The sequence below is a fragment of the Cupriavidus sp. SK-3 genome, from assembly GCF_000611145.1.
Taxonomy (GTDB): Bacteria; Pseudomonadota; Gammaproteobacteria; order Burkholderiales; family Burkholderiaceae; genus Cupriavidus.
This window is the reverse complement of the sequence record NZ_JFJV02000083.1, coordinates 4,066-47,933: the sequence shown is the minus strand read 5'-3', so window position 1 is coordinate 47,933 and position 43,868 is coordinate 4,066. Positions and strand designations below refer to the sequence as shown.

Sequence of the window (43,868 nt, the reverse complement as noted above, 5' to 3'; positions counted from 1 at the left end):
TCGGATCAATCGGATCAATCGGATCAATCGGGCTTGATGCCCAGCCGTTCCACCAGCGCTTTCTCCTGTGCGATCTGCTGCATGGCAAAGCGGGTGTAGCCGGCGCTGTCCAGGTACATCAGGTCCTGATCCTGCCGCTTTAGCGCGGCAAGATGCTGCGGGTCTTCGGCAGCCCGCCGCAGCGCATCCTGCAGGATGCCGACCACCTTCGGGTCCATGCCTTTTGGGCCAGCCACGCCGTAGGGCGAGTTGGAGACGATGTCGTAGCCCAGTTCGCGCAGCGTAGGGGCGTCGGGCCAGCGCGGCGAGCGTTGCGCCGTCCACAGGTTGATCCAGCGCAGCTTGCCCGCATCGACCAGCGTGCCGGCGGAACTGCCGGCCGCGCAAAGCTGCACATGGTTGCCCATCAGCGAGTTCAGGCAATCGGCATCGCCCTTGAACGGCACGTGGTTGACCGTTAGCTTTTCCTTGGTGACCAGCTCGATCATGGTGATATGCGGCGAGCTGAACTGGCCCGGCGAGCCGTAGCTGACGGTGCCCGGCCGGGCGCGCGCGTCGCGCAGGAAATCGCTCCAGTTCTTCCACGGTGAATCGGCCCGCACTACCACGCCGAAGGTGTAGCCGGTGATGCGCGAGAGGTAGGTGAAATCGTGTGCCGGATCGAAGGCGGTCTTCTGGATGAAGGGCTGGCGGAATACGGTCACCGGCATCATCGAGAGCGTATAGCCGTCGGGCTTCGCCTGCATGAGCGCGAGCGCGCCCATGGTGCCGGCCACGCCGGGCTTGTTGTCGACCACCACGGTCTGGCCCAGCGCCTTTTGCAAGGCCACGGCAAACTGGCGCACCACCACGTCGGTGGTGCCGCCGGGCGCGTAGGGCACGATCAGCGTCACCGGGCGGGTGGGGTAGGACTGGGCTTGCTGCGCTGGCTGCGCGAGCGCAGCCGTGGCGCCGCACAGGACGATGACGGCGCTGGCGATGTGCCGGATTCTGCGCCGGATGTCGGGCAGGGTGTTGCGGACTGCATGCATCGGAATGCTCCTGTTGATGTGGTTCCCCGTTACCCCTGCGTTGCAGATGTCCTGCTGTCCTTCGCCAGCGTGCCGGTCAGCTCTCCACCACGGCCCATGCCTCCATCGACTGGCCGCCGGCATCGTCGCCGGTCCACAGCGAGACCTTGCCAGGCGTGGCGGCATCGAGCGTGCCGCCTACGGTCACCAGGTCGTGATCGAACATCGGCGCCAGCCCGCGGAAGCCGAAGCGGCGCACCGTGGCGCCGGGCATCTCGCGCGCCAGCAGGTCCAGCGTGAGCATGGCCTGCAGCGGGCCGTGCACGACCAGGCCGGGGTAGCCTTCCACGTCGCGCACATAGTCGTGGTCGTAGTGGATGCGGTGGCCGTTGAAGGTGAGCGCGGAGAAGCGGAACAACATGACCGGGTCGGCGCGCAACTGGCGCTGCCACTGGGCCTGATGCGCCAGGCGCGGGCGCGGCGGCAGCGGCTGTCCCGGTTCCGGCATGGCACGGTAGACCAGGTCGTGACGCTCGCTCAGCGCGGTCTCGCCGTCGACCGTCAGCGCATGTTCCACGGTGACGAACCACAGCTCGCCGCTGCGCCCGCTCTTGTGCTCGACATTGCGCACGGTGGACGTGCGGGTGACGGTATCGCCCACCCGCAGCGGCTTGTGGAAATCCAGCTCGCCGCCGGCCCACATGCGGCGCGGCAGCGGCACCGGCGGCATAAAGCCACCCAGCGCCGGGTGGCCGTCCCGCCCAAGCTCGCGCTGCGGCGCGCGCGGCAGGAAGTAGAGCCAGTGCCACAGCGGCGGCAGCGGGCCGCGCACCAGCGCTTCGCCATCGAGGTCCAGGGTGGCCGCGAGGCCGATCACGGGCTCGGGGGCAAGGGTCTCGGTGCGGCTTTCACTACGGCCGATCCAGGCGCGCAGGGTTTCGAGTTGGGTCATGGCTGGTCCGCTGCGGGGTGGTTTGCCAGCGCGAGGATGCGCCGGGCCTGTTCGATGACGGGGCGGTCGACCATCTTGCCGTCGACCTGTACCGCGTGGCTGCCGCTGGCGGTGGCGGCCAGCACGCGCTGCGCCCAGTCCAGTTGCTCCGCCGTGGGCAGGAAGCCCGCGCGCACCGCGGCAAGCTGGGCGGGGTGGATACACAGCTTGGCGGCAAAGCCGAGCGCGCGCGCGTGCGCCACGTCGTCGGCCAGCACGGCTTCGTCCTTGAGCGCGGTGGTGACGCCATCCACGGGCGGCGGCAGTGCCGCCACGCGCGAGGCCAGCACGATGCGCGAGCGCGCCATCAGCAAGGCTTCACGCGTATGGGCGCAGCCGAGGTCCACGGCGAAGTCCAGGGAGCCGAAAGCCAGCCGCGACACGCCGCGCGCGGTGGCGACCGCATCGATGCCGTGCAGCCCGCGGGCGCTTTCGATGATCGCGACGATGCGGCCTTGCGGGTTGACCTGCGCCAGCGCCCGGGCGATCTCGCCAAGCGCGGCCGGGTCTTCGGCCTTGGGCACCAGCAGTCCCGCCAGCGGCGCGTCGGACGGCAGCGCGCGCAGCCAGTCCATATCGGCGGCGAAGGCGGCGGAGCTGGTGTCGTTGATGCGCACATAGGCCTGCGCCTGTGCGCCACGTTCAAGCAACCACGCGGTAATGGCCGTGCGCGCGGCTGGCTTGGCGTCCGGATGCACGGCATCCTCGAGATCGAGGATCAGCGCGTCTGGCGCGGCGGCGGCCGCTTTGTCGAAGCGTTCGGGCCGGTCGCCCGGCACGAACAGGTAAGTGATGGCAGTGGACATGAAGGGGGTCTCGTCAGGATGGGGCGTTACTTGACTACGGGCAGCCAGTCGTTGACGTTCGCCTGTTTTTCCAGCGCCCACACGCGGGCAATGATCGCACGCATCTCGGCCTCGCCCGCGCCGTGGCGGAAGGCGCCCAGCTGCAGCGCCTTGGCTTCGAGTTCCGGGCGCGACAGCGTATTGCCCGGATCGCCCTTCGGCACATCCACGCGGCCCGCCAGCGTGCGGCCGTCGGTGGTCTTCACCGTAACGCGGCCGATCCACTGGCGCGGGTAGGCGGCATTGATCTCGTCGTCCAGCACCATCTCCACCTTGTCGCGGAAGGCGGCTACCTTTGCGTCCTGCAGCGCATGGTCTTCGAATTCGCCCAGGCCGGCATGCGCGTGTACCGCCACCAGCCCCAGCACCGTACCCATGGAGAACTTGGCCTGGTGGATGGTCTTGGGATCGGTCACCGGGCCAAGCACGTCGATGGCGCCCTGGTGCACGTGCGCGGTCACGCTGGCGATCTGGTCCGCGCGGAGTTTCTCGCGCAGCATCAGGTCCTTGAGCGCGTCGGCCGCCGGGTGCGTGTGACGGCACGAGGCGAAGAACTTGAAGGAGGTTTCGGCGGTGGCCCAGCGCGTGCCCAGGCCGTCGGTCAGCGCGGCCGGGTTGGCGTCGCTGGACATCCCGGCGGCCATGCCCTGCGGGCCTTCCAGGATGCGCCTGGCGCCGGTGAAGCCGGCGCGTGCAATCCACGCGGACATCAGGCCGTCGGCGGCGGCCTTGGCGGTGTGCAGTTGCTTGGAGTCCGCGGCATCGCGCAGGAATTCCCACAGGCCGGCGGCCTGGGTGCCGGCCGAGCCGAGCGCCTGGTTGATGCCCTCGGCATCCATGCCGTAGAGCTTGGCCACGGCCGCGGCCGCCGCCAGCGTGCCGACGGTGCCGGTGGTGTGAAACACGCGATAGTGCGAACGGCCCATGAATTCGCCGATGCGGATGCCCGCTTCGTAGCCGGCGATGGAGGCCAGCAGCACGTCCGCGCCGCTCTTGCCTTCAGCCTGGGCGGCGGCGATCACCGCGGGGAACACCACGGCTGCGGGATGCAGCACCGAGCTGTTATGCACGTCGTCCTGTTCCACCACGTGCGAGGACGCGCCGTTGATCAGCGCGGCGAAGTAGGGCGAAGTGCGGCGGCGGTCCACCAGCACTTCGGCCGGGCCCTGCTGCGGGCCCATCGCGGCGACGAACTCCTGCAGCTTGCGCACGGCGGGAGCGTCCTTGCCGGCGATGGCCGAGGCGATCCAGTCGAGGAAGAGGTCCTTGGTGCGCTCCACCACTTCGGCGGGCACGTCGGCCAGCGTGAAGCGGGCCAGGAACTCGCACAGCTGGCGGGTAGGGTAGGTGTGGTCAGTGGCTTGGCTCATGCCGGCTCCGGACGGTGTTCGGGGTGGTTGTTTGTCTGTCTGTTCCTCCCCTTCCCGCTAGCGGGAGAGGGGAGCCACGCCTGCGCGAAATCGCACGCAGGCGTCATGGCCTGGTTCTGAGGCTCAAATCGTCTTGCTGTCCGCCATCCTGGCGATTTCGTCCGCGCCGTAGCCCAGCTCCGCCAGGATGGCCGCGCTATGCGCGCCGAGCGCCGGCACGTCGCCCATCACCGGTTCCACACCCGACAGGTTGGCCGGCGGCAGCAGCGCGCCGATGGGGCCGCCGGGGCTGGCCACCTCGCGCCAGCGCCCGCGTGCCGCCAGTTGCGGGTGGTTCCACACGGCCTCGATATCGTTCATCGGCGCGTTGGCAATCTGCGCTTCGTCTAGCAGCGCTTCCACCTGCGTCACCGTCATCGGCGCGAAGCGTGCCTCGATCAGCGCGGTCAGTTCGCCGCGATTCTTCACGCGCCCCGAGTTGGAGGAGAAACGCTCGTCCTTTAGCAATTCGGGCTGCGCCAGCACCTTGTTGCAGAAGGCCTGCCATTCGCGCTCGTTCTGCAGCCCGAAGATCACGCTGCCGCCGTCGCCGGTGCGGTGCACGCCATAAGGCGCGATGGCCGGATGCGAGGCGCCGAAGCGCGCCGGTGCGTTGCCGCCATAGTGGCCGAAGTACAGCGCGTAGTTCATCCACTCGGTCAGCGCCTCCAGCATGGTCACTTCCACGCGCAGGCCCTGGCCCGTGCGCCCGCGCTGCAGCAGCGCGGAGAGAATGCCGCTGTAGGCGTACATGCCGGCCGCGATGTCGGCAATCGAAATGCCCGCGCGCGATGGCTCGTCCGCGCTGCCCGTGATGCCGATCAGCCCAGCTGCGGCCTGGATCAGCAGGTCATACGCCTTCTTGTCGCGATAGGGCCCGGCATCGCCGTAGCCCGAGATATCGCAGACGATCAGCTTGCCGTAGCGCGGGTGCAGCGTATCGAAATCCAGTCCCATGCGCGCTGCCGCGCCGGGAGCCAGGTTCTGCACCAGCACGTCGGCATCGGCCAGCAGGCGGTGCAGCACGGCTTGCGCCTCGTCCTGCTTGAGGTCGAGCGTCAGGCTCTCCTTGCCGCGGTTGAGCCAGACGAAGTGCGAAGCCTGGCCATTGACGGTCTCGTCGTAGCCGCGCGCGAAATCACCCACGCCGGGGCGCTCCACCTTGACCACGCGCGCGCCGAGATCGGCCAGCTGGCGCGTGGCAAAGGGCGCGGCCACGGCATGTTCGAGGGAGACGACGCGAATGCCGTCCAGCGGGCGGATGCCCTGGTGCGAAGCGAGCATATGCGTGGGCCTCAGAACGAACGCGGCAGGTCGAGCACGTGCTCGGCCACATACGACAGGATCAGGTTGGTGGAGATTGGCGCCACCTGGTACAGGCGCGTCTCGCGGAACTTGCGCTCGATATCGTATTCGGCGGCAAAACCGAAGCCGCCATGCGTCTGCAGGCAGACGTTGGCCGCTTCCCACGAGGCATCGGCCGCCAGCAGCTTGGAGATATTGGCCTCCTTGCCGCAGGCCTTGCCGGCGTCGAACAGCGCGGCGGCCTTGTAGCGCATCAGGCTGGCGGCCTCCACGTTGACATAGGCACGCGCGATGGGGAACTGGATGCCCTGGTTCTGGCCGATGGGGCGGTCGAACACGATGCGCTCGCGCGCATAGCCGCTGGCGCGCTCGATAAACCAGTAGCCGTCGCCCACGCATTCGGAAGCGATCAGGATGCGCTCGGCATTCAGGCCGTCAAGGATGTACTTGAGCCCCTTGCCTTCCTCGCCGATCAGGTTCTCGGCTGGGATCTCCAGGTTGTCGAAGAACAGTTCGTTGGTCTCGTGGTTGACCATATTGCGGATGGGCCGCACGGTCAGGCCCTTGCCGATGGCTTCACGCAGGTCCACCACGAACACCGACAGCCCTTCCGACTTGCGCTTGACCTGGTCCAGCGGCGTGGTGCGCGCCAGCAGCAGCATCAGGTCCGAATGCTGCACCCGCGAGATCCACACCTTCTGGCCGTTGATGACGTAGCGGTCGCCTTTCCTGACAGCGGTGGTCTTGAGCTTGGTGGTGTCGGTGCCGGTGGTGGGCTCGGTCACCGCCATCGACTGCATGCGCAGCTCGCCCGAAGCGATGCCGGGCAGCCAGCGCTGCTTCTGCGCCTCTGAGCCGTGGCGCAGCAGGCAACCCATCACATACATCTGGCCGTGGCAGGCGCCGGAATTGCCGCCGTTGCGGTTGATTTCTTCCATGATGACGGACGCCGCGGTCAGCGGCAGGCCCGAGCCGCCGAATTCCTCGGGGATCAGCGCCGACAGCCAGCCGGCCTTGGTCAGCGCGATGACGAATTCTTCCGGGAAGGCGTTCTGCTCCTCCACGCGTTGCCAGTACGCGGAGTCGAAGCCGGCGCACAGTGCGCGCACGGCCTCGCGGATGTCGGGATACGGCTGGTCGTGCGATTGTTCTGCGAACATGAAATGGGGCCCCGTTGTGGAAATGATGGAAGTCAGCGGAATGACGGACGCGACGGACGACGGACGATACTGGATTCAGCTTGCGGCCATTATTCCCGAGGGCCTGCCGCGCGGTAATTCGGATTTGCGAAAGAGCGGCTTAGCGCCCCCGGAAGCGGATGGCCAGGGGGTCATATAGGGGCAGGACAGCGACAGGAGGGCGCGGGGATAAGCCGCTGTGTGCGCTTTCTGGCACCCGTGCTTGCCCGGCGGCGCCACGGCACCGGCGCCTTCCGGCCTGCCTTGCCCACCCTTAGGCAAATCCGTATTGCATGCGCATCGCTTTGTCGCCACGCTTGCCTGCAAACACAACGCCGCGCGTGCCCGCCCACGGGCCGACGCAGGCGAGCGCGAGCCGGCATCAGCCGGCCAACTTAGTCCAAGGAGACAAAAATCATGGCAGGTAGCAAGAAACAGGGTCAAGCGTGGCGGGCCGGTGGCGGGAATGCAGTGCGGACCCGCGCAAAAGTGGCGCCCTGGCGCTGGATGGCGCTGGCCGCGCTGGGCGCGGCGCTCACGCTCACGCTGCCTTCCCCGGCGCGCGCCACCGATGCCTATCCCGCCAAGCCAATTACCATGGTGGTGCCCTTTGCGGCGGGCGGCCCCACCGACGTGGTGGCGCGCACCATGGCCGCGGCCATGTCGAAGACCCTGGGCCAGAGCGTGGTGGTGGAGAACCGCCTTGGCGCGGGCGGCACCGTGTCCGCCGCCTACGTGGCCAAGGCCGCGCCGGACGGCTACACCATCCTGATCCACCACAACGGCATGGCCACCGCGCCGGCGCTGTACAGCAAGCTATCCTACAAGCCGTTGACGGATTTCAGCTTCGTCGGCCAGGTGGCCGACGTGCCCATGACCCTGCTTGGCCGTCATGACCTGCCGGCCAGGACGCTGCCGGAACTGATCACCTACATTCGCCAGAACCAGGGCAAGGTCAACCTGGCCAATGCCGGGCTTGGCGCCGTCTCGCAGCTGTGCGGCATGCTGTTCCAGAAAGCCATCGGCGTCGAACTCACCGCGATTCCCTACCAGGGCACCGCGCCAGCGATGACGGCCCTGCTGGGCAGCCAGGTCGATATCCTGTGCGACCAGACCACCCAGACGCTGCCGCATATCAAGGCCGACAAGGTCAGGCTCTACGGCGTCACCACCACCTCGCGCATCAAGGCATTGCCTGACACCGCAACGCTGGCGGAAAGCGGGATCAAGGGCTTCGAGGTCAAGGTCTGGCACGGCATCTACGCGCCGCGCGGCACGCCGCCGGCGGTCATCGACCGGCTCAACGGGGCGCTGCGCACCGCGTTGAAGGATCCGGCGGTGGCGGCGCGGCTTGCCGATCTGGGGGCCGAGATCGTGCCGGAGGACAAGCAGACGCCGGAAGGGCTGCGTACGTGGCTGAAGTCGGAGATCGAGAAATGGTCTCCGATCATCAAGGCGGCGGGGGTGCAGGCGGATTGAGGGTGGCTGCCGCGCGCTGCCCGCCACGGGGATGGCGACGGCGCGTGGCGCCTTCCCAGGTGAGGTTGCTGGCAAGGCGGCTGCCAGCCTCGGCGAAGTGCAAAGATAGTAAGATTTCCGGTTCATCGGTCATCGCTGCCGGCGTGTGAACGCCACCGCGGCAGGCTGACTCGTCCGGAACCGTGCCAGGAGCACCCCTTGTTCGATCGCGCCAGACAGCACTTCGCCGCGCTAACCACCCGCGTCGGGTTTCACTCGCTGCGCCTTGTCAGGCAGACCGGCGAGCATTGCATGCTGCGGCGCGGGATCGCCGAGCCGCCCTCCTTGACGCAGGACATGGGCGCCATGCTCAGCGTGCGCCTGGATGGCGTGGAAGCCTACGCAGCCACCAGCGATCTCAGCCTGGCCGGGCTGCAGGGCGCGCTCGACAGCGCCGAAGCGTTCGCCCGGCGAATCGCCGCGCACGGCCTGGTCGACCTGCGCGGACTGGAACCGCCGACAGGCCACGCCCGCTACGAATCCCCCGGCCTGCACGGCCCGTTCCCAGGACTCGCCGAGCGCTTCGCGCTGCTGGCGGAGGTCTCCGCCAGCGTGCCCGCCGATACGCGTCTGGTGAACTGGATCGTCTATCTCGATCACCAGCGCCACGAGCAGCTTTACCTCAATAGCGCGGGCGCCGAGCAATGGCAGGCGCTGCGCTTTGTCTACCCCGGCATCAGCGTGACCGCTTTCGACGGCAGCGACAGCCAGACACGCAGCTTCGGCGGCTTCGGCAGCGGCCAGCAGGGCGGCGCCGAGGTTATGGCGCGCCTCGGCTTTGCCGGCGCCGCATCCCGTGTAGCGGACGAGGCGCTGCAGTTGCTGCTGGCACCCAATGCCCCCAGCGGCGCCACCGACCTGCTGCTGATGCCGGACCAGATGATGCTGCAGATCCACGAATCCATCGGCCATCCGCTGGAACTGGATCGTATCCTCGGGGACGAGCGCAACTATGCCGGCACCAGCTTTATCGGGCTGGAGGACTTCGGCCGCTATCAATATGGCTCGCCCCTGCTCAATATCAGCTTCGACCCCGGCATCCCCGAGGAACTGGCCAGCTACGGCCACGACGACGAGGGCCAGCCCGCGCAAAAGGAGTTCCTGATCCGCGATGGCTTGCTGCTGCGCCCGCTGGGCGGTGCGCTGTCGCAGTGGCGCAGCGGGCTGCCGGGCGTGGCCAACAGCCGGGCCTGCAACTGGAACCGGCCGCCCATCGATCGCATGGCCAACCTCAACCTGGAGCCGGGCGACCGCACCATGGCGCAACTGGTCGGCGGCATCGAGCGCGGCATCCTGATGTCGTCCAACCGCTCATGGTCCATCGACGATGCGCGCAACAAGTTCCAGTTTGGCTGCGAATGGGGGCGCCTGATCGAAGACGGCGAGCTTAAGGGCGTGGTCAAGAACCCGAACTATCGCGGCGTTTCCGCCAACTTCTGGCGCAGCCTGGCTGCCGTGGGCGACGCCAGTACCTTCGAGGTGCATGGCACGCCTTACTGCGGCAAGGGCGAGCCCAACCAGGTGGTGCGCGTTGGCCATGCATCGCCGGCCTGCGTGTTCCGGCAAGTGGAAGTCTTTGGAGGGGCCGCGTGATGGCGGATGCGGAATCGTTGTTCGCGGCGCTTGCCGAAGATGTGCGCGCCGCGCTGGGCGAGGGTGAAGCCTTCACCCTGTGGTACAGCGCCGAGGCGTCCGAGTTCATTCGCTTCAACCGGGCGCGGGTGCGCCAGGCCGGGCAGGTGCGGCAAGCCACGGCGAGCCTCAAGCTGGTTCGCGAAGGCCGTCATGCCGACATCGGCATCGCGCTGTCCGGCGAGCCGGCGACCGATCGCCAGCGCCTTGCCGATGGGCTGCTGCAACTGCGTGAGGCAATTGCCCAGTTGCAGCCCGACCCCTACCTGCTGCTGGAGCGCGACCCGTGGCAGCGCGTGCTGGCCAATGCGGCAGCGCCGCCAGACAGTTCGGAGGTACTGGCGCAGATCGAGGCAGCCGCGCATGGGCTCGACCTGGTGGGCATCTATGCCGCCGGCCCGCTGTACCGGGGCTTTGCCAACAGCTTCGGCGCCTTCGGCTGGCATGCCGCGCAGGGCTTCCATTTCGACTGGAGCCTGTTCCATGCCAACGGTCAGGCGGTGAAGGCCGACTACGCGGGCGCGCGCTGGGACGCGGCGGAGTTTGCCAGCCGCTTTGCGGATGCGCGCCAGCAGCTGGAACACCTGGGCCAGCCGCAGCGCGTCCTGTCGCCGGGCGACTACCGCGCTTATCTGGCCCCCGCCGCGCTCGAGGAGGTGGCGGGCATGCTCTCATGGGGCGGCTTCTCGGCCCGCGCGCTGGCGCAGAAGGAAAGTCCGCTGCAGCGCCTGTATGACGGCGGCGCCCGTCTTAGCCGTCTGCTGGATCTGGACGAACGCGCGAGCGGCATGCTGGCGCCCGCCTTCGGGCCGGAAGGCATTCCGCGCAGCGATGTCACGCTGGTAAGCGCGGGACAACCTGCCGGCCGGCTGGTCTATCCGCGCAGCGCGCGCGAGTACGATCTGGCTGCCAATTGCGCCAGTGCCCGCGAAATGCCGCTATCCCTTGCGATGGGCGCAGGCGAACTGGCCCAGGCCGACGTGCTGGCGGCCCTGGGCACGGGTCTCTATATCGGCAATCTCTGGTACCTGAACTGGTCCGATGCGCCGGCGGGCCGCATGACAGGCATGACACGCTTCGCGACGTTCTGGGTGGAGGATGGCCGCATCCAGGCGCCGCTGGGCACGATGCGGTTCGACGACAGCATCTACAGCTTCCTGGGCGAGCATCTGGAGGCGCTGACGAGCGAGCGGCAGTTGCGGGTGTCGAGCAGTACGTATGGGGAGCGGCAGACCGACTCCGCCCTGCTCCCTGGCGCGCTGACTGGAAAACTAACGTTGACGCTCTGAGCGCATTGGCGGCCTCCATGCGCCGTCTTCCTTATCCAGCCGGTCTAGTTCGCCGAAGACGTTCGCGGCAGCCGTCAGCTTGCCCTGAGCGATCTCGCTCGAGCCAAGGGCCAGGATGTTCAGCAGCGCGATGGTTTGCCGTTGGGCGCTATCGCTGGCAACGTCACTCATCGGACTACTGGATGGTTTGACTGAGCGTTTCACGATTGTTTTATGCGGATGGTTGCTGGATGGCCGAACTTACCCCGCATTCAACCTATCGTCCACTTCGCGAATCTGTCTGCGGCCACCCCGAAAGGCTCGGCATTTTTCAAACCGGCTCTCGCGCCGCCTCCGTCAAATACTGGATCAGCGTCTCCGCAAACTGCGGCAGTTCCCTTCCCGGCCGCCGCACCAGGCGCAGGTCGCGCTTCGCCCATTCATCTTCCAGCGGGATAAACCGCAGCACCTTGCGGCTTGCATAGCGCCGCGCGCAGCTGTTGGGCACGATGGCGATCCCAGCGCCCGCTTCCACCATCCGGCACACCGCGTCGAAGCTGCCCAGCTGGATCCGCAGGCTGATGCGCTTGCCCATGCCGCTGGCGATCCGGTCCAGGAAAGACTGGATCGCGCTGAACTGGTTGAGGCCGACAAAGCGGCAGGTATCCAGCAGGTCGGCGAAATGCAGGCTGGTGAACTGCGGCAGCGGGTGGTTGACCGGCGCAATCACGATCAGCTCGTCGCTGCATAGCTGCATGACTTCGAGGTCATTGGTGGCTACCTCGCCGGCGACGATGCCAAGGTCCGCCGCACCGGCGCTGATGGACGAGACGATGGCCTGGGAAAGCTGCTCTTCCAGCTCGATGTCCACGTCCGGGTTCTCGGCCAGGAAGCGCGACAGCGCGGTGGCGAGGAAGGAGTTGGTGGCGGTGGTGTTGGCCAGCAGGCGCACGCGGCCCTTGACGCCCTTGGCGTAGGGGCGCAGGTCCGAGTGCAGGCATTCCAGTTCGCGGAACACTTCCCGCGCATGGCGCAGCAACGCGTCGCCGGCGGGCGTCAGGCGCACGCCCTTGACCTGACGGATCAGCAACTGGGTCTGAAAGGCTTCTTCCAGCTGCTTGATGCGGGTGCTGGCAGCGGGCAGGGAAAGGAAACTGCGCTCGGCGGCGCGGGTCAGGTTTTCGGTTTCGCCGACGTTGAGGAAGAGGCGCAGGTCGGTCAGGTCGTAATGCATGTGTTTCGCTGGGCCAAAGGCCTCTATTGTGAATCGTGAATAGCAATGTCCCCGCCATCAATTTATCGTATTCGCGGTGGCAATAGAACCGGAAAGGCCGCTTCGTCCGTATTGCGCGGGCGAATACCGGATAGGCTCGTACGAGCGGGGCGGAATTCCCGCACCGCCGCAAGCCGCACAGGAGGACGACAAATGACAGTTCGGCGCTACAGCGCACGCAGGCGGGCGGCCCTGGCCGCCATGCTGGGCCTGGCATTCATGAGCGCCGGCGCTGCCGCCGCCGAGTATCCCGACAAGCCCGTGCGCCTGATCGTGCCCGCGGCGGCGGGCGGCACCACCGATATCGCCTCGCGCCTCGTCGGCAAGCGGCTGGGCGAGATCCTGGGCCAGCCCGTGGTGGTGGAGAACCGGGCCGGCGCCGCCGGCATCGTCGGCGTGCAGGCGCTGCGCCAGGCCGCGCCGGACGGCTACACACTGATGATGGGCAATATCGGCCCCAATGCCATCAACTACGGTCTGTACAAGCAACTTCCCTACCGTGCCGAGGACTTCACGCCGGTCACCATGGTGGTATCGGTGCCCAATGTGCTGGTGGTCAACGCCAAGGTGCCCGCCCGCAACGTGGCCGAACTGGTGGCGCTGGCGAAGTCCCAGCCGGGCAAGTTGTCGTTCGCCTCTTCGGGCACCGGCCAGTCGGTGCATCTGTCCGGCGAGCTGTTCAAGAAGCGCACCGGCATCGACATTATCCATGTGCCGTACAAGGGTGCCGCTCCGGCTGTGGCCGACCTGATCGCCGGCCAGGTGACCATGATGGTGGACAACCTGCCCAGCTCCCTGCCGCATATCCAGTCCGGCAAGCTGCGCGCGCTGGCCGTGACCAGCGCCACCCGCGTGGCCGAGTTGCCCGACGTGCCGACCATGAAGGAGGCCGGGCTGGACGATTTCCAGGTGACCGCGTGGTTCGGGCTGGTGGCGCCGGCCGGCACGCCGCCGGCAGTTGTCACGCGCTTGCAGAAGACGGTGGCTGGCATCCTGGCCGAGCCCGAAGTCAAGACCCGCCTGGCCGAACTGGGCGGTGTGCCGGGCGGCGACACACCCGCGCATTTCGGCAAGTTTATCGACGCGGAGCGGGTGCGCTGGGCCAAGGTGGTCAAGGATACGGGCATTCCGCAGCAATGAAGGCGTGCCGCGCAACGGCGCGCATGATCACGACACAACAAGGGGACAAGGCTTGATGGAAACATCGAAAGCGCGCCACCGCAGGTCATGGCTCCGGGGCATGCTGATCGCCCCCTTCGCGGCGGCCCTGCTGGGCGCCAGCGCAGCTGCCTTCGCCGACACCTGGCCCAGCAAGCCGATCCAGCTGCTGATCCCCTATCCGCCGGGCGGCAGCGCCGACCTGCTGGCGCGCCCGGTGGCGGCCAAGCTGCAGGAGCGCCTCGGGCAGCCGGTGGTGCTCGACTACCGCCCCGGCGCCGGCGGCACCATCGCCAGCCAGCAACTCGCGCGCGCCAGGCCGGACGGCAATACGCTGATCGTGGTGCTGGCCGCGCATGCCATCAACGCCAGCCTCTATCCCAAGCTGCCGTACGACACGCGCAAGGATTTCGCGCCGGTGTCGCTGGTGGCCAACCTGCCGCTGATCCTGGCCGGCAGCCCCTCCTTGAAGGCCAGGGCGGTACCGGAGCTGATCGCCGCGGCCAGGGCGGCGCCGGGACAGCTCACCTTCGCCTCCGCCGGCAACGGCAACACCGGCCACCTGGCCGGCGAACTGTTCGACAGCCTGGCCGGCGTCAAGATGACCCATGTGCCGTACAAGGGCAGCGCCCAGGTGGTCAACGCCATGCTGGCGGGCGAGGTGCAGCTGACTTTCGACAGCATCTCCACCTCGATGCCGCATATCCGCAGCGGGCGCCTGAAAGCGCTGGCCGTGACCAGCGCCAGGCGCGCCACGCTGGCGCCCGAGGTGCCCACGCTGGCCGAGGCCGGCGTGCCGGGCTTCGACATCAACGGCTGGTACGCGGTGCTGGCGCCGGCCGGCACGCCGCCGGCAATTATCGACAGGCTCAGCCAGGAGATCGCGGCGGTGCTGGCCCAGCCCGACCTGCGCGCCAACCTGGCGGCCAACGGCTACGAGCCGGTGGGCTCCACGCCGGCCGCGCTGGGCGCGCATATCGATGCCGAGATCGCGCGCTGGAGCAAGGTGGTGAAGGAGTCCGGCGCGCGGCTGGAGTGAAACGTCGGTTACTGAATACCCGGCCTGGCGAGCGCCAGGCGGCCGAGCAAATCCGTACAAATCTGTAGACAGGAGTCAAAGCATGAGTGGAATGATGGCAGGCAAGGTAGCGCTGGTGACCGGCGCGGGCGGTGGCATCGGGCGCGGCGTCGCGCTGGAACTGGCCAAGGCCGGCGCCAAGGTGGTGGTCAACGACATCGGCGTATCGCTCACCGGCGAAGGCGGCGATGCCGGACCCGCGCAGCGCGTGGTCGACGAGATCGTTGCCGCCGGCGGCATCGCGGTGGCCAACACCGACAGCGTGTCGAGCTGGCAGGGCGCCAACGCCATCGTGCAATGCGCGATCGACAACTTCGGCCGCATCGACGCCGTGGTCAACAACGCCGGGAACCTGCGCGACCGCATGTTCTTCAAGATGAACGAAGAGGAATGGCGCTCGGTGATCGACGTCCACCTCAACGGCACGTTCTTTGTCAGCCGCGCCGCCGCCAACCACTTCAAGGACCAGGAGAGCGGCGCCTACGTGCACATGACCTCCACCTCCGGCCTGATCGGCAACCTGGGCCAGGCCAACTATTCGGCCGCCAAGCTTGGCATTGCCGCGCTGTCCAAGTCGATCGCGCTGGATATGGCCCGCTTCAACGTGCGCTCGAACTGCATCGCGCCGTTCGCGTGGAGCCGCATGACCAGCTCGATTCCTTCTGAGACCCCGGAAGAGAAAGCCCGCGTGCTCAAGCTGCAAAAGATGGAAGCCAACAAGGTAGCGCCGATGGCCGCCTTCCTCGCCAGCGATGCCGCGCATGAAGTCAATGCGCAGATCTTTGCCGTGCGCGCCAACGAGATCATGCTGATGAGCCAGCCGCGTCCGGTGCGCTCGGTGCATATGAGCGAAGGCTGGACCCCGGAATCCATCGCCGAGATCGCCATCCCCGCCATGCGCAACAGCTTTTTCAAGCTCGAACGCTCACCCGACGTGATCAACTGGGACCCGATCTGACGCCATGCCGCTCGACTACGAACGCATCAAGAACTGGGACTTTCCGGAGGTCAGGCAGACCTACGGCGAGAAGGATTCCATCCTCTACGCGCTGGGCCTTGGCCTGGGCGAACAACCCACCGATCCGCGCCAGTTGCGCTACGTCTACGAGGCGCGGCTCAAGGCGTTTCCCACGCTGGCCGTGGTGCTGGCCTACCCTGGCTTCTGGATGCAGGACCCGAAGAGCGGCATCGACTGGGTCCGCATCGTGCACGGCGAACAGCGCCTGCGCCTGCATCGTCCGCTGCCGGCGGCCGGTACCGTGCGCGCCCGCGCACGGGTGACGCATGTGATCGACAAGGGCGCCGACAAGGGCGCGCTGGTGATCGTGGAACGCACACTGGTGGACGACGCCACCGGCGCCGAACTGGCCACCGTGAACCACACCACGTTCTGCCGCGCCGATGGCGGCTTCGGCCAGGGCGATACCGCGCCCGAGGCGCTTCCGGCAGCGCCAGTACGCGCGCCGGACGCGCAGCGCAGCCTGGCGATCCTGCCGCAAGCCGCGCTGCTCTACCGCCTCAATGCCGATCCCAACCCGCTGCACGCCGATCCCGAAGTGGCGCGCGCCGCCGGCTTCGACAAGCCCATCCTGCATGGGCTGTGCACCTATGGCGTTGCCGCCCGTGCGCTGGTCGATACCCTTGCCGATGGCGATGGCGACCGCCTGCTCGAGCTCAACGTGCGCTTCTCCCGGCCGGTATTTCCCGGCGAAACCCTCGAAGTGCGCATGTGGCGCGAAGGCGCCGGCCGCGTGCTGTTCGACGCTCGGGTGCCCGCGCGCGACGTCACCGTGCTCAGCAACGGCGTAGCGGAGTTCCGTGCATGACGACAACGACAACAACAATGAAGAGCGCGCTTGACGGCGTACGCGTGCTGGACCTCTCCCGCATCCTGGCCGGCCCGTGGTGCGCGCAGAACCTGGCGGATCTCGGCGCCGAGGTGATCAAGGTGGAGCGCCCCGGCGTGGGCGACGACACCCGTTCCTGGGGCCCGCCCTGGCTGCCGGACGGGGAGGGGAAACCCTCTCGCGATGCGAGCTACTACGCCGGCGCCAACCGCGGCAAGCGCTCGGTCACGCTCGATATCGCCAGCGCCGAAGGGCAGGCCATCGTGCGCGAGCTGGCGGCGAAATCGCAGATCGTGCTGGAGAACTACAAGGTCGGCGACCTGAAGCGCTACGGGCTCGACTACGACAGCCTCAAGGCCATCAACCCGTCGCTGGTCTATTGCTCCATCACCGGCTACGGGCAGGAGGGCCCGAGCGCGCACAAGCCGGGCTATGACTTCATCTTCCAGGGCATCGGCGGGCTGATGAGCATTACCGGCGAACGCGACGACCTGCCCGGCGGCGGCCCGCAGAAGGTTGGCGTGGCCGTGGTGGATATGCTCACCGGCATGTATGCCACCGTGGCCGTGCTGGCCGCACTGCGCCATGCGGAGCGTACCGGCGAAGGCCAGCGTATCGACATGGCGCTGCTCGATGCGGTGGTCGCGGTCGGCGCCACGCCCATCCTTGCGCAGAAGATCACCGGCAAGACGCCGCAGCGCTTCGGCAACGCGCACGCCAACATGGTGCCGTATCACGTGTTTGCCACCGCCGACGGGTACATGATCGTGGCGGCCGGCAACGACGGGCAGTGGCAGGGATATTGCCGCGGCGTGCGGCGCCCGGACCTGGCGCAGGACGAACGCTTCACCACCGGCACGGGCCGCATCGTCAATCGCGACATGCTGGTGCCGCTGCTGGAGGCCCATATGCGCACGGGCACTACCGCGCAATGGGTGGAAGCGCTGGAGCGCGAGGGGATTCCTTGCGGGCCGATCAACGACTATGCGCAGGTGCTTGAAGATCCACAGGTCCGGTATCGCGAGCTGCAGGTGGATATGCTGCGCAGCGACGGCGGTGTGTGCCCCACGGTGAAGAGCCCGCTACGGCTGTCGGCTACCCCGGTGCGGTACGACTCGGCGCCGCCGCGGCTGGGGGAGCATACCGAGGCGGTGCTGGGCGAGATTCTCGGGATGTCGGCCGAGAGGATCGAGGCGTTGCGGGGGAAGGGCGTGGTTTGAGGGGGCGGCGCGGGCCGGCGTTGCCGCCGGTTGCTTGTCCACCGGACATGATCCATATCAATCCACGCGTGGCCGGTTCCCGGCAGAATGTTCCTGAAGTGCAAGCCTTCCAACTCCCACCCAAGGTGAGGCCCATGTTCCCGGAATTCCGCGACCAGATATCCATCCTCAAAACACAAGACGCCCACTTCGCGCGGCTGTTTTCCCGCCACAACGAGCTGGACCAGGAGATCAAGAACATGGAGGCGGGCGTGGTGCCCGCCGATGGCGTCGCCATTGAAGTCCTCAAGAAGGAGAAGCTACACTTGAAGGACCAGCTCTACGCCATACTGCGCAAGGCTTCGGCTTCCTGACGCCAATTCCATCTCCGCCAACCAAAGGCCATCACATGTTCAAACACATCCTGCTTCCCGTTGACGGGTCGGAACTCTCGCAAAAGGCAACCCCGGCGGCCATCGAGTTTGCACGGACGACCGGCGCCAAACTGACGCCCTACATCTGCCTGGAGGAATATCCCTTCCTGCAGTCCAGCGACGCGGGCCATGAGAAGAGATCGGTTTTCGAGCATCGCATCGAGGCGGCAGCGCGCGAGGAACTGGCGAAGATCGAAGCCGCCGCTGCGCAGGCGGGCGTACCGTGTACAGGTGCCACCTCCATTGCGGCCGCGCCTTATCGGGGCATCATCGCCATGGCGACAGAGCTGGGTTGCGACGTTATCTTCATGGCCTCGCATGGACGGCGCGGCATCAGCGGCCTGCTGCTCGGCAGCGAGACGCAGAAAGTGCTGACACATAGCGATATTCCGGTGGTGGTGTTCCGCTGAGCGCGGCTGGCGTCTCGCCCGCTTGCGGGTGAGACGCAGCGTATCGGAAGGTCAATGCCAGCGGACCGCCCCTGTGCAACGCGGCTCCGCTACTCCCTCCACCGCCACCACCGCTTCCACCTCCCCCTCGTTCACGCTGTCCCCCTGCGGACCATCCGGCGCCCGGGCCATATGGCCATCTCCCGGCGGCTCAGGCCGTGCATTCCATCATCTGCCGCTGCCGGTATTCCCCCGGCGCCACGCCGGTCCATTTCTTGAATGCCCGGTGGAAGGTGCTGGGCTCGGAGAATCCTACGCGCAGCGCCACCTGCTGCAGCGGCAAGTCCGTGTGTTCCAGGAAGGCAATGGCGGCATCGCGGCGCAGGCTGTCCTTGATGCTCTGGTAGCCGCGGCCTTCGTCGCGCAGGCGGCGGCGCAGCGTTTGCGGCGTCAGGCGCAGCGTCTCGGCCATCTGCTCCAGCGAGGGCAACTCGCCGTCCAGGTGGCAGCGCAGGTGGCGGCGGATACGCTCGGCCAGGCAGGAGTCGTCGCGGTAGCGGGTCAGCAGGTTGCGCGGCGTGTCATGGAGGAACTCACGCAGGCTGCCCGCGTCCTGCACTACCGGCAGGCGCAGCCAGCCGGCATCGAAGTGCAGTGCGGTGTACGGCTGGCCGTAGCGGACCCGCGTGTTGAAGACCCGTTCGGTGTCCGTCAGGCGGGCCTGTCCGCCAGTCTGGCCCGTGGCCGACGCGGCCATGTCCACGCCGGCGAGCGGGATGCGCCGCGCCGCCAGCCAGTTGGCCACGCCGTACGCCTGGAAGGCAAAAGTGGATTCCGCGTAGTGCCGGCAGGGCGTGGCGGGCGCGCGCGGCAGCAGCAGCAGGGTGGCGACGCCGCCGCGCTGCTGCAACCGCGGGACGAAATCGTCCAGGTGCAGGCGGTACTGGTGCAGGCCGGCGTGCAGGGCGTCTTCCAGCGTGGCGCAATGGATCAGTGCCTGGCAGGCCTGCGCGAACACGCCCGGCGCCACCGGTCGGCTGAGCAATCCCCAGAATTCGTCGCGCATGACGCGGCGCATGGATCGCATCAGCGCGGCAAACTGGCCCTGGGTCACGCGCGCGCTGGGCGATTGCAGCAAGGCCGGCGAGATGGCCGCGCGGCGCAGCAAGGCGTCGATGTCGCAGCCCAGGCGCCTCGCCCCCTGAATGATCTGGTGCACTTGCAGGACCGCGATGGTATGGCGTGCGGGCGGCTGGCCGGCGCGCGGCGCCTCGTGCACGCGCGGCAGCCGCGCGGCCATCGCGCCGGCCGGGCGGGAGCCCAGCGGCACCGGCATCGATGAAGGCGCGGGCGCTCTGAGTACGGCGATATGCATGGTCTCCTTGTCCTCGTTGGACACCCCGGTCAGTCCGGCCATCCGCGCTTTAGCTGCACCGCAGCGCGCCAGGCGCACGGACGGATCGTTGCCCGTCATGTACCGGTTCGGTGCCGGTTCTCTGCCGGCCATGCTCGCCAGTTAGCCCGATGCGGCGCACCTGCACAATCCGGATTTACCAAAGGCAGGCTTTTTCCTGAGCGATTCGGCCAATCATTTTGGGCCGAATGGTCATTGTCCACGCAGTGCAGCATCGCGCAATCTCATCTCTTGCCGGCACCAGGCCATTGGGGCGTGGCGGGCGCTTCAACGATGGGAGGCAGGATGCAGTCAGAACGTCGCAGGACCCTGTTGCGGTTTGGCGCGGCCTCGCTGGCCGCGGGCGGCGGCTTCGCCGGGCTGGCCAGCGCGCTCGCGCAAGGCACCGGGGCGTCCGGTTATCCGGCCCGGCCCGTGCGTCTGGTCGTGCCGTATCCGGCCGGTGGCGCCACCGATGTGCTCGCGCGCGCCATTGCCGCTCCGCTTGGGCAGCAGTGGCAACGCACCGTGGTGGTGGAGAACCGCCCCGGTGCCAGCGGCATGATCGGCGCCGACGCGGTGGTCAAGGCCGCTCCCGACGGCTACACGCTGTTGCTGACGCTGACCAGCGTGGTGCAATTGCCCAGCCAGTACGCCAAGCCGCCCTTCGACCCCGTGCGCGACCTGACCGCCGTGTCGGAACTGGCGACCACGCACCTCGTGGTGGCTGCCAACTCGTCCATGCCAGGCAACCTTGCCGAGATGGTGCAGCTGGCGAAGAGCCGTCCCAAGGCTTATTCCTACGGCACCTACGGCACCGGCAGCGGTGCCCATCTCTATATGGAGGTGTTCACCGGCACCGCCGGCCTGGACATGGTCCATGTGCCATACAAAGGCGAGGCGCCGCTGCTCAACGATCTGCTGGGTGGCCAGGTGTCGCTGGGCACGATTTCCGTGATGGGAATCAAGCCGCACTTGCGGACTGGCAAGCTGCGCGCGCTGGCGGTGGTGGGCAGCACCCGCGCGCCCCTGCTGCCGGATGTGCCGACCTTCCAGGAACTGGGCTACCGCGGCCTCGACGGCCCGGGCTGGTTCGGCCTGTTCGCCCCGGCCGGCACGCCCCGGCCCATCGTGGACAAGGTTTCGGCGGATGTGAATGCCATCCTGGCCAGCCCCGATATCCAGCAGCGCATGACCGACCTCGGCGTGATCGTGAAAGGGTCGCGGCCGCAGGAGTTCACCGAGGTGGCGCGTGCCGACCAGGCTTACTGGGCCGGCGTGATCCGCAAACTCAATATCCGGCTCGACTGAGCCGGCGGCATTCTCCGGCATTCTCCGGCCCTCTCCGCCCCCCTCTGGAACCGACCTAACAGGAGCAGCGATGCAGCACACGCGCCGCAAGGCATTGCAGCAGATCGGAGCCGGCGCCCTCGCCGCCGGTGGCCTCGGGCTAGGCTTGCGCCCGGCCCGCGCAGATAGCTTCCCGGCCAGGCCGGTGCGGCTGGTCGTGCCCTATCCGGCGGGCGGTGCCACCGATGTGCTGGCGCGCGCCATTGCCGAGCCGCTTGGCAAGATGTGGCAGCGTCCCATCGTGGTGGAAAACCGCCCCGGCGCCAGCGGCATGATTGGTGCCGACGCGGTGGCCAAGGCCGATGCCGACGGCCATACCGCGCTGCTGACCATCACCACCCTGGTCCAGGCGCCGAGCCTGTACGCCAAGGCGCCTTTCGACCCGGTGCGCGATTTTGCGCCGGTGTCCAACCTTGGCACCACCAGCCTGGTATTCGCAGTGCACAACTCGGTGCCCGCTACCACGCTGGCCGAGTTCATCGCGCTGGTGAAGTCCAGGCCGAAGCAATTCAACTACGGCTCCTTCGGCACCGGCTCCAGCGGCCATCTTTTCGGGGAAGTCTTCAACGATGCCGCCGGGCTCGACATGACCCATGTGTCCTACAAAGGCGAGGCGCCCGAGCTGAACGACCTGCTTGGCGGCCAGGTGCCTGCCGCCATCATCTCCGTCATGGGCGCCCGCCCGCACACCGCCACCGGACGGCTGCGCGCGCTCGCGGTGACCGGGCCGGCGCGCGCACCGCAATTGCCGGACGTGCCGACCTTCCGCGAGTGCGGCATCGCGGGCATGGATGCGATGGGCTGGTTCGGGCTGTTGCTGCCGGCCGCCGCGCCGCGCCCGGTGGTGGAGAAGTTCTCCGCCGACGTCAACCGCGTGCTGGCGATGCCCGCCGTGCGCGGCCGCATGAGCGAGATGGGCGTGGTGCTCATGGGCAGCACGCCGGACGCCTTCGGCGACACCATGCGCAGCGACTACGCGCGCTGGGGCAAGGTCATCCGCACCCGGAATATCCGCCTTGACTAGAGCCGAGCCGGCGGCGGCCGGCGATTTCCTTACTTTGTGTTCGCCATGAATCAAGTTGCTTGCCCTTCTCCCTCTCCGGCCTTCCGCTCCCCCTTCTGGCCGCCCGGGATGCCGGCCGAGGTGCGTGTTCCACGCACCAGCCTGGTCTATAACGTCGAGGTCGCCGCCCGGCGCTATCCCGGCAAGACCGCGATCCAGTACCTCCATACCCCCATCACCTACGCCAGCCTGCACGCGCAGATCGAACGCATGGCCGGCTACCTGCAGCAAGCTGGCGTGGCGCCGGGTGACCGGGTGGTGCTGTTCAGCCAGAACTGCCCGCAGTTCATCGTGGCGTACTACGCCATCCTGCGCGCCGAGGCCGTGGTGGTGCCGGCCAACCCGATGTGGCTGACCGGCGAACTGGAGCATGTGGTGGAGGACAGCGGCGCGGTGGCGGCCTTCGTCGCGGCCGAGCTGTATCCGCGCATCGCGCCGCTGCATGGCGGCAGGCTGCCGCATGTGATCGTGCACCAGTACGGCGATATGCTCGACAGCGCCTGCGGCACCGACGGCATACCCGCCTGGCTTCACGAGCGCGCCCCGCTGCCCGCATCCGTGCCGGAAAACGCCACGCTGGCGCAGTGGACGCAGGCCGACGCCGCGGGCCATGTCCCGCGCGAGCACCAGGCTGGCTACGACACCCTGTGCATGCTGGCTTACACATCCGGCACCACCGGCAACCCGAAGGGCTGCATGCATACGCACGGATCGCTGATGAGCGCCGCGGTGGGCTCGCAGTTGTGGCGCGGCGCCAGCCCGGAAGGCGTGTCGCTGTCGGTCGCGCCGATGTTCCACCTGCTCGGGATGCAGAACGGCATCCATGCACCGCTTTACCTGGGCGCCACCATTGTGCTGCTGCCGCGCTGGGATCGCGCGCTGGCAGCAGACCTGATCGAGCGCTACCAGGTTTCCACGTGGGGCGCCCCACCCGCGATGCTGGTGGACTTTTTCGCGCAGCCCGGCATCGCCGGGCGCGATCTTTCCAGCCTCGCCTACCTGGGCGGCGGCGGCGCCGCCATGCCCGACGCCGTGGCGACCATGCTGCAGGAGCGCTTCGGGCTGCCCTACGTGGAGGCTTACGGCCTGACCGAAACCGCCGCCTTCCTCCTGTCCAACCCGCGCCACCGGCCCAAGCGCGAATGCCTGGGCATCGCCACCTTCGGCGTGGACGCGCGCGTGATCGACCCGCACACGCTGGCCGAGTTGCCGCAGGGCGAGTTGGGCGAGATCGTGACCCACGGCGCGCAGGTGATGCGCGGCTACTGGCGCAACCCGCAGGCCGATGCCGAATCGTTCGTCGAGATCGATGGCAAGCGCTTCCTGCGCACCGGCGACCTGGGATTCATGGATGCCGAAGGCTACTTCTTCATGCGCGACCGGCTCAAGCGCATGATCAATGCGTCCGGCTTCAAAGTCTGGCCGGCGGAGGTGGAGAACCTGCTCTACGGGCATCCCGCCATCCACGAGGCCTGCGTGATCGCCGCGCGCGATGCGCGCCGGGGCGAGACCGTGAAGGCGGTGGTGGCGCTCAAGCCGGGCGCGCGCGGCACGCCCGAGGCCAGCGCCGAGCAGATCATGGCGTGGTGCCGCGAGCGCCTGGCCGCCTACAAGGTGCCGCGCATCGTCACTTTCGTCGATGCCCTGCCCAAGTCCGCCACCGGCAAGATCCAGTGGCGGGCGCTGCAGGAGCAGGGACAAGATCAGGACCCGCCGCCGCAACCGGAAGCCGCCGGACGCGCGGCCTGAACGCTACAAGAGGAGACAGCATGAAAGCAACGAGACGCAACTGGCTGGGCCAGGCGGCAGCACTGGGAAGCGGCGTGCTGCTGGCCGGATGGCAATGGCCGGCACTGGCGCAGGGCAACTATCCGGCACGGCCCATTCGCATGGTGGTGCCTTATCCCGCCGGCGGCGGCACCGACACGATCGCGCGCATGATCGGCCAGCGCCTGACCGAGGCCTGGGGCCAGCCGGTCGTGGTCGACAACAAGCCCGGCGCCAGCGGCATGCTCGGCAACGACATCGTGGCCAAGGCGCCGCCAGACGGCTACACGGTGCTGCTCGGCATTACCGCCATGATCCAGTCGCCCGGCCTGTACAAGCGCATTCCCTATGACGTGACACGCGATTTCGCGCCGGTCTCGCTGATTGCCAGGTCCTCCGACCTGTTCGTGGTGCCCAACCGGGTGCCGGCCAATACATTGGCCGAGTTCGTCGCCCTGGCCAAATCCGGCAAGCTCAGCTACGGCTCCTACGGCAACGGCACTTCCTCGCACCTGCACGGCGAGCTGTTGAAGATGCAGGCGGGGCTGGAGCTGACGCACATTCCATACAAGGGCGCCGCGCCGCTGATGAGCGACGTGCTTGGCGGGCAGGTGGATTCGGCCTTCGTCGACGTGACCTCCGCCAACAGCCATCTGAATAGCGGGAAGTTCAGGATTCTCGCCATCACCGGCACCCAGCGCTACAAATCGCTGGCGGCCGTGCCGACCTTCGCGGAGGCCGGCTTCGCCGGGTTTGAGCCAAGCGGCTGGTTCTCGGTGTTCCTGCCGGCCAATACGCCGCGCGACTTGGTCAATCGGCTCTCGACCGAGATTGGCCGCATCGTGCGCCTGCCCGAAGTCTCGCAGAAGCTTTCGGCGATGGGACTGCAGCCGGTCGGGTCCTCTTCCGAAGAGCTGGCGGCGCTGGTCGCGACGGATACCCCCAAGTGGGCCCGCATCGTGCGCGACGCGCACATCCAGCTCGACTGAGACGGCAGATTTATGCCGCATTCAACACATATGCGCTGATTGACAGCGAGGCCGGGCAGGCGGTACTGCAACGCAGCATGGCTCGTGCCGGCGTGAAGAAAGCAAGGCAACAGGCAGGCCGGACCCTCGTTCGTGCCGCGCAACGCAATATCCATCAAGGAGACATCATGGGAAATACCGACAAGAACATGGCGATGGCAGCCCGCAAGGTGCCCTGGATGAATGAAGAGCTGGGCATGTTCCAGGACACCGTGCGCCGCTTCGTCGAGCGCGAGCTGGTGCCGAATGAAGCCCGCTGGGCCGAACGCGGCTACATCGACCGCGAAGTCTGGAACCGCGCGGGCGAAGTCGGCCTGCTGTGCGCCAGCATTCCGGAAGAGTACGGCGGTGGCGGGGGGAACTTTGCGCACGAGGCGGTGATCTGTATCGAAATGGCGCGCGCCATCGCCACCAGCCTGGGCAACGGCGTGCACAGTGGCATCGTGGCCCATTACTTGCTCAACTACGGTACCGAGGCGCAGAAGCGCAAATGGCTGCCCCAGATGGCGTCCGGCGCCATGGTGGCCGCCATCGCCATGTCGGAGCCCGGCGCGGGCTCCGATCTGAAGTCGGTACGCACCCGAGCGGTGCGTGAAAAGACCCAGAACGGAGACATCTATCGCATCAACGGTGCAAAAACCTTTATCACCAACGGCTACCACGCCGACCTGATCTGCGTGGTGGCCAAGACGGATCCCGAAGCCGGCGCGCGTGGCGTCTCTCTCATCATGGTCGAGACCCGGGACCTGCCCGGCTTCAGGCGTGGACGTATCCTTGAAAAAATCGGACAGAAGGGCCAGGACACCGCCGAGCTGTTCTTCGACGATGTCTGCGTGCCGGTGGATAACCTGCTGGGCGAAGAGGAGGGGCAGGGTTTTTATCAGTTGATGCAGCAACTGCCGCAGGAGCGCATGATCATCGCGCTCGGTGCGGTGGCGAGCATGCAGCGCGCCATCGAACTCACGACCGACTACGTACGCGAGCGGCAGGTGTTCGGAAAACCGCTGATCGATATGCAAAACACGCGCTTCAAGCTCGCGGAGTGCAAGACCGAGGCAACCATCGCCGCGACCTTCGTCGATGATTGCATGGTGCGTTTGCTCGCCGGCGAACTCGATGCCCCCACCGCGGCGATGGCCAAGTGGTGGTGCTCGCAGAAGAACTGCGAAATCATCGACGAATGCCTGCAGCTGCATGGCGGGTACGGTTATATGCTCGAATACCCGATCGCCCGCATGTATGCGAACGCGCGGGTCAGCAAGATTTATGGCGGCTCCAACGAGATCATGAAGGAGCTGGTGGCGCGCACGCTTTGATGCGCGAGGGGCCATGCGGGCAGCCACTCATGCCAATGCCGTAGGACGTTGGAAGTAGGCTGCCCGCGAAGCCCGGCGCAGCGCGGGTTGCAGGTTTCGATGCGTGCTTCTCGTTACAAAACCAACTGTGCAGGGAGTACAGGAAAGGTGTAATGTGTGTCACAAGACATGGTTCAAATGCCCGTCGCGAGCGGGGCCTGGGGTGGTGGTACGGTGAGTCGATCGGATCCGTTGCACAGTTGCAAAGTTCGTCAACCGAGTCTCAGTTCCTGCCGTTATTTGACTATGATTAAGTAAAGATTTCGCAACATGGCAGCACCGCCAAGCCGGGGTGGCGGAGCCGCAAACGCTGCCGCGGAATCTTGAGTTGTAGTAGATGTAGTAGATCTACCTTCGCCTCGGACGGGACTCTGACGGGAGTGAGGTATGGACATTTTCGGCCACTACGCCACACGCTTCGAAGCTCGCAAGGAAGAGGAATACAGCATCCAGGAGTATCTGGATATCTGCAAGAAGGATCCTTCCGCCTATGCGACCGCGGCCGAGCGCATGCTCGCCGCCATCGGTCAGCCGGAACTGGTGGACACCCACCACGATCCTCGGCTGTCCCGCCTGTTCTTCAACAAGGTCATCAGGATCTATCCGGCCTTCCGCGAGTTCTACGGCATGGAAGACACGATCGAGCAGATCGTCGCGTTCTTCAAGCATGCCGCCCAGGGTCTCGAGGAACGCAAGCAGATCCTCTACCTGCTCGGGCCTCCGGGCGGTGGCAAGTCCTCGCTGGCGGAGAAACTCAAGGCGCTGATGGAGCAGGTTCCCATCTACGCGTTGAAGGGCTCGCCGATCCATGAATCTCCGCTCGGGCTGTTCTCGCCCGAGGAGGACGGCAAGATCCTGGAAGAGGACTATGGCATCCCGGTGCGTTATCTCAACACCATCGCCTCGCCATGGGCCGTCAAGCGCCTGCACGAGTTCAACGGCGACATCACGCGCTTCCGCGTGGTCAAGCTGCGTCCCTCGGTGCTCTCGCAGATCGCGATCTCGAAGACGGAGCCCGGCGATGAAAACAACCAGGACATCTCCTCGCTGGTCGGTAAGGTCGATATCCGCAAGCTGGAAGATTTCCCGCAGGACGATCCCGATGCTTACTCGTACTCCGGAGGCCTCTGCCTGGCCAACCGCGGGTTGCTCGAGTTCGTCGAAATGTTCAAGGCGCCTATCAAGGTCCTGCACCCGTTGCTGACCGCCACCCAGGAAGGAAACTACAAGGGTACCGAAGGCTTCGGCGCGATCCCCTTCGACGGCGTTATCCTGGCGCACTCGAACGAGGCCGAGTGGACGACCTTCAAGGCGGACAAGAACAACGAGGCTTTCCTCGACCGGATCTACATCGTCAAGGTGCCGTACTGCCTGCGCGTGTCGGACGAGGTGAAGATCTACGACAAGCTGCTGCGCAGCAGTTCGCTGTCGGCCGCGCCCTGCGCGCCCAACACCTTGAAGATGATGGGACAGTTCGCCGTACTCACCCGCATCAAGGAGCCGGAGAATTCGAACATCTTCTCCAAGATGCGCGTCTATGACGGCGAGAGCCTGAAGGACGTCGACCCCAAGGCCAAGTCGTACCAGGAGTACCGCGACTACGCCGGCATCGACGAAGGCATGAACGGCTTGTCCACGCGCTTTGCCTTCAAGGTCTTGTCCAAGGTCTTCAATTTCGACAACACCGAGGTGGCCGCCAATCCGGTGCACCTGCTCTATGTGCTCGAGCAACAGATCGAGCGCGAGCAGTTCCCGCCGGAACAGGAGGCCAAGCTGCGGTCTTACATCAAGGAGTATCTGACCGCGCCGTTCGTGGATTTCATCGGCAAGGAGATCCAGACCGCTTACCTGGAGTCGTACTCCGAATACGGCCAGAACATCTTCGACCGCTATGTGGTGTTTGCCGACCTGTGGATCCAGGACCAGGAATATCGCGACCCGAACACCGGCGAGATTCTCGACCGCAATGCGCTGAACGACGAGCTTGAGAAGGTGGAAAAGCCCGCGGGGATATCCAACCCCAAGGACTTCCGCAACGAGATCGTCAACTTCGTGCTGCGGGCGCGGGCCAACAACGCGGGCAAGAACCCCGCGTGGACCAGCTACGAGAAGTTGCGCATGGTCATCGAGAAGCGCATGTTCTCCACCACCGAAGACTTGCTGCCCGTGATTTCGTTCAACGCCAAGTCCTCTCGCGAGGACCAGGACAAGCACGCGAATTTCGTCAACCGCATGGTTGAGAAGGGCTACACGGCGAAGCAGGTCCGCTTACTTGTGGAGTGGTATTTGCGCGTAAGAAAATCATCGTAACGGCGCTTGGACGAGGCCTCTCCAAGAGGGCAAGCATATGGCCACGGTCATCGATCGGCGCGAGAATGGCGGCAACAAGAGTGCCGTCAACCAGCAACGCTTCATCAAACGCTACCGCGAGCAGATACGCCAGGCGGTAGCGAAGGCGGTGTCCGGCCGGAAGATCATGGACATCGAGCAAAGCGGGCAGGTGTCCATTCCGGTCAAGGACATCTCCGAACCTGCCTTCCACCACGGCCAGGGCGGCCGGCGGGAGTGGATCCATCCGGGCAACAAGAAATTTGTCCGGGGGGATAGCTTCGACCGCCAGCAGCAAGGTGGCGGTGGAGGCGGCTCCAAGGCGAGCGATTCGGGCGAAGGCGAGGATGATTTCGTCTTCACCCTGTCGCGCGAGGATTTCCTCAACTTCTTTTTCGAGGACATGGCGCTGCCGGACATGGCCAAGCGCCACCTCGCCAAGATCGCCGAGGTCCGCAAGGTCAGGGCTGGCTTCTCCATCGACGGTACTCCTTCCAATCTGTCCATCCTGCGCACGATGCGAAGCTCGCTCGGGCGGCGCATCGCCTTGTCGAGCCCCTACCAGAAAAAGCTCGTGCTGCTGGAGCAGGAATATGGCGAGGTGCTGGAGCAGGACGGGCCTTATTCGGCACGCGCGCTGGAACTGATGAAGGAGATGCGCCACCTGCGCTCCTGCGTGGAACGCGTGCCCTTTATCGAGAAGCTCGACCTGCGGTACAACAACCGCGTGCTGAAGAAGCGGCCGCAGGCGCAGGCGGTGATGTTTTGCCTGATGGACGTCTCGGGCTCCATGGACGAGAGCCGCAAGGATCTCGCCAAGCGCTTCTTCATGCTTCTGTATCTGTTCCTCAAGCGCAACTACGATCGCATCGACGTGGTGTTCATTCGCCATCACACGGTGGCGAAGGAAGTCAACGAGGAGGATTTCTTCCATTCGCGCGAATCCGGTGGTACGGTTGTATCCAGCGCGCTCAAGCTGATGGTCGAGGTGATCCAGGACCGCTATCCCCCCAGCCAGTGGAATATCTACTGCGCCCAGGCGTCGGACGGCGACAACTGGGCGGGCGATTCGGAGTTGTGCGGGCGCTTGCTGCGCGAGTCCATCCTGCCGCTGGTGCAGTATTACGCCTATGTGGAGGTGGCTTCGGAGGAACCGCAGAATCTCTGGGAAGAGTATCTGGCGGTAAAGGAGCGCTACGAGAATTTCGCCATGCAGCGCATCATCGGGCCGGACGAGATCTATCCCGTGCTGCATGACCTGTTCCAGAAGAAAGCGGCCTGGCCGTCGAGCCGCTGAGGCAGGTTTTCCCCCTCTCCCCTCTGGGGAGAGGTAGGGGAGAGGGATGGTTTTCAGGCGCGGACGCTTCGTCGATGCACCCGCCCTCTTCCCCGGCCCCTCTCCCGCTTGCGGGAGAGGGGAACAACCCAAGGTCGTTTTGAGACTGAAACGCGGGCATGGGCTTCACCCGCAACGGGGGTCGTAAATGGCATATCTCTCCACCGGCTCGGAGTGGACCTTCGAGCTGATCCAGCGCTATGACCGCGAAATCGCCCGCATTGCCGGTGATTTCGGCCTGGACACCTATCCCAATCAGGTCGAGATCATTACCGCCGAGCAGATGCTCGACGCGTACGCGTCGTCCGGGCTGCCCGTCGGCTACAACCACTGGTCGTATGGCAAGCATTTCCTGGCGTCGGAGCGCAGCTACCAGCGCGGGCATATGGGGCTGGCCTACGAGATCGTGATCAACTCGAATCCCTGCATTGCCTACCTGATGGAGGAGAACACCATGCCAATGCAGGCGCTGACAATCGCGCACGCCTGCTATGGCCACAACTCCTTCTTCAAGGGCAACTACCTGTTCCGCACCTGGACCAATGCGGACGCCATCATCGACTACCTGCTGTTCGCCAAGAACTATGTAGCCGAATGCGAGCAGCGTTACGGCGAGCAGGAAGTGGAACAGTTGCTGGATTCCTGCCACGCGCTGCAGAACTACGGCGTGGATCGCTACAAGCGTCCCAAGAAGCTCTCCATTGCCGAGGAGCAGGCGCGCCAGACCGAGCGGGAGAATTACCTGCAGACGCAGGTCAACGACCTGTGGCGCACCCTGCCCAAGCACCGCGCGCATGCGCTCGAAGACGATGAAGGGCTGGAGCGCGATGTGCCCTTCCCGCCGGAGCCGCAGGAAAACCTGCTCTACTTCATCGAGAAGAATGCGCCCAAGCTCGCGCCCTGGCAGCGCGAGATCGTGCGCATCGTGCGCAAGATCGCACAGTACTTCTATCCGCAGCGCCAGACCAAGGTCATGAACGAAGGCTGGGCCACGTTCTGGCACTACACCATCCTGCACCAGCTATATGAAGAAGGCCTGGTCAACGACGCCTTCATGATGGAATTGCTGCAGGCGCACACCAATGTGATTTACCAACCGCCGTACAACAGCCCGTACTACAGCGGCCTCAACCCGTACACCGTGGGTTTCCTGATGTTCCAGGACCTGCGCCGCATGTGCGAGAACCCGACCGAGGAAGACTATCGCTGGGCTCCGGAATTCGCCGGCAGCGACTGGCGCAAGACGCTCGATTTCGCCATGCGCAACTTCAAGGACGAGAGCTTCCTGCTGCAGTTCCTGTCGCCGCGCGTGATCCGTGAGCTCAAGCTGTTCTCCGTGCTCGACGACGACCGCGAAGGCAAGCTGCGCGTGACCGCCATCCATGACGACGAGGGCTACCGGAATATCCGGCAGTTGCTGGCCAACCAGTACGACTTGTCGAATATGGAGCCCAATATCCAGATCACCAACGTGGATGTGGGTGGCGACCGCTCGCTGACGCTGCGCCACCTGCAGAACGACCGCCGTCCGCTGGCGCAGAATTTCGATGAGGTGATCCGGCACGTCACACGGCTGTGGGGTTTCACGGTGCGGCTGGAGGTGGCCTACGAAGACGGCCGCCGCGAATCCAAGTACGAATGCAAGCCGGAACGCCGGCATCGCAAGGCCGCTTGATCGCTTCGTTGCCGCGCGGGCGGCCGCCGTCGGTTGTCCGCGCGCGGCGTCACGCCGGCCGCGCGCCGGCCCGCGCCGCCGCCTGAAGCGTCCGCATGATCGCCTCCGCGGCCCAGTGCCCGGTCGCCGCGGCAGCCTCCGTGAAGGGCGCGTTCATATAGTCCCCCGCCAGGAAGACCCGTTGCCGTGGTGCAGGCGGACGGCTGCGGTACGCCTGCACATCGGCGGCGCGGCCGACCGGCACTGCGGGCATCGCCTGCGCCCAGCGCGTGACCAGGCAGTCCTCTATCTGACGCGAAATCCCCGGCAGGTGGCGCTCGACCTCGGGCAGCACGTCGGCGAGGATTTGCGCATCGCTTGCGCCCAGCCGGTCGGCGGCGGCGCGGTCTTCCAGCATGACCTGGATCACCTGTCCGTGTCCGCTAGCGGGGTCGCCAAGGTGGTGCTTGCCCGCATCCAGTGCCAGTGCGGCCACATGGCGGCGCTCGGCACGCGGCACCAGCACGCCATAGGTGCCCGCCAGGGCCCGCGGCACACGGAAATCGGGCCGCGCTAGCAGCGACAGGTTGATGGTGCGGCTGTAGCCGGTGGCGAGCAGGCGGTGCTCCAGCGCGTCCGCGCCCGGCCAGGCTTGCCGGGCGAATGGCGCCGGCAACGCGCACACGACAAAGTCGGCGCGGGCTTCGAAGCCCGCACCGCTCACCACCACGCCGGTGTCTTGCTGGCGGATGGCATCGACACGCCGTCCAGTTTCCACATGTAGCGAGCGCGCCAGCGCGCGCGGCAGGCTCTGCATGCCGCCGGCCAGCGAGGTGGTGCTGCAGCGGCGCGCGCCGAAGCCGCTGGCCAGCAGCATCAGCGCCGCGGACGACGTTTCCGGCGTGAGGAAATAGAAGCCCTGCAGCAATGGCTCCGTGACGTAGGCGAGCGCTTCGCCGCAGCCACGGCGGTCAAGCCACTCGCTGGCGGATTCCTCGTCGTAGCGAGCCCATTGGCCCAGGTCGTTGAGCGGCAGCGTGCGCAGTACGTGGCCTTCACGGCCCAGCGCCAGCCCCAGGCGCAGCCAGGCTGGCAGTCCCAGCAGGCCGCTGCGCAGCGGGTCCAGCATGCTCTGCGCGCGCACGCGGCGCGGGCGGCCTTGCCGTATCACCGCGTTGACCTGGCTGGCTGCGCGCAGGCCGCCAGCCAGGCCTAGCTGCCGCGCCAGTGCCGGTAGCACCGTATAGCCGGTGGACAGGAACTGCGCGCCGCATTCGATCACATGCCGTCCGAAGGTTTCAGTGCGCATGCGGCCGCCAGCCTCCTGGGCGGCTTCGAACACGCGCACCTGCACGCCGGCACGCGCGAGTGCATCCGCCGCGCACAGGCCGGCAATGCCGGCGCCGGCCACGATCGCGGTAGGCGCGCGGTGCACGCCGGGGGAGTAAACCGGCTCTGTCGATGTTGGTAGAACGGGTGACGGCGAGGAAGCGGCATGCATGATCTGGGACCTGTCTTGATGACCCGTGCGTGACGGGCAGCGTGCGACAATCTAGCCGCTTACCGCGTTCCGGCCAATTCGCTTTCCGCTCAGATTCCATCATGCCCGCCGCCACCGAACCGCCCAAGCGCCGCCAGCCCTCGCAGCAGCGCGCGCAACATACCGTGCAAGCCATCCTGCAGGCCGCGGTTAAATTGTTCGCGGAACGCGAGATGCGTGGCCAGCCCGAACCCACCACCGAGCAGATCGCCGCCCTGGCGGGCGTATCGGTCGGCTCGCTCTACCAGTACTTCGCCGACCGCGCGGCCATCCTCCGGGCCTTGATCGAGCAACAGCGCGACGCCGCGATGCTCGCGCTGGAAGCGATGCTGGCCGAGCGCATGGCGGCGATGCCGGCCACGGCGGGCATGCCCGGGAAGGAAGCCGCCCGCGCCGCGCTGCGCGCCTATGTACAGGCTTATGTGCTCAGTTTCGGCGGGTACGATGACCACACCCGCGCGCTGGCCCGCCTGGCCTGGCGCCACGACCGCGACGAAGACGCCGTGGCGGCGCTGCGCATGGCCAGCGAACGGATCGGCGCGCAACTGCAGGCGCTCGGCATGGGCGCGCTGCGGGTGCCTGCCCCGGCCCAGATGTTTGCGCTGACCCGCGCCTTGTTCGGTGTGGTGCGGGCGGCCTCGCTGGAGCGCTCGCCCCTGCTCGGCAGCCCTGCGCTGGAGGACGAACTCGTTCGCCTGTGCTGGGGCCTGCTGCAGCGCGAGCCGGAAGCCGGTTAGGCCGGTTTGGCCGGCTCTACGGTTCAGGCCGCATCGGTACTCCAGCCACGCACCGTATCCACCACCCCTGGCCCGGCCTGGCCGCACACCAGTTCACCCACCACCCGCCCCCAGTACGTTTCCGACCCGTCCGCCAGCCGCCAGGCATGCAGGCGGCGCGTATAGAGTTGCAGGTCGTATTCCTCGGTGATGCCGATGGCGCCGTGCACGGCATGCGCGATGGCAGCCACTGGCGTGACGGCCTCGCTGGCGTTGAGCTTGCCGATGGCTGCGCGCAGCGGGTCCGGCCGCCAGCCACCGGCGGCGCAGGCGATCTGCGCGGCCATGCGCGCGGCGGTGACGTGTTCGGCCATGATGCTGATCTGGTGCTGGATGGCCTGGAACTTGCCAATGGCGCGGCCGAACTGCTGGCGGTCGTTGGCATATTGCAGCGTCATCTCGAACACATGCGACATCGCGCCAGCCAGTTGCGCGGCATGCAGGCAGGCGCCGGTCTGGCGCAGGGCACCGGCCGGCAGCGTGAAGGCGGGCAAGCCATCGCGCGCGGGGCGCGGCAGGCTCACGGCCAGGTCCGCATGGACACCGGTCGCGCTGGCCTGTGCCTGGGCGCGCGGCAGCAGCACGCAGCGCGTGTCTTCCTGCACCAGGAACCACGCAGCCTGCGCGCCCCCGGGTACCGGCGCGGTATCCGCGCCGCTGTCGAAGCTCGCGAGCGCGATGGGCTCGGGCGGCACCGCCAGCCCGGCGGCATGCAGCAGCGCGCGGGCGAACAGTGTCTGGCCCAGCGGCAAGGGCACCGCATGACGGCCCAGCGTAAACAACACCGGCGCCAGTTCGTCCAGCGGCAGGCCGGCGCCGCCGGCGTCCTCCGGCAGCAGGCAGTCGGCAAAGCCGCTGTCCTGCAGCGCCTGCCATAGCGGCTGGTGATCGTCGCCGCGTTCCACGGCGCGGACTGCGGCGGGCGTGCAGCAGTCGCGCAGCACGGTATCGAGCGCGTCCGAGTAAGCGTTATGCATGTTGGAACTCCGGTTCAGCGCAGGCCTAGGCCCCGGGCGATCATGCCGCGCAGGATCTCGCGCGTGCCACCGCGCAGCGAATAGGACGGCGCGACCTGGCTGACATAGGCCAGGGTGCGGTACAGGCCGGGATCGGCGGCGAGTTGCGGGTCGGCGCCCAGCGCGGCTTCGGCCAGCGCGGGGATGGACTGCTCGAACTCCGTGCCAAGGTCCTTGACCAGCGCGGCTTCCACCACCGGGCTTTCACCAGCGGCGAGCCGGGCGGTGACCGCCAGCGACATGGCGCGCAGCACCGCCAGCCTGGCCGCCAGCCGGCCGATGGTGACGGTGTCGCGCCGCGCCTCCGGCACGCGCCGCAGCGCCGCGATCCAGGTATCGAGCAGCACCACGCTGGAATACAGCCGCTCGGGCCCGCTGCGCTCGAAGGCCAGTTCCGCGTTGACCTGTTCCCAGCCGCTGCCTTCGCGGCCGACCAGTGCCTGCGCGGGCAGCATCACGTCCTCGAAGCTGACTTCGGAGAAGTGCGCATCGCCCGCCAGGTCATGGATCGGGCGCACCGTGACGCCTGGCGCGGACAGGTCGACGATGACCTGCGACAACCCGCGCTGGCGGTCCTCGGCATTGCCGGAGGTGCGCACCAGCGCCAGCATGTAGTGGCAGCGGTCGGCATTGGTCGTCCAGATCTTGCGGCCGTTCAGGCGCCAGCCGCCGTCCGGCTCGGGCACGGCGCGGGTGGCGACGCTGGCGAGGTCGGAGCCGGAGTTGGGCTCGCTCATGCCGATGCAGAAGAAGGCCTCGCCCTTGCAGATGCGGGGCAGGTAGAAGGCCTTCTGCTCGTCGCTGCCGTAGCGCAGGATCAGCGGCCCGCTCTGGCGGTCGGCAATCCAGTGGGCCGAAACCGGGGCGCCGCAGGCCAGCAGTTCCTCCACCAGCACGAAGCGCGAGAACGGATCGAGTCCGGCGCCGCCGTATTGCGCGGGCAAGGTGATGCCCACCCAGCCGCGGCCCGCGAGCGCGCGGCTGAAACCGGCGTTGAAGCCCATCCAGGAGCGCGCGCGCTTCTCGGGCGGCAGTTCGGGCAGATGTTCGGCGAGGAAGGCTTTCACCTCGCGCCGGAAGGCGGCAGCCGCCGGTGGCAGGGCGGTGAGCTGGAAGGTACTCAGCAGGGAAGTCAAGACGGTTCTCCGTGACAGGCGGTGCGCGCGATGGGGAAGGGGCGGATCATTCCAGCGTCACGCCGGAGTCCTTCACCACCTTTTGCCAGCGCGTGATTTCCTGCGCCAGGTACTTCCCGTAGGCTTCGGGGCTGTTGCCGCGCGGCTCGGCGCCCTGCGCGGCCAGGCTGGCGCGCACGTCCGGCGCGGCCAGGGCCCTGAGCGTGGCGGCATTGAGCTTTTGCACGATCTCGGGCGGCGTCCTGGCCGGCACCAGCATGCCTTGCCAGGCGCCCACCTCGAAGCCCGGCATCACGGTCTCGGCCACGGTCGGCACATCGGGCAGCTGCGCGCTGCGCGTGATGCTGGTCACCGCGAGCGCCTTCATGCGCTTGTCGCGGATAAACGGCAGCGAGGAGTTGATGGTGTCGGCCATGAACTGCACCTGGCCGCCGGCCAGGTCGGTCAGCGCCGGCGCGCTGCCCTTGTAGGGCGCGTGCACCGCCGACAGGCCGTTGGCCTGCAGGAACAGGAAGGCCGCGAGGTGGGTCACGTTGCCGTTGCCGGCCGAGCCGTAGGTCAGCTTGCCGGGGTTGGCCTTCAGGTACTGGATGAACTCGGCCAGGTTGGAGGCCGGCACCTGGGCGTTGACCTCCAGCACCAGCGGCACCATCGCCGTCATCGCCACCGGGGCGAAGTCGCGCTGCACGTCGTAGGACAGATGCTTGTACAACGCCGGGCTCAGCGCGATCGACGAGGTGTTGTAGAGCACCGTGTAGCCATCGGCCGGCGATTTGGCGACCAGCTCCGCGGCGATATTGCCATTGGCGCCGGGCCGGTTGTCCACGATCACCTGCTGGCCCAGTTCCTCCGACATCTTCCTGGCGATGACGCGCGACACCAGGTCGGTGGGCCCGCCCGGCGGAAACGGCACCACCAGCTTGACGGGGTGGGCTGGATAGCCGGCGGCGCGGGCGGGGGTTGCGAATGCGCCGAGCACCAGGATCGCGGGGGCCAGCAGGGCGAGCCGGCGGCTGCGGCGGCCAATCGCCACGCTGGTCGTTTTATCGGTCTTGTCGGTCTTGTCGTTCTTCTTGCCTTGTCCTGGCATGTAGTCTCCTCCGGTGTTGGCGGCTTGCGCCGCCGGCTAACTGAGCCAACGGGCTAACGGCCGGCCAGCAGGCGCCGGGCGGAATAGGTCATGACACGTTCATGGCGCTGGTTAAAGACCTCGATGTCCGAGTCCACCACGGCGCGGCCGTTGCGCGAGGTCGGGCGGATGCCCGTCACGGTGACGGTGGCCCAGATCGTGTCGCCTACCACCACCGGGGCCAGGATCTTCTGGGTCAGTTCCAGCATGGCCAGCCCGGTGCCCTGGATCATGGTCTGCAGGATGAAGCCCTCGATCATCGCGTAGGTCAGCGCGGCGGGCACGGGCCGGCCATGAATGGCGCCGCCGTCGTAGCCCGCTTCGATAAAGATGGCCTCCAGCATGCCGGTGACCGAGATGAAGTTGACCAGGTCGGTCTCGGTCACGGTGCGGCGAAAGGTCTGGAAGGCCTGGCCCTCCTTGATGTCCTGCCAATAAAAGCCCTGGCCGAGGCGGGGAAGTTGGGTATGGGGCACGGCGTCTCCTGGTGAGGGCCGCCATCGGCGGCCGGCTTCCTTTATGTTAGGAGCGGGAATGGGGCAGGGGTTAGGCGTCGGCGGCCGGGGGCGCGCAAAAGGCTGCGCCGTCCCGTCCCAGCTCGTCGATCTGCTGGGTGGTCAGGCCCGCCTCGCCGAGCAGTCCGCGGGTGTGCTCCCCCAGGCGCGGCGGCAGTGCCGGCGCCGCGCGTTCGCCGTCGAACCGCACCGGCGCGCCGGGAAAGCGCAGCGTGCCCATGGCCGGGTCGTCCAGCATGTCGAAGAAGCCGGTGGCGCGCAGGTGCGGGTCGTCCACCAGTTCGGCGAGCTGGTTGACGCGCGCGACCGGGATCTGCAGCGTTTCGCACAGCGCCAGCCAGGCGTCGGTGGTGCGCGCGCGCACGATTTCGCCGGTCAGTTCGTACAGCGTTTCGATATGCTGCGTGCGCGCGGCGATGCCGGCGAAACGCGCGTCGGCCGCCAGCTCGGGACGGCCCGCGGCGGTAAAGAAGTCACGCCAGTGCGCATCGGTGTACGGCATCATGCAGACGTGGCCGTCGGCGGTCTGGTAAGGCCGGCGCAGTGGCGCCAGCACGCGCGGATAGCCGACAGGCCCGCGCGGCGGTTCGAAATGCTGGCCGTACAGATGTTCAACCAGGTTGAAGGCCACCATCGACTCGAACATCGGCACTTCCACCAGCGCGCCCTTGCCGCCCTGGCGCTCGCGCCCGGCAAGGGCGGCCGAGATCGACAGCGCCGCCACCAGGCCACTGGTCTTGTCGGCCGCGATGGTGGGGAAATAGCGCACAGTGCCGGTTTGCGCCGCCATCAGCGCGGCGTTGCCGGACAAGCCCTGGATGATGTCGTCGTAGGCCGGGCGGCCGCCATAGGGACCATCCTCGGCAAAGCCCAGCAAGCTGACGTAGACCAGGCGCGGATGGCGCGCCATCACGGCGGCGGGTTCCAGTCCCAGACCGCCCAGCTTCTGCGGGCGCATGCTGTGCATGAACACATCGGCGCTCGCCAGCAGGCGCTCCAGCGCGGCCCGGGCCGCGGGCAGCTTGAGATTGAGCACCACGCTCTTCTTGCTGCGGTTCACGCCCAGGAAGATGGCCGACATGCCGTCTTCGGCGGCGGGGCCGGTGCGCCGCGTGGAATCGCCTTCGGGGGGTTCCACCTTGATCACTTCGGCGCCGAGGTCGGCCAGCCACTGGCTGGCGTACGGGCCCATCACGACCGTGGATAGGTCGATCACGCGGATGCCTGAGAGGGGCAACATGCCTGGAGGTCTCCTGTCTGTTCTTGTGCCGGTTGCCGCTTGCGGCCGGGTGTGGCCGTGCGAATTCCGATGGTCACAGGGTGAAACAGGGCAATCGTTTGCGTCTAATATTAGATTTTTAGGATCCGATATTCAGCGGATATCAACGTGGACCTTCGTCAACTTCAGCAGTTCGTTGCCCTGGCCGAGACCGGGAACTTCCATCGCGCGGCCGAGCGCCTGCACATGGCGCAGCCGCCACTATCCATTTCGATCCGCAAGCTGGAGGATTCGCTCGGCACGGCGCTGTTCGTGCGCACGTCGCGCGGGGTGCGGCTGACCCAGGCCGGCGAGGCCGCGCTGCACGATGCCCGGCGCGCGCTGTTCCACGTGGCCCAGGCGCGTGCGGCGGCGCTGGCCGCGGCGCATGGCGAACGCGGCGCGTTGCGCGTGGGCTTTGTCGGATCGGCTACCTATGCCTTGCTGCCCAGGCTGATCCCGGCGTTCCGCGCGGCCCACCCTGGCATCGAGCTGATCCTGCATGAATCCACCTCGGCGGCGATCCTGGACCGGCTGGAGCGCCATCAGCTCGATGCCGGGCTGGTGCGCTTTCCCATCCTGAGCAGTGGCGGGTATACGCTCATGCCGCTGGAGACCGACGAATTCGTGGCCGCGGTGCCGGCCGACAGCCGCTTTGCCGCGAGCGATGCGATCGCGCTCAAGGCACTCGCCGGCGAGCCCTTCATCATGCATCCGATCGCGGATGTGCCAAACCTCCAGGCGGTGGCCATGATGCTTTGCCAGCAAGCGGGCTTCGTGCCGCGTGTGACGCAAGAGGCGGTGCAGGTGCAGACCATCGTCAGCCTGGTGGAGAGCGGCCTGGGGGTGGCGCTGGTGCCCAGCGTGGCGGCGCGCTATACCAACCGGCGCGTGCGTTTCCTGCGGCTGACCAGTCCGCGGCCGGCCGCGCGCATCGGCATTGCGCTGGCCACGCCCACCGACAGCGACGATCGCCAGGTGCAGCGCCTGCTGGAGGTAGCTCGCGCCGCGGCCGGCTAGGCCGGGCTCGTGGCCTGGATCAGATGGACGCCCGGCCGCCACGCGGCGTGCCGGCGCGTTCCAGCGCCACCCCTGGCAGCAGGTGGAGCAGGCGCACCAGTTCGCTTTGGCGGTGGGTGCCGGTCTTGCGCAGGATGTCGCGGATATGCACGCGTACCGTATGCGGAGAAATAAACTCGCGTTCGGCGATTTCGTTGAGGGTTTCGCCGGCCGCAAGGCGGATGGCGACGATGCTTTCCTTGCGCGACAGGCCGAACAGCGAGGTCAGCACCGAGGTGTCGAGCACCGAGCGCGATTCCGAGTTGCCCATCAGCACCATGGCGAACGGCAGTTGCCACGGGCCTTCCACCGGCTGGCGCGCCACCAGCGGCAGCACGATGATGGGCACGGGCTGGCCGCCCGAAGTGATATGCATCCACGAGCCGGCCGCCGCCTCGCCACTGCGGGGATGCATGGCGCGCTCCAGCAGCTTGTGCAGCGTGACGTGCAGGTTGGGATCGTGGGCGGTGAGCACACCGTTTTCCAGCGCCAGCTGGCTGTCGGCCTGCACCAGCGCTTCGGCCCAGATATTGGCGTAGCGCACACGCATGTCGGCCTGCAGCACCATCACGCCGAAGTCGAGCGAATCGAGCCCGGCCAGGCCAAGGGCGGCCAGGCCGCTCAGTTCGAAGTTGCGCTGCTGCATGCGCGCGGCGCGTGCCCAGTGCGGCAGCACGCGCGCCAGACGCCGGCTGCGGCAGGCCGAGGCGTCCGTGCCACCGAATCCGGCGCCCTGCCGGCCGTCGCGGCTGGTGCCGCCCATCAGCACGCAGACCTCGGCGGTATCGAGCAGGCGGATGCCTTGCTCCAGGTCGGCGCCATGCGCCGGCGCTCGCCAGGGTGCTTCGTCCTCGCCGTCGCCCGCGTGGGCGACGGCGAGCGTGCGCGCCGGCAGGTTCGCCAGCGCGTGCAGGCCCTCCGGGACATGAGTGCCTTGCGCCGAGAAGCAGCCGTGCGGGGTGACGCCGAGGCGCGCCTGCCCGGACAACTTGTCCCATACCAGGTAATGCGGGCTGTCGGTGTCGGTGTAGCTGGAGAAGAGACCAAGCGCGGCAGGCATGGCGGTGACATCAAGCGCCGACTCATAGATCGAATCGATCAGACGATGGAAGTCTTCGTCCGCCGATGGATGGTGGCCCATATTGTTTTTCTCCCCGGTGGCTTTCGCCCGATTCCGCTTTGCGCTTTTTCCTGGCTAGCTGGTACGGCTGGCTCGCGATGGCCGGCTCCGATCTGGCGTGCGCCACCGGACAGGATCGGGTCGCCCGTTTTACAGGGCGCCGTTTCTCTGCATTACCGCTGGCGGCATTATGCGCATCCGAGCATAACTTCGCAAACGGCAGTGTTGTATAAGCAATTGTTTTGCCGATTATTTCAAAATATTTCAGCGCTGAAATGCCGCCGACCGACACACGGGCCGGCAAGGTGTACCCGTTTCTGCGTGCGTCTTGTGCATCCCGCCGCGGGCTCAGCCGGCGGNNNNCCGGGGGGGGGGGGGGGGGGGGGGGGGCGCGCCTGGCGCGCGGGCGGCGGCGGCGCCAGCCGCCAGGTCATCGGCCTGAACTGCCTGGCCAGCGGCGAGTGTTCCGCTTTCGACCTGCACCGTCACCCGTTGGGTGGCCATGCTGATGCCATGCTGGTCAAACTTGCGTTTGAGCCGGAGGTTGAAGGCGCGCGTGATTTCCGCCTGGGTCAGCGGCCGGGTCTTGAACTGGGCCAGCACCACCGACCCGCCAGGGTCGAAGCGATCGAGGCCAAGGATATCGAGGCCGGACAGCAGGTTGCGGGCGTAACGGAAATCGCGCGCTACCTCGTTGCCGGTCTCGCGGATCAGTTCGATGGCGCGATCGAGATCGCTGCCATAGGCCACGCCGATGTTGAACACGGCATAGGCATAGCCGCGCGACATGTTCTTGATGGCCTTGATCTGGCTGTACGGCAGCACGTGGAGCGCGCCCTTGCCGTCGCGCAGCTTCACGGTGCGGATGGTCATGGCCTCCACCGTGCCGGCATGGTCGGGCAGTTCCACCGAATCGCCGATCGCGATGGAGTCTTCCACCACGATAAACAATCCGGTGATCAGGTCCTGCACCAGGCTCTGCGCGCCGAAGCCGATCGCCAGGCCGACCACGCCGGCGCCGGCCAGCAGCGGCGTCACATTGACACCGAGGTTGGCCAGCACCACGATCAGCGTGATGACCAGCAGCGCCACGAACAAGGCATTGCGTACCAGCGGCAGGATGGTCTTGGCCCGCAGGCTGGGCTCCTGCCCGCGCCCGTAAGCAGGCGTCAGTGTCTGCGTGATGGCTGTATCGATCAGCAGCCACAGCAGCCAGGACAGCAGCACCGTGCTGGTCACGCTGAACACCGCCTCGCCGATGCGCTTGGCGACAGGTGTCGATTCAATCAGCGAGAGCAGCGATATGCCCCAGATGCGGCTGGCCAGCTCGAAGTAGGCGAACCAGATCACCACCCGCACCAGCGCCACGGCGAAGCGTCCGAAACGCGCCAGGTAGACCGAGCGCTGGCGGTCGCGAAAGCGTGGCGCGCGGTGCGCGGCCTTGGGCGAGCGGCCGGTGATGAGCGTCAGCAGCAGCGCGGCGACGAACAACGCTACCGAGCCCACCGTGCGCCGCAGGAAGATGTCGGCGTGGCCGGTGGCCAGCACCGTGCCGGCCACCGAGGCCACCACCACCGCCAGCACCGGCAGGTGCCAGGTCGAGCCCACCAGGCGCAACAGATCCATGACGGCGGGATGTTCCTGGCGGAAGGCGAGCGGCCGGTTGCTGATGATCTGCCCGATCTGCCGGCGAAAGCGCAGCGTGAAACAGCCGATCAGCAGCGCCGCGGCGATATTGGCCACGGTGGAGATCAGCGCCGAGAGGTTGGTGCCAAGCGAGGCGATCACCCGGGCGTCGTTGGTGACGTCGCCCAGTGCCGCCAGGACGCCGGTGGCGAACAGCAGCCCGCGCGAGTGCAGCAGCAGGTCATGCACCGCGTGGGCGCGATGCGCGGACCTGAACAGCGCGAAGATGACCTGGCACACGGCACCCATCACGGCTCCCGCGACCACCGAATAGGCGATCACCATGCCGGCCACGCTGGCGGGCGAACGCTCGAACATGCTGCTGGAGAGCAGCATCGCCAGGACGAAGGCCGCGACCCACGGCGCCACCCTGCGCAACATGTACAGCCCGACGTCCATCCAGGACGGCACTGTCGGCAACTCGTGGTGCACGGCCGGCCGGATGCGCCGGTGGCGCACCCGCCTGACGACCGCCAGCAGCAGCCATCCGGCCAGGAACCAGGCCGAGAGCACCGTGCCGAACTCCCGCGCCGATTGCCACGGCGAGCGGGTCCCGTTGACGGTCAGCGCGGCCTGCCACTCCTCGCCGGCGAAATCGATCCGCCAGCGCCAGTAATGCCATGGCCCCTTGTCCTTGCCCAGTGTCGCGTCGAGGTGGTCCACCGCTTCGGCAATCGCCCCGAGCAGGCCCGGCTGCGGCGCCGACGCCGCGCTGGCCGCATCGACACCCTGGCGCAGCGTCTGCAACTGCTCCACCAGGGCCTTGCGATCCTTGTCGCTCTGCAATGTGGTGATGACCTGATCAAGCGAATGGGCAAGCGGCTC

Annotated in this window: 37 protein-coding genes; 20 read left to right on the top strand and 17 right to left on the bottom strand. The window is 67.1% G+C overall.

Going from position 1 to position 43,868, the window contains the following annotated elements; genetic code table 11:
* Positions 1-23 precede the first annotated feature (23 nt).
* The 6 genes from CF70_RS09000 to CF70_RS08975 all read right to left on the bottom strand — a co-directional run bounded on the left by CF70_RS09000 (position 24) and on the right by CF70_RS08975 (position 6,720).
* The gene (locus tag CF70_RS09000; protein WP_051648172.1) at positions 24-1,031 is read right to left on the bottom strand and encodes a tripartite tricarboxylate transporter substrate binding protein; all 1,008 of its coding nucleotides are present in this window, start codon (positions 1,029-1,031) and stop codon (positions 24-26) included.
* 76 nt (positions 1,032-1,107) lie between these two features.
* Positions 1,108-1,962, bottom strand: a complete 855-nt coding sequence (locus tag CF70_RS08995) for an FAS1-like dehydratase domain-containing protein (protein WP_035863213.1) — start codon at positions 1,960-1,962, stop codon at positions 1,108-1,110.
* Entirely contained in the window at positions 1,959-2,807 is an 849-nt protein-coding gene (locus tag CF70_RS08990) for an HpcH/HpaI aldolase/citrate lyase family protein (RefSeq protein ID WP_035863211.1), read from the bottom strand. Before CF70_RS08990 ends, CF70_RS08995 begins: the two co-directional genes overlap by 4 nt.
* Before the next feature lie 26 nt (positions 2,808-2,833).
* A complete protein-coding gene (locus CF70_RS08985) occupies positions 2,834-4,216 on the bottom strand; it encodes an MmgE/PrpD family protein (RefSeq protein WP_035863210.1) in 1,383 nt (460 codons plus the stop codon).
* A gap of 123 nt (positions 4,217-4,339) precedes the next feature.
* A complete protein-coding gene (locus CF70_RS08980; RefSeq protein ID WP_035863207.1) occupies positions 4,340-5,539 on the bottom strand; it encodes a CaiB/BaiF CoA transferase family protein in 1,200 nt (399 codons plus the stop codon).
* A gap of 11 nt (positions 5,540-5,550) precedes the next feature.
* Positions 5,551-6,720, bottom strand: coding sequence for an acyl-CoA dehydrogenase family protein (locus CF70_RS08975; protein WP_035863206.1), 1,170 nt, complete (start codon positions 6,718-6,720; stop codon positions 5,551-5,553).
* Between the two features lie 525 nt (positions 6,721-7,245).
* Here CF70_RS08975 and CF70_RS08970 point away from each other — a divergent pair.
* The 3 genes from CF70_RS08970 (at position 7,246) to CF70_RS08960 (ending at position 11,177) form a co-directional block, all read left to right on the top strand.
* Entirely contained in the window at positions 7,246-8,217 is a 972-nt protein-coding gene (locus CF70_RS08970; protein ID WP_051648171.1) for a tripartite tricarboxylate transporter substrate-binding protein, read from the top strand.
* 198 nt (positions 8,218-8,415) lie between these two features.
* Positions 8,416-9,849 (top strand): TldD/PmbA family protein, encoded by a 1,434-nt coding sequence (locus CF70_RS08965; RefSeq protein WP_035863204.1) that lies wholly within the window; start codon positions 8,416-8,418, stop codon positions 9,847-9,849.
* On the top strand, positions 9,849-11,177 hold the full coding sequence (locus CF70_RS08960) for a TldD/PmbA family protein (RefSeq protein ID WP_035863203.1): 1,329 nt from the start codon (positions 9,849-9,851) through the stop codon (positions 11,175-11,177). Before CF70_RS08965 ends, CF70_RS08960 begins: the two co-directional genes overlap by 1 nt.
* On the opposite strand, the gene CF70_RS08955 is transcribed toward CF70_RS08960, so the two are convergent.
* Together CF70_RS08955 and CF70_RS08950 are read right to left on the bottom strand one after the other, a co-directional pair.
* A complete protein-coding gene (locus tag CF70_RS08955; RefSeq protein ID WP_035863202.1) occupies positions 11,160-11,348 on the bottom strand; it encodes a hypothetical protein in 189 nt (62 codons plus the stop codon). The genes CF70_RS08960 and CF70_RS08955 overlap by 18 nt on opposite strands.
* 139 nt (positions 11,349-11,487) lie before the next feature.
* A complete protein-coding gene (locus CF70_RS08950) occupies positions 11,488-12,390 on the bottom strand; it encodes a LysR family transcriptional regulator (RefSeq protein WP_035863199.1) in 903 nt (300 codons plus the stop codon).
* A gap of 192 nt (positions 12,391-12,582) precedes the next feature.
* Here CF70_RS08950 and CF70_RS08945 point away from each other — a divergent pair, with 192 nt between their 5' ends.
* From CF70_RS08945 to CF70_RS08915, 7 genes are all read left to right on the top strand, one after another.
* Complete coding sequence (locus CF70_RS08945) at positions 12,583-13,569, top strand: Bug family tripartite tricarboxylate transporter substrate binding protein (protein WP_035863198.1); 987 nt, start codon at positions 12,583-12,585, stop codon at positions 13,567-13,569.
* 100 nt (positions 13,570-13,669) lie between these two features.
* On the top strand, positions 13,670-14,626 hold the full coding sequence (locus tag CF70_RS08940; RefSeq protein ID WP_152561745.1) for a tripartite tricarboxylate transporter substrate binding protein: 957 nt from the start codon (positions 13,670-13,672) through the stop codon (positions 14,624-14,626).
* Between the two features lie 82 nt (positions 14,627-14,708).
* Positions 14,709-15,623 carry an SDR family NAD(P)-dependent oxidoreductase gene (locus CF70_RS08935; protein WP_035863195.1) on the top strand — a complete coding sequence of 305 codons (915 nt, stop codon included), beginning with the start codon at positions 14,709-14,711 and terminating at the stop codon, positions 15,621-15,623.
* A gap of 4 nt (positions 15,624-15,627) precedes the next feature.
* Positions 15,628-16,491 (top strand): MaoC/PaaZ C-terminal domain-containing protein, encoded by an 864-nt coding sequence (locus CF70_RS08930; RefSeq protein WP_035863194.1) that lies wholly within the window; start codon positions 15,628-15,630, stop codon positions 16,489-16,491.
* Positions 16,488-17,732: a CaiB/BaiF CoA transferase family protein gene (locus tag CF70_RS08925; RefSeq protein WP_235184957.1), complete on the top strand. Its 1,245-nt coding sequence runs from the start codon at positions 16,488-16,490 to the stop codon at positions 17,730-17,732. The genes CF70_RS08930 and CF70_RS08925 overlap by 4 nt, the downstream gene beginning before the upstream one ends.
* 134 nt (positions 17,733-17,866) lie before the next feature.
* Positions 17,867-18,085, top strand: coding sequence for a YdcH family protein (locus CF70_RS08920; protein WP_035863238.1), 219 nt, complete (start codon positions 17,867-17,869; stop codon positions 18,083-18,085).
* 35 nt (positions 18,086-18,120) lie between these two features.
* A complete protein-coding gene (locus CF70_RS08915; RefSeq protein WP_035863191.1) occupies positions 18,121-18,555 on the top strand; it encodes a universal stress protein in 435 nt (144 codons plus the stop codon).
* Between the two features lie 190 nt (positions 18,556-18,745).
* Here CF70_RS08915 and CF70_RS08910 read toward each other — a convergent pair whose 3' ends face one another.
* Entirely contained in the window at positions 18,746-19,909 is a 1,164-nt protein-coding gene (locus CF70_RS08910) for an AraC family transcriptional regulator (protein ID WP_035863236.1), read from the bottom strand.
* 324 nt (positions 19,910-20,233) lie between these two features.
* Between CF70_RS08910 and CF70_RS08905 the strand changes: the two genes are divergently transcribed.
* From CF70_RS08905 to CF70_RS08870, 8 genes are all read left to right on the top strand, one after another.
* A complete protein-coding gene (locus CF70_RS08905) occupies positions 20,234-21,238 on the top strand; it encodes a tripartite tricarboxylate transporter substrate binding protein (protein WP_035863189.1) in 1,005 nt (334 codons plus the stop codon).
* 70 nt (positions 21,239-21,308) lie between these two features.
* Positions 21,309-22,301, top strand: coding sequence for a tripartite tricarboxylate transporter substrate binding protein (locus tag CF70_RS08900; RefSeq protein ID WP_035863187.1), 993 nt, complete (start codon positions 21,309-21,311; stop codon positions 22,299-22,301).
* A 45-nt stretch (positions 22,302-22,346) separates the two neighbouring features.
* On the top strand, positions 22,347-24,089 hold the full coding sequence (locus tag CF70_RS08895; RefSeq protein WP_051648170.1) for a long-chain fatty acid--CoA ligase: 1,743 nt from the start codon (positions 22,347-22,349) through the stop codon (positions 24,087-24,089).
* Between the two features lie 20 nt (positions 24,090-24,109).
* Positions 24,110-25,096, top strand: coding sequence for a Bug family tripartite tricarboxylate transporter substrate binding protein (locus tag CF70_RS08890; protein WP_035863185.1), 987 nt, complete (start codon positions 24,110-24,112; stop codon positions 25,094-25,096).
* Positions 25,097-25,290: 194 nt separating this feature from the next.
* Complete coding sequence (locus tag CF70_RS08885; protein WP_414629437.1) at positions 25,291-26,451, top strand: acyl-CoA dehydrogenase family protein; 1,161 nt, start codon at positions 25,291-25,293, stop codon at positions 26,449-26,451.
* 426 nt (positions 26,452-26,877) lie between these two features.
* Entirely contained in the window at positions 26,878-28,800 is a 1,923-nt protein-coding gene (locus CF70_RS08880; protein WP_035863181.1) for a PrkA family serine protein kinase, read from the top strand.
* Between the two features lie 37 nt (positions 28,801-28,837).
* Entirely contained in the window at positions 28,838-30,115 is a 1,278-nt protein-coding gene (locus CF70_RS08875) for a YeaH/YhbH family protein (RefSeq protein WP_035863179.1), read from the top strand.
* A gap of 187 nt (positions 30,116-30,302) precedes the next feature.
* Positions 30,303-31,829 carry a SpoVR family protein gene (locus CF70_RS08870; RefSeq protein WP_035863177.1) on the top strand — a complete coding sequence of 509 codons (1,527 nt, stop codon included), beginning with the start codon at positions 30,303-30,305 and terminating at the stop codon, positions 31,827-31,829.
* Between the two features lie 49 nt (positions 31,830-31,878).
* Here CF70_RS08870 and CF70_RS08865 read toward each other — a convergent pair whose 3' ends face one another.
* Positions 31,879-33,309, bottom strand: a complete 1,431-nt coding sequence (locus CF70_RS08865; protein WP_081862089.1) for a protoporphyrinogen/coproporphyrinogen oxidase — start codon at positions 33,307-33,309, stop codon at positions 31,879-31,881.
* A 101-nt stretch (positions 33,310-33,410) separates the two neighbouring features.
* Between CF70_RS08865 and CF70_RS08860 the strand changes: the two genes are divergently transcribed.
* Positions 33,411-34,085, top strand: a complete 675-nt coding sequence (locus CF70_RS08860) for a TetR/AcrR family transcriptional regulator (RefSeq protein WP_035863170.1) — start codon at positions 33,411-33,413, stop codon at positions 34,083-34,085.
* A 23-nt stretch (positions 34,086-34,108) separates the two neighbouring features.
* Here CF70_RS08860 and CF70_RS08855 read toward each other — a convergent pair whose 3' ends face one another.
* The 5 genes from CF70_RS08855 to CF70_RS08835 form a co-directional block, all read right to left on the bottom strand.
* A complete protein-coding gene (locus tag CF70_RS08855) occupies positions 34,109-35,101 on the bottom strand; it encodes an acyl-CoA dehydrogenase family protein (RefSeq protein ID WP_035863169.1) in 993 nt (330 codons plus the stop codon).
* A 14-nt stretch (positions 35,102-35,115) separates the two neighbouring features.
* Complete coding sequence (locus tag CF70_RS08850; RefSeq protein ID WP_035863167.1) at positions 35,116-36,276, bottom strand: acyl-CoA dehydrogenase family protein; 1,161 nt, start codon at positions 36,274-36,276, stop codon at positions 35,116-35,118.
* Positions 36,277-36,322: 46 nt separating this feature from the next.
* Positions 36,323-37,366 carry a Bug family tripartite tricarboxylate transporter substrate binding protein gene (locus tag CF70_RS08845; protein WP_081862088.1) on the bottom strand — a complete coding sequence of 348 codons (1,044 nt, stop codon included), beginning with the start codon at positions 37,364-37,366 and terminating at the stop codon, positions 36,323-36,325.
* Positions 37,367-37,419: 53 nt separating this feature from the next.
* Positions 37,420-37,881, bottom strand: a complete 462-nt coding sequence (locus CF70_RS08840) for a MaoC family dehydratase (RefSeq protein ID WP_035863165.1) — start codon at positions 37,879-37,881, stop codon at positions 37,420-37,422.
* A gap of 70 nt (positions 37,882-37,951) precedes the next feature.
* Positions 37,952-39,160 (bottom strand): CaiB/BaiF CoA transferase family protein, encoded by a 1,209-nt coding sequence (locus CF70_RS08835; protein ID WP_035863162.1) that lies wholly within the window; start codon positions 39,158-39,160, stop codon positions 37,952-37,954.
* Positions 39,161-39,307: 147 nt separating this feature from the next.
* Between CF70_RS08835 and CF70_RS08830 the strand changes: the two genes are divergently transcribed.
* Positions 39,308-40,198 carry a LysR family transcriptional regulator gene (locus tag CF70_RS08830; protein WP_035863160.1) on the top strand — a complete coding sequence of 297 codons (891 nt, stop codon included), beginning with the start codon at positions 39,308-39,310 and terminating at the stop codon, positions 40,196-40,198.
* A 19-nt stretch (positions 40,199-40,217) separates the two neighbouring features.
* Here the strand turns inward: CF70_RS08830 and CF70_RS08825 are convergent, their stop codons facing one another.
* Positions 40,218-41,378 carry a helix-turn-helix transcriptional regulator gene (locus tag CF70_RS08825; protein WP_035863158.1) on the bottom strand — a complete coding sequence of 387 codons (1,161 nt, stop codon included), beginning with the start codon at positions 41,376-41,378 and terminating at the stop codon, positions 40,218-40,220.
* Between the two features lie 342 nt (positions 41,379-41,720).
* On the bottom strand, positions 41,721-43,868 hold a 2,148-nt coding region (locus tag CF70_RS08820), incomplete at both ends, for a mechanosensitive ion channel family protein (protein ID WP_235184956.1).

Bases quoted from the DNA above. Each gene is read 5' to 3' on its own strand.
- CF70_RS09000 (WP_051648172.1), bottom strand. From the start codon at position 1,031: ATGCATGCAGTCCGCAACACCCTGCCCGACATCCGGCGCAGAATCCGG.
- CF70_RS08995 (WP_035863213.1), bottom strand. From the start codon at position 1,962: ATGACCCAACTCGAAACCCTGCGCGCCTGGATCGGCCGTAGTGAAAGC.
- CF70_RS08990 (WP_035863211.1), bottom strand. From the start codon at position 2,807: ATGTCCACTGCCATCACTTACCTGTTCGTGCCGGGCGACCGGCCCGAA.
- CF70_RS08985 (WP_035863210.1), bottom strand. From the start codon at position 4,216: ATGAGCCAAGCCACTGACCACACCTACCCTACCCGCCAGCTGTGCGAG.
- CF70_RS08980 (WP_035863207.1), bottom strand. From the start codon at position 5,539: ATGCTCGCTTCGCACCAGGGCATCCGCCCGCTGGACGGCATTCGCGTC.
- CF70_RS08975 (WP_035863206.1), bottom strand. From the start codon at position 6,720: ATGTTCGCAGAACAATCGCACGACCAGCCGTATCCCGACATCCGCGAG.
- CF70_RS08970 (WP_051648171.1), top strand. From the start codon at position 7,246: ATGGCGCTGGCCGCGCTGGGCGCGGCGCTCACGCTCACGCTGCCTTCC.
- CF70_RS08960 (WP_035863203.1), top strand. From the start codon at position 9,849: ATGGCGGATGCGGAATCGTTGTTCGCGGCGCTTGCCGAAGATGTGCGC.
- CF70_RS08955 (WP_035863202.1), bottom strand. From the start codon at position 11,348: ATGAGTGACGTTGCCAGCGATAGCGCCCAACGGCAAACCATCGCGCTG.
- CF70_RS08950 (WP_035863199.1), bottom strand. From the start codon at position 12,390: ATGCATTACGACCTGACCGACCTGCGCCTCTTCCTCAACGTCGGCGAA.
- CF70_RS08945 (WP_035863198.1), top strand. From the start codon at position 12,583: ATGACAGTTCGGCGCTACAGCGCACGCAGGCGGGCGGCCCTGGCCGCC.
- CF70_RS08940 (WP_152561745.1), top strand. From the start codon at position 13,670: ATGCTGATCGCCCCCTTCGCGGCGGCCCTGCTGGGCGCCAGCGCAGCT.
- CF70_RS08935 (WP_035863195.1), top strand. From the start codon at position 14,709: ATGAGTGGAATGATGGCAGGCAAGGTAGCGCTGGTGACCGGCGCGGGC.
- CF70_RS08930 (WP_035863194.1), top strand. From the start codon at position 15,628: ATGCCGCTCGACTACGAACGCATCAAGAACTGGGACTTTCCGGAGGTC.
- CF70_RS08925 (WP_235184957.1), top strand. From the start codon at position 16,488: ATGACGACAACGACAACAACAATGAAGAGCGCGCTTGACGGCGTACGC.
- CF70_RS08920 (WP_035863238.1), top strand. From the start codon at position 17,867: ATGTTCCCGGAATTCCGCGACCAGATATCCATCCTCAAAACACAAGAC.
- CF70_RS08915 (WP_035863191.1), top strand. From the start codon at position 18,121: ATGTTCAAACACATCCTGCTTCCCGTTGACGGGTCGGAACTCTCGCAA.
- CF70_RS08910 (WP_035863236.1), bottom strand. From the start codon at position 19,909: ATGCATATCGCCGTACTCAGAGCGCCCGCGCCTTCATCGATGCCGGTG.
- CF70_RS08905 (WP_035863189.1), top strand. From the start codon at position 20,234: ATGCAGTCAGAACGTCGCAGGACCCTGTTGCGGTTTGGCGCGGCCTCG.
- CF70_RS08900 (WP_035863187.1), top strand. From the start codon at position 21,309: ATGCAGCACACGCGCCGCAAGGCATTGCAGCAGATCGGAGCCGGCGCC.
- CF70_RS08895 (WP_051648170.1), top strand. From the start codon at position 22,347: ATGAATCAAGTTGCTTGCCCTTCTCCCTCTCCGGCCTTCCGCTCCCCC.
- CF70_RS08890 (WP_035863185.1), top strand. From the start codon at position 24,110: ATGAAAGCAACGAGACGCAACTGGCTGGGCCAGGCGGCAGCACTGGGA.
- CF70_RS08885 (WP_414629437.1), top strand. From the start codon at position 25,291: ATGGCAGCCCGCAAGGTGCCCTGGATGAATGAAGAGCTGGGCATGTTC.
- CF70_RS08880 (WP_035863181.1), top strand. From the start codon at position 26,878: ATGGACATTTTCGGCCACTACGCCACACGCTTCGAAGCTCGCAAGGAA.
- CF70_RS08875 (WP_035863179.1), top strand. From the start codon at position 28,838: ATGGCCACGGTCATCGATCGGCGCGAGAATGGCGGCAACAAGAGTGCC.
- CF70_RS08870 (WP_035863177.1), top strand. From the start codon at position 30,303: ATGGCATATCTCTCCACCGGCTCGGAGTGGACCTTCGAGCTGATCCAG.
- CF70_RS08865 (WP_081862089.1), bottom strand. From the start codon at position 33,309: ATGCATGCCGCTTCCTCGCCGTCACCCGTTCTACCAACATCGACAGAG.
- CF70_RS08860 (WP_035863170.1), top strand. From the start codon at position 33,411: ATGCCCGCCGCCACCGAACCGCCCAAGCGCCGCCAGCCCTCGCAGCAG.
- CF70_RS08855 (WP_035863169.1), bottom strand. From the start codon at position 35,101: ATGCATAACGCTTACTCGGACGCGCTCGATACCGTGCTGCGCGACTGC.
- CF70_RS08845 (WP_081862088.1), bottom strand. From the start codon at position 37,366: ATGCCAGGACAAGGCAAGAAGAACGACAAGACCGACAAGACCGATAAA.
- CF70_RS08835 (WP_035863162.1), bottom strand. From the start codon at position 39,160: ATGTTGCCCCTCTCAGGCATCCGCGTGATCGACCTATCCACGGTCGTG.
- CF70_RS08825 (WP_035863158.1), bottom strand. From the start codon at position 41,378: ATGGGCCACCATCCATCGGCGGACGAAGACTTCCATCGTCTGATCGAT.